The organism is Kribbella sp. NPDC048928, from assembly GCF_043197975.1.
Lineage (GTDB): Bacteria > Actinomycetota > Actinomycetes > Propionibacteriales > Kribbellaceae > Kribbella.
Map to the genome: position 1 here is coordinate 1 of NZ_JBICUC010000001.1, position 57,671 is coordinate 57,671.

Below are 57,671 nucleotides of genomic sequence, written 5' to 3' on the forward strand. Positions count from 1 at the left end.
TCAACGCCTTCGAGATCGCCTTCGACGGCCGCCTCACCACCGGACGCAACTAACCCTCTTCAACCCGAGTTACACCGTTCGTTTGACAGTCCCCTTGCCGCCGTCGGGTCGTGGATCTTGGTTGGTCGGATCGGCGTGTCGGCAACCGAAATCCACGACCCGGCGGGGGCGGGGGCAGCCAACTGCCACGACTCGGCGGACGGGTCGACGTGCGGCGGCCGGCTCCGTGGGATGGTCGTCCTGTTGGACGGCTGGTGGCGGGGTGTCAGTTTGATGCGTACCTAGTGCGGGTGCTGGTGCTGGTGCTGGCGTCTGTGCTCGGCGGATCTGGGCGTGTGGTCGATGGCGCGGGAACAGCGGATGGTTCTTTGCTGTCGTTCGATGGATCGGGCACGACCTTGAGCGCGACGGCCGGCGTCGGCGCTGCAGCATCACCCCACGGATCCACTGGGAGCGAGGTACGCCTGGTCGGGAGTGGCTCATCGGCCCATGGGGCTTTCGGGATCGACGACTCCGCGCCGGCGCGCGACATGGGTAGTTCGTCATCGGCCCAGGGCGCCGTCGGTTGCGCCGACTTCATTGTGATCCGAGGCGCCGGCATCTCGTCACCCCAGGGATCGCGTGCAGGATCCACAACCGTCAGCGGCGAGCCGCCACGCGACGTGGGCAGGTCGCCGTCGCCCCACGGGTCATGCGCGGTACGCGGTGCTGTTGAGGGTTGGCCCTGTTGCGGAGACAGGTCTGCATCGCCCCATGGGTCGGGTGCGGGGCCGGAGAGGGACGGTGGTGGGGTGGGCGGTGGGGGTTGGTGGACTAGTTGGGCTGTGGGTGGTTGGTATTTGTTGGGTGGGATCTGGGTGGGGGTGGACCAGGTGGGGCGGGTTACCTGGACTGTGCCGTTGAGGATTCGGATCTGCCAGTGGCCGGAGTGCAGGTCGATGTGGTGGCGTTTGCAGAGCAGGGCGAGGTTGGAGACGGCGGTGATTCCGCCGTCTGCCCAGTGGATGATGTGGTGGGCTTCGCAGTGCGAGGGTGGGGCTCCGCAGACCACGCAGCCCTTGTCTCTGGCGTTGAGGACTCGGCGCATGTGGCGGGTGACCAGGCGTTGGGTGGTGCCTACGTCGAGCGGTTGCGATTTGGAGCCGAGGACGATCGGGAGTACCTCGGCGTCGCAGGCGAGGCGGCGTACGGTCGCGGCTGACAGGTTGTCGCCGAAGATCAGGGCGCCGGTGGCGTCGGTGGTCGCGGACGCGAGGTCGTTGAAGTCGATCGTGATGCTGATGTGCGGTTTCGGACCATGACCGGGCACAACCTCAGGCACCGTGCTGCCGCGAGTGTCTGCAGCGGCCTCCAGGTCAGGTCCCTCGGCATCCCGCACATCAGCCATCAGGTCAGGCTGCTCGGCGCTGTTCGTGTCTTCTGCGTTCTGCTTGGTGGTAGGGCGCTGCGCGGTGGGGGTTTGGCTTGGGGTGTTGAGGAGGGCGGTCAGGGCGTCGGCTTGGCGCTTGGTGAGGGGGCGGGGGTCCGGTTCGCCGTCGGTGGTTTTGTGCGGGCGGGAGTTGGCGTGGATGAGAGTGCGGAAGAGTTCGGCGTTCTCGTTCGCCAGGTAGCCCTCGAAGGTCAGGCCGCGGTCGGCTGGTTTGAGGGTCAGTCGTTCGCGGGTGTAGGCGTCCTTCTCGTTGGGCTCTGGACCGTCGGGGTCCAGGCGGTCGCGGATCAGGCGGCCGGCGCGGCGCAGTTCTGCGGGGGTGTGGGTGGCGGCGAGGCCGATCAGCTCTTGCTCCGCGACGGCGAGGTTGTCGAGGGGGACGGTGTCCGGAACCTGGTCCAGGACTCCGATGATTGCTGCGGCTTGCGCTGGACTCACCCGCCAGCCGCGCCCGGCGTCAGGTTGACCTTCCACTGATTGGCTGTCCGTCTGGGACCCGGCAGCCCCTTCGCCGACAGGAGCCTCGCCCTCGGCAGCACCCTCACCGTCGGCAGGGGTGGCTTGTGCGGGGTTGTGGAACGGGGTCTGCGGGTCAGGGAGAGCCTCGCTGGTGGCGGGGTAGGTGGTCAGGCGGTTGGCGATGCGGACCTCGCGGCGGGTGTCGCGGAGGTCTTGGCGATAGCGGGTGGCCAGCAGGCGGGCGGTGTCGCCGGCGCCCAGGTCCTGCGCATAGCCGGACGCGTCCAGCCTCGCCGTCAGCTGCCACCTGAGCGTCCTGAAGCGGGCCTCCTCGGCGACGGCCGCGTCGAGAGCCGACAGCGCTTCGCTGTCACTCATCGACCAGACGGGCCGCGCGCCGAGGATCTCCATGCCCACAACTCTAGACACGCCCTCCGACAGTTTTCCAACGCCAGAAGCCCTTATTTTCAAGACGATTCGCCCGAAAAGTTATCCACAGGCGATCGGCTCGTCCACAGGCACCCATACAGTTGCCCAGGGCCACGAAATAATTGCGTGGCGACCACGGCGGGCGCGGCCCTAGAGTTGTGGGCAGAAGACGAGCCCGGGTGGGCCGGAGTTGATCGGTTATCACCTCATAAGTGGAGTGTCGCAGGTTCGAGTCCTGCCATCGGTTCGCCGATGTAGCTCAGCTGGCTAGAGCATCTTTCCGGTCGACGCACCACGTCCACCCGGGCTCGTCTTGTCATGTCCGGAACCGACAGGGGAGAAAGGAAATGTCCACAGACCCGCTGGCTCAGATCAGCACCCGGCAGACCCGCCAGGACGAGCAGGCCGACCCGCGTCAGCAGAAGAACCGCGCCGGTGGGTACACGTTCGTCCAGGACAACCTCGCGCAGCTACAGCGGTTCCTGACACTCGGTACGACCGGCGGCACGTACTACGCCTCCGTACGCGACCTGACGCAGGAGAACGCCGCACTGGTTGTCGAGCTCGCCCGGACGCAGACGGCCGCAGTAGTGACCGCCGTACTGGACATCTCCGTTTCCGGCCACGCGCCGAAGCCGAACCAGGCCCTGTTCGCGCTCGCCGCCGCAGCCAAGCTGGGTGACAACGAGGGCCGCCGCGCCGCGCTGGCCGCTGTACCGCTGGTGGCTCGCACTGGCACGCACCTGTTCACGTTCGCCGGCTACCTGGAGCAGTTCGGTGGCTGGGGTCGCGGTACGCGCCGGGCGATCGGCAACTGGTACGTCGATCCCGAGCGCACCGTGGACACTGTCGCGTACCAGGTGCTCAAGTATCGGCAGCGCAACGGCTGGACGCACGGCGACCTGCTGCGGCTGTCGCACCCGAAGACGACGGAGCCCGTACGGCGGGAGCTGTTCGACTGGATCCACGGACGTACGGCGGACCTCTCGGCGCTACCGCTGCTCGCTGCGTTCGAGCGGATCCAGGCGACGAGCGACGTCACCGAGGTCGCGGACGTACTGGCACTCAACCGCGCCCTGTCCTGGGAGATGGTCCCGGACCAGTTCCTGAACGAGCCGCGGATCTGGGAGTCGCTGCTCGCGAACGGGCTCCCGCAGACCGCGCTGCTTCGGCAGCTCCCCCGGCTCACCCGGCTGGGGCTGCTCGAGCCGTACGGTACGTGGGCGCGTGTGGTCGCGGACCAGCTCACGGATACCGTACGGCTGCGGAAGGCGCGCGTGCACCCGGTCAACGTACTCGTTGCTCAGCGCACCTATTCCGCCGGTCGCGGTGCTCGGAGTGATCAGACCTGGACACCGTCGCGGCCGATCGTGGATGCGCTCGATGCGGCGTTCTACCGTGCGTACGACGCGGTCGAGCCGACCGGGAAGCGGACGCTGCTGGCGCTGGACGTGTCGGGATCGATGGGGTCGCCGGTTTCGGGCCTGCCGATCACGTGCCGCGAGGCGTCGGCCGCGCTCGCACTTGTGACGGCCGCGACCGAGGCGTCGTACGAGATCGTTGGCTTCACCAGCAAGCGGGCGTTCGGCGACACCGAGCTCACCCGACTCGCGATCAGCCCGCGGCAGCGGCTGGACGATGCGATCCGTACGGTGTCGGGGCTGTCGTTCGGGGCGACGGACTGCTCGCTGCCGATGCAGTACGCGCTGCGGCGGAAGCTCGCGATCGACACGTTCGTCGTCTACACGGACAACGAGACGTGGTACGGCGGCGTACATCCGCACCAGGCGCTGCAGCAGTACCGTCGGGTGATAGGGATCGATGCGCGGCTCGTCGTCGTCGCGATGACCGCCACGTGGAACACGATCGCCGATCCGTCGGATCCGGGCATGCTCGACGTGTCCGGGTTCGACAGCGCAGTACCTGGGCTGATCGCCGACTTCGCCCGTTGAGCCGGCGGACGCGCACCCAAGCGCGCCCGCCGACTCACCTCGGTGCCAGCGCTGCGCCGACGCGGGTGCTCGTCAGTGGCAGTGCTCGTCCGAGTCCGTGGTCGACGGGACACTGCGGCCGGCCGGCTTCTCCCACGGTTCCTGGCGGCCGAGTGCGGTGAAGTCGAGCGCCGTGATCGTGAACGTCATCGAATCGGGCCCCCGGCCGTACGTCGAGTATGTGTGGTGAACCTGCTCCCCCACGCGCAGAAAGCAACTCAACCCGTGCAGATCGAACGGCTGCTCGCCCTGCGTGTGCTCGTTGTTCGCTCGGGCGTCCCACTCGGCCTTGCTGCGATAGTTGTACTCGAACGGCACGACGGACTCGTCCAGCGTGACGTGGTAGTCGTAGTTGAAGTCACTCCCGTACGACGAGTACCACGGGAACTGCCAGCCGCGGGCGGTGCGGTACGCGTCCAGCTTCTCGTACGGTGCCCTCGACACCAGCGCGAACGTGGTGTTCAGGTCGTGCATCGCGTCCACCGACCCGATCTCGTCGACGAAACCGGTGCAGTTCGGGCAACCGGCATCCCACTCCGGCTGGAACATGAAGTGGTACACCACCAACTGCGAACGTCCCTCGAACAACTGCAGCAGGCTCGCCTCGCCGGTCGCGCCCGTGAACGCGTACGGCTTGTCCACGAGCACCATCGGCAACTCGCGGCGCCGTGCGTTCAGCGCGTCTCGCTCCTTGGTGAACGCCTTCTCCGCGGCCAGCAGCTCCTGCCGCGCCAGCACCCACTCGTCCCGCCCGACCACATCCGGCAAACTCATCCCAGTCCTCCTTCACCCAACAGAACACCCGGTACGTCGGAACCAACCCCGCCGGTTCGACATCCCACGCTAGGTCTTGGATGGGGTGTTTGCGGTTGCGGAGGGGATGTTGGTCCGGCGGGCGACCCGGGGTGAGTGAGAAGCTGGGGGTATGCGTAGGCGGGTGCGGACCAGCGTCGTGATCTTGCTGCTGGTCGTGCTCCTGGGCGGGGCCGGGTACGTGGGCTGGGTCCTCGTACAGCGGTCTGAACCGGTCTCGTTGCCGGAGACGACCGGTGGGTTCCAGGTCGGTCGGCGGACGTTCGAATGGACCGACAGTCCGCGCCGCGACCCGTACACGGACGGCCCGCGGCGGCTCGCGGTCTGGCTCTGGTACCCGGTGGCGAAGGACACCACCGGCCAGCACGTGCAGTACGCCCCTGGCGAGTGGAGCGGTCTGCACCTGAAGTCCCCGATCTCGGTGTTCCAAGGCCCGTTCGACACCCTCCAGGATCGCGCTCTCGACCGCGTCCTGATCGCCCCGGGCAAGTTCCCGGTCGTCGTGCTGATGCCGGGGATGGGCCTGTCGGCGCCGATGTACGCCGCCCTCGCCGAGGACCTCGCCAGTCACGGTTACCTGGTCGCCGGCGTCACGCCGACGTACAGCGCGAACCTCACCGTCCTCGGCGGCCAGACCGTCGAGAGCAAACCCGCCGCGAACCCGCCGAACCTCGGCGACAGCAGCGAGGGCTCCCAGCAGACCGGCGACCACCTCGTCGGCATCTGGGCAGCCGACGCCCGGTTCGCGGCCGGCATGGTCGCCAAGCAGCTCCCGGGCTCGGTCGAGCCGGCGGTCGGCGCGTCGTACATCGGGCACTCGTTCGGCGGCGCCGCCTCGCTGGAGGCCTGCCGGCTGGACCAGCGGTGCGCGGCCGCGGTCGACGTGGACGGCATCCAGTTCGGCGACGTGGTGAAGAAGGGCGTGAAGGCGCCGGTCATGCTGCTCGGCGCCGACGACTCCTGCATCACCAGCGTCTGCGGACCGGACGCCAAGAACGACACCGGCCGCGACCGCGCCCTCTCGTTGCTCAAGGCAAGCACCGGTACGTCGTGGTGCGCCACGGTCCCCGGCACCAAACACTTCAACTTCACCGACTACGGCGTCTACTACCTCGCGTACCCGCTACGCCGCTTCCTCCCACTCGGCAGTACAGGCCCGCGGCACGCCCTCACCGTAACGAGCGGCTACCTCAACACCTTCCTCTCGCACGCGATCTACAAGACCGCGGCCCCCGGCGCACCGGTCTGCAAGAGCTAGAGATCCAGCTCGTACGTCTGTCCGTGCAGGCTGTCGCCCCACATCTGATGTACTTCTGAACTCACCAACCGGAAGCCCCGCGCGAGATAGATGTGCCGCGCCGCAACCAGTGGTTCGTTCGTCCACAGCACCATGCGCTTGTAGCCGGCCGAGCGCGCGAACGCCAGGCACGTGTCGACCAGCTCAGCACCGAGCTTGAGACCACGCGCGGCCGGCGTCACGAGCAGCAACCGCAGCTGTGCTGTCGTCGCATCCGGCCCGCGGACGCAGAAGATGCTGCCGGCCCGCTCCCCGTCCACCTCGGCGATCCATGCGGCCTCGCGGTCGTCGTCGTGGTCGGAGGCGTACGCGGACACGATCTGCGCGATCAGCGTCTCGTACGCCGCGCCCCAGCCGTACTCGGCCGCATAGATCTCCGCATGCGACTGCACAACCCAGCCGAGATCTCCAGGCTGTCCCAACTTCCTGATCAGTTTCGTCATCCCCAGCCCACCGTCCTACTGACACGAGTGTTTCAGTAGGCGATACTAGCCCTGTGCCGACGACAAGGGAAGCGCCCTCCGCGCGCCAGCAGGAACTGCTGGAACGTGCGTACGCCTACTCACTCACCCACGGGCTGGGCGACCTGTCGCTGCGCCCGCTGGCGACCGCGATCGGCTCCAGCCCGCGCGTGCTGCTGTTCCTGTTCGGCAGCAAGGACGGCCTGATCCGCGCCCTGCTCGCCCGCGGCCGCGCCGACCAACTCGAGCTGCTCCGCCGGACCGAGCAGCGCTACGACGACCCGCCCGGCCTGACCGTCATCGCCCGCGAGCTCTGGACCTGGCTCGCCGCACCGGAACGCCGCCCGCTGATGACGTTCTGGGTGGAGGCGTACGGCCGCTCACTCGTCGCGCCCGACGGCCCGTGGGCCGACTTCGCCCGCTCCACGGTCGACGACTGGCTCCAGCTCCTCGAGGCGAGCGAACCCAACCAGTCCGCGGCCCGCCGCACCGCCGTCCTGGCCATCCTCCGCGGCGCCCTGATCGACCTTCTCGCCACCGCCGACCTCGACCGCACCACCGCCGCCGTCGAGGACTATCTCAACCAGAGCTAGCGTCCGAAGATCCGAGGGCTCCTGCACCACAGTTCTTCGGACGCAAGCGGCTACGCCAGCTCGAAGGCGACGGTGCGTTTGGCGATGTCGGCCTCGACGAGCTTGACGCGGGTCTGCTGGCCGAGGGGCAGGGCGGTGCCGGTGACGCGGCCCTCGATGGCGAGCTTGGTCAGCGCGACGATGCCGCGGTTGTCGTCCTTGTCGTCGACGTCCGTGATGACGCCGTCGAAGACCGCGCCGATCTGGTCGGCGACCAGACCCGCCTCGACCATGCTGACGATCGACCGTTCGTACGCGTGCGCGCGCCGGTCCGCGTCATCCATGATCTTCGGGATCTCCTCCATCGACTCGCGGACCCAGGCCGGCACCTCCGCACCGGCCGAGAGCGCGACGCAGATCTCCCCCGCCCAACGGTCCACCAACCGCCGCAGCGGCGCGGTGACGTGGGCGTACTCCGCCTTCATCGCGGCGTGCTGCGGATTCTCCGGGACGCTGCCGTCGAAGGCCGAGTACCCGGCGCCACGGAACAGCACCGTGCAGGCCGCCAGCATCGCCGCGTGGGCGGGGACCTTCGGGTCGAGCCCGTGGATGAATTCGGCGTACGACAGGCTGTCCGGCCACTCGATGCCGAGCGCCTTCGCGGTGTTGCCGAGCTTGCGGCGCAGATCGTCGTGCGACTCGGGCAGCGTCCGCAGGATGCCGATCTTGCCCTTCATCATCAACTGCGCGGCGGCCATGCCGGTGAGCAGCGAGATCTGCGCGTTCCAGCCCTCGACCGGCAACGGCGCGCGGAACTCCAGGCCCCAGCCGCTGTCCGACGTGACGACCTCCTGGTCCGGGATCGGCAGGTTCACACCACCGCGCTCCAGCTCGCACTGCTCGCGGAGCTTCCCGACCTCGCGGAGCAGCTGCAGCGATTCGGACGCCGTACCGGCATCGAGGTCCTGCTGTACGCCCGCGTAGTTGAGCTTCGCACGTGACTTGACCAGAGCGCGCTCGCAGGTGACGCCGGTGATCTGACCGGCTGCGTCGAGCGCGACCGTCCACAACAGGGCGGGACGGACCTGGTCGGGCAGCAGCGACGCGGCGCCCTCGGAGAGCTCCGGTGGGTGCAGCGGGGTCCGCTTGTCGGGCGCGTACAGGGTCTCGCCGCGGCGACGCGCCTCGGTGTCGATCGGGTCGCCGGCCTGTACGAACGCGGCCACGTCAGCGATCGCGTAGTGCACCGTGAAGCCGTCGCCGGTGCGCTCGATGTGCAGCGCCTGGTCGAGATCCATCGAGTCCGGCGGGTCGATCGTGACGAACTCGAGGTCCGTACGGTCGAGCTCCGGCAGCCGCGCGTTCTGCGCCGCGGCCACGGCGGCGGCCGTCACCTCGGGCGGGAACTCCGCGGGCACCTCCTGCTCCCGGCGGATGTCCTGCAACGATGCGCGAAAGACCTCCGGCACATCCTCAGCGAAACGAACCCTCTGCAGCGGCATGGGGTCAGACTAGACGTTGTGTCCGAAGATCCGTGGTGCATCGCCCTCGGATCTTCGGACGCAAGGCTCGTCAGGGCACGACATTGAAGGAGCGAAGGGACGCGAGGCCGTCGGCGTACCAGTGCGCCTCGGTGATCGTTGCCGGGCGCAGCTCCATCCGGAAGAGCGAGGACATCGGGGCCTGCAGCACCGATCGCACCATCAGCTTGATCGGCGTCACGTGCGTGACCACGACGACCGTCTTGCCCGGGTACCGCGCCAGCAGCCCGTCCCGCGCCGAGCGTGCGCGCCGGGCGCAGGTGTCGAACGATTCGCCACCGGGCGGCGCGACGCTCGTCGACTCCAGCCACGCGTTCAGCGCGTCCGGCCACTTCTCCTGGATCTCCGCGAACGTGTGCCCGTCCCAGTCGCCGAACGCGACCTCCCGCCAGCCGTCGTCCACGACCGGCTCGAGGCCGAGCTTCGCGGCGACCGCCGCCGCGGTCTCCTGGGTCCGGCGCATCGGCGACACCACCAGCGCGTCCACCTCGCCGACCCGCGACAGGTACTCGGCTGCAGCCAGCGCCTGCGTACGGCCGGTCTCGCTCAGCCCCGGGTTGTCACCACCGGAACCGGAGAACCGCTTCTCCGCGGTATGCGGGGTCTCGCCGTGCCGCAGGAAGATCAGCCGCGTCGGCGGCTCGGCCACCGGGCCCCACCCGCGCACCGACTTCTCGAGATCGGAGGGCTCCGCGGCCGGCTTGGCCGCCACCGGTACGTCCGCGGGCTGCAGCGGGATCGGTACGTTGTCGAGCGCGTTGTTCGCGAGCGCGTCCGCGGCGGAGTTCTGGGCGCGCGGCACCCAGGTCCACTCGGTCCCGAACGGCGCCAGCCCCTGCGCCTTGATCGCCAGCGGCTGCAGGTCCGGGTGCTTGATCTTCCAGCGGCCGGCCATCTGCTCGATGACCAGTTTGGAGTCCATCCGTACCTCGATGGACGCGTCCGGCGCGTACTCGGCGGCGAGCTCGAGGCCCGCGACCAGACCGGAGTACTCCGCGACGTTGTTGGTGGCGATGCCGAGCGTCTTGCCCTGCTGCGCGATCACCTTCCCGCTCACCGGGTCACGGACGAGCGCACCGTACGCAGCAGGCCCCGGATTCCCCCGGGACCCCCCATCAGCCTCGACGATGACGTGGGTGTAGGTCATGCCGCGCTGTCCGCCGTGCGTACGAGGATGCGGCCGCACTCCTCACAGCGCAGGACGGCATCGGGGGCAGCCGCCTTGATCGCGTTCAGGTCGGACGGTGCGAGCTCCATCCGGCAGCCCATGCAGCGCTTGCCGACGAGCGGCGCCGCGCCGATGCCGCCGTTGTGGTCGCGCAGCCGCTGGTACTGCGCGATGAGCTGCTCGGGCAGCTCGGCCGCGACGCCCGCACGCTTGTCGGCGAGGCCGGCGCGCTGCTCGTCGAGCTCCTTGAGGACGGTGTCGCGGGACGTCTCCAGCTCGGACTGCCGGCCGGCGAACGCCTCGGCGCGGGACCGCAGGTCGGCCTGCACGACCTCGGCTGCCTCGAGCTTCTCCATCACCTCGAGCTCGGAGTCCTCCAGGTCGGAGATCCGCCGGTCCAGCGAACCGATCTCGTGCTGCAGGTTCTCCAGGTCGCGGGGCGAGGTGACCTGACCGGAGTCGAGCCGCTGCTGGTTGCGGGACCGGCGCTGCCGGACCTGCTCGACGTCGCTGTCGGCCTTCTTCTGCTCACGCTGCAGGTCGCTGACCTCAGTGTCGGCGGTAACCAGCTCGCGGTCGACGACGGACTTCTCGGCGGTCAGCTCCTTGAGCGCCTGGTGCTCGGGCAACGACGCGCGTTTGTGCGCGACCTGATCCAGCTGCAGGTCGAGATCCTGCAGGTCCAGCAACCGGCGTTGGACGGCGGGCTCGGCGTTCAGAGTCGGCTCCTTCAAATCGTTGGCGGCGTACTCAGATCCGCAGGGTCCATGCGTCCGTGCAGAGAGTTGAGATGTGGGAGTCCACGGTACTGCCTGCGGCCGCGAGCGCCTCGCGCAGGAGGCGCTCCGCGTCCGCGAGCCACGGCCACTCGCTCGCCCAGTGTGCGACGTCGACGAGCGCCGGGTCGCCGTACGCCCGGGCCTCGGTGGCCGGATGGTGCCGCAGGTCCGCGGTCAGGTACGCGTCGACGCCCGCCGACCGGACCCGGTCGAACTCGGAATCGCCTGCTCCCCCGACCACCGCAACGGTCTCGATCGTCCGGTCCGGATCCCCCGACACCCGGACGCCGTGCTCGGTCCGCGGCAGGCTCTCCGCGACCAGCCGCGCGAAGTCCGCCAGCGGCAGCGGCTCCGCGAGGACACCGACCCGCCCGCCACCACGCTCGCTCGGCAGCTCGGCCAGCTCGTAGAAGTCGTACGCCGGCTCCTCGTAGGAATGCGCCGCGAGCAGAGCCTCGGCAACCGCCCGGCGCTTGTGGCGCGGCAGGATCATCTCGATCCGGTCCTCGCGGACGACCTCGATGTCGCCGATGCTCCCGATCGTCGGGTTGGCGCCCTCGAGCGGCCGGAACGTCCCTTCGCCGGTCACGCTCCAGGCGGCACGCTCGTAGTTGCCGACCTGTCCGGCACCGGCCTTCGCCAAAGCGTCGAGCATCGCCTGCGTCTCCGCGACCGGTACGCCGACGACGACCTTGTCCATCGGCTCGGCCGGCATCGCCTTCAGCGGGCGGGTGTCGCGCAGCCCGATCGCGGCGGCCAGGGCGTCGCTGACACCCAGGTTCGCGTTGTCGGCGTTGGTATGACAGACGTGCAGTGCGACGCCGGCGCGGATCAGGTCGTGGATCACGCGGCCCTTCGGCGTCGTCGCGGCCACGCTGTTCACCCCGCGGAGCAGCAGCGGGTGATGCGTGACGAGCAGATCGAAACCACCGTCGATCGCCTCGTCGATCACGGCCCGCATCGGATCGACCGCGAACAGGATCCGCCGTACCTCCTGCTCCGGGTCGCCGGTCACCAGGCCGACCGCGTCCCAGGACTCCGCCCAGGCAGGGTTGTAGAGCCGATCGAGTACAGCGAGCACGTCCGCAAGCGTCGTCACGCGCTTATCCTGACATTCGCGCGACCGCATGGACCGTGACGGGGGCAACCGCCCGGTGCCCCCGCCACGACGAGGTTCTGTCCGGCGATGGATCGCCAGACAGAACCTTGGGCCGCCGGTACCGGTGACGGCGTGGAGGTGCGGCCGCCCCGCCGCATCCACCACAACACCCGTACCGGCGGGTTTCGCCCCGGCCACAGGGGGAGGGCCGTCTCGGGACGGCTCGACCGGAGCGAGTCTGAGGTCTAGGGAGACACGCCCTAGATCAGCCAGGCGGTGGTGTCGCCCGGCAGCTTGTCGCCGTCGAGCGGACCGCTGGACAGGACGACCGCGGCGTCGGGCAGCTCGATCGGCGCGGCGCCGAAGTTCGTCACGCACTGCCAGCCGCCGGCGCGGACGAAGTGCAGGACGTCGTCGCTCTCGTCGACCCAGGTCAGCGCGCTCCCGGTGCGCAGGCCTCGGCGTACGGCCAGAGCCTTGCGGTACAGGCTCAGCGTCGACTCCGTGTCGTCCTGCTGCGCTTCGACGGAGTACGCCCCGAACCACTTCGGCTGCAGCAGGTGCGCTCCGCCCGTACCGAAGCCGAACGACAGCCCGCCAACGGTCCATGGGAGCGGTACGCGGCACCCGTCGCGGCCCTTCTCGGCGCCCTTGGAACGGAAGTACGCCGGGTCCTGCAGGTTCGCGGCCGGGAGCTCGCCTACCTCCTGGAGGCCGAGCTCCTCACCCTGGTACAGGTACGCCGAGCCGGGCAGTGCCAGCATCAGCAGGGTCGCGGCGCGGGCCCGGCGCAGGCCGAGCGCGACGTCGACGGTTGGCTCGGTGCCGTTGCTCAGCAGCCAGTCCTTGCCGTCCTGCCAGCCGCCCTTAGGGTTCTTCGGCAGGCCGTACCGGGTGGCGTGCCGGACGACGTCGTGGTTCGAGAACACCCACGTCGACGAGGACCCGTTCTGCTCCGCGAACGCGAGGTTCTCCTCGATCACCCGCCGGAACTTCTCGTACTCGAAGTCGGCCTGCAGCAGGTCGAAGTTGAACGCCTGCCCGAGCCCGTCGGCGCTCGCGTACCGCGCCCGGCGAGCGGCCGGCACGAACGCCTCGGCGACCGCGGACCGCGGCGGGTCGTAGCTGTTCAGCAGCTTGCGCCAGTCCTTGTAGATCTCGTGGACGCCGTCCTGGTCCCACAGCGGGTGCTGACCGTTGGACTCCGACTGCCGGGGCAGCGTGGTCTTGGACGGGAACGGCTCGGACAGGTTCTTCACGAGCGCATGCGCGACATCGACCCGGAAGCCGTCCACGCCGCGATCCGACCAGAACTTCAGCGTCTCCAGGAAGTCCGCGCGGACCTCGGGGTGCTCCCAGTTGAGGTCCGGCTGCTCGGCCGCGAACAGGTGCAGGTACCACTGGCCATCGTCGGTCTGTGCCCAGGCCGACCCGCCGAACACCGAGTCCCAGTCCGACGGCGGCTGGTCGGGAGCGCCACCCTCCGGACCGTCGCGGAAGATGTAGCGGTCCCGGGCCGGGTGCCCCTTGGCCGCCTCGAGCGCCTCGACGAACCACTCGTGCCGGTTCGAGGTGTGGTTCGGGACGATGTCGACGATCAGCTTGATGCCCGCGTCGTGCAGCGCGCCGATCAGCTCGTCGAAGTCCGCCAGCGTGCCGAGCCGCGGGTCGACGTTGCGGTAGTCGTCGACGTCGTACCCGCCGTCGGCCAGTGCGGACGGGTAGAACGGGCTCAGCCAGACCGCGTCGATGCCCAGCGCCACCAGGTACGGGACTCGACTGATGATGCCCGGCAGATCACCCACGCCGTCGCCGTTCGCGTCGGCGAAGCTGCGCGGATAGATCTGGTACACGACGGCCTGCCGCCACCAGTCGGCCTGAGTCGTCTGGCCCGTTTGGGTCGTCTGCGGACTCGTCACGATCGCCTCACTCGGAATCTGTTGGTCACCCGGGGTTTATATATAGGCTCTAAATTTAGAATCTGCATGTATTCTGCGGTCGGTACGACGACGAGGTCAAGGGGCATTCATGGCGAAACCACCGGCAACCCCGCCAACGGCCACGCCGACGATGTTGCGGCGGGTGAACGCGGGCAAGGTACTCGGCGTGCTCACCCGCGCCCGGGTGATGACCGGAACGGGCCTGATCGAGGCCACCGGCCTCACCCGCGCCACCGTGCACGCGGTCTGCAACGACCTCATCTCGATGGGCTGGGTGGTCGAGCTAGACCCCGGCCGGACCACGGTCGGGCGGCCGTCGAGGCGGTTCGAGTTCAACAGCCAGGCCGGGTACGTACTTGGGATCGACATCGGTGCCGCCAAGACCACTGTGCTGGTCTCGGACCTGCGCGGCGAGACGGTCGCGAAGGCCGGGCGGTCCGCGGCCGGTGTGAAGACGCCGGGCGAGCGGACCGGGATCGTGCACGAGACGGTGCTCGAGGCGCTCGGGTCCGCAGGCGTGTCGGACGCTCAGGTCCTCGCCGCGGGTGCCGGCGTGGCCGCTCCGGTCGATCGGGAGGGGAACATCCTGGTCGACGACGAGTTCTGGCGGCGGTTCGACACCGGGCTCTCGACGCGGCTCACCGACCTGCACGGCTGGCCGGTCCTGCTCGAGAACGACGCGAACCTCGCGACCCTCGGCGAGCGCTGGCGCGGCGAGGCCCGCAACGTCGACGATCTCGTCGTCCTGCTCGCCGGTGAGCGGTTCGGCTCCGGGCTGATGGACTCCGGGCGGTTGCTGCACGGCAGCCGTGGCGGTGCCGGTGAGATGGTGTTCCTGAAACTGATCGAAGGCGTTGGCGACACCCACGGTATCGCCCGGATCGCCCGTGAGAGCGGGACGGCAGCGGCCGCGGACCCGAGCGTGGACACGTCGTTGCGATCACTCGCCACCGGCGGTGAAGTGACCGCCGAGCAGGTGTTCCGCGCGGCGGCGGACGGCGACAAGGTTGCCCAGGGCATCCTTCACGACATCGCCGGACGTACGGCCCGGGTGGTCGCCACCCTCGGCACACTCTTCAACCCCGAGCTCGTCGTCCTCGGCGGCGCGGTCGCGGAAGCTGCCGCCGCGCTGCTCCCCGACCTCGAGGAACAACTGGCCCACTACACCAGCACTCCCCCGCGCGTCGCCGTCTCGTCCCTCGGCGACGCGATCGTCTCGGTCGGCGCCGTCCGCCACGCCCTCAACTATGTCGAGCAGCACGCCCTCGACCTGGAACTCACCTGCCGCCCCACGTAACCATTGTGTCCGATGTGTGGGTGCCGACCACTCCCTCACTGAGCCGTGCACCGGGATCGGGCAGCAGGATGGGGCAGCGGGATGGGGCGGCGGGCGGGGCGGACAGTTCGACAGGACATGTCGGTCGGTGTCTGGCCGGTGGGTAGTGCACCTGAGCGTGAAAGTGCGTTGCGCGTACGGTGTCTCGGGGTGCACTACCTGTCGAAATGTCCCGGCCCAGCCCGGCCCGGCCCGGTCGGTTGGTCGGTTGGCTGGTGAACTGGGCGGCGTGCGAGGGCGGTGGCGGAGGGTTCGGACAGGCAATGGTGGGTTCGGACAAGCAGTGGTGGGTTCGGACAAGCAGTGGTGGGGGTGGACCGGCAGCGTGCGTCGTGGATAGGTCGTTACCTGTGCCAGCCCTCCAGTTCCGTCCCGGAATCGTCACGCCCGTCCGCCGTCGGTCCACCCACACATCCGACTGGAGAGCCGGTTAACCCCTTGAAACGCCCCTTCATCCCACGCATGCGAGGGGTGGAGGGGCAACTTCGCTGGTTAACCTCTGAAACGGCGTGGGCGGGGTTGGCGGAGCGGGGTTGGCGGCTAGCGGGTGAGTTGGCGGGCGATGGCTTCCAGGACGATCTTGTTGCGGCCGGAGGTGGTGGCGGAGGGGACTCCGGCTGGGACGAGGGCCTGGTCCTCGGGGATGCCGGTGCAGAGGACGAAGACGTTGTCTGGGTGACCCTCAACGAGGTGCGTGAGGGCTGCGCGCATCCACGGCGTACGACCGGCGTCCTGGACCGCGATCACCAGCGGACGGCCCTGAGCGGCCTTGGCGGCGCGGGCGATCGCGTCGTTCTCGGGTTCCGCGTTCGCGGTCAGGTGGTGCTCGCCGCGGAGCACGACACCGGCCGCGGCCGGCGCGACTCGGGTGAAGATCTCCGGGAGGCCTGAGAAGTAGGGGTTCCAGGCCGGATGCAAACCCTGCGTCAGATCGATGACGTACGGCGCCGCGCCGAGCTGTGGGAAGGTCTGCCTGGCCACCACCCGGGCCGCGACCTCGCGGATCGGGGCGCCGTCCAGACCGGGCTGCCGGGTGCGCTGCCCGAGCGACGCGGCCAACGTACGCACGCGGGCCGCGGCATCAGCGACGCGTTCAGCCGGGAGTACGCCGGTACGTACGGCCTCGACCACGCGGGCGGTCAGCGCCTGCGGGTCCGCCGTACCGACCGCGATCATCGCCAGGTCCGCGCCGGCACCGATCGACGCGACGGCGGCGTCCTCGATCGAGCGGTTCTTGGTGATCGCCTGCATCTCGAGGGCGTCGGTGGTGACGACGCCGGCGAACCCGAGCTCTTCGCGCAGGAGTCCGGTGAGCAGCCGGTGTGAGAGCGTGGCGGGCTGATCGTCGTACGCCGAGAAGATGATGTGCGCGCTCATCACGACGTCGGCGCCGGCGGCGATGGTCGCGCGGAACGGCGCCAGCTCGACGGCCTGGACCTCGTCGATCGAGCGGTCGACGCGCGGCAGGTCGGTGTGCGAGTCGACCGAGACGTCTCCGTGGCCCGGGAAGTGCTTCGGGCAGGCGGCGATCCCGGCCTCGTGTACGCCCTCGACGAACGCGACGCCGTGCCGGGAGACGACCTCCGCGGTCCGGCCGAACGAGCGGGTGGAGATGATCGGGTTCGCCGGGTTGCTGTTCACGTCGACCGACGGCGCGAGCATCAGGTCGATGCCGAGCGACGCCAGGGTGGCAGCCGCGTCACGGGCGGCGGCGCGGGTCAGGTCGACGTCGTCCAGGTCGCCGAGCAGCCGCGGGGACGCGAGCGGCCACGGGTTGGCCGGCGCGAGATGGCTGAACTCGCCGCCCTCGTGGTCGATCGCGACAATCAGATCCGGCCGTTCGGCTCGCAGATCGGCGGTGAGGGCAGCCACCTGGTCGGCGTCCGCGACGTTCCGGGTGAACAGGATGACCGCCCCGAGCCCACCCGCCACGGCCCGCCGCAGCTCGTCCGGAGCCGACGTCCCGGTAAACCCGACCACCAACGACCCCGCCGCGTCCCGCTCCAATTCATCACTCATCCCCCAACCCTCCCGCACCCCCGGTCCACGCGCCAGCCGGGTGTCACGCCGTCACCGGGTGCTGACATTCGGCAGCCCAATCGTTCCTCAGGGCTATCGTTGTCAAGGGCTGTCATGGCAGTTAACTGCCGTCTTCCTGCGGGTTTTCCGTGATTATCAGGAATCACCCCTGTCTGTTCGGGCCGACTACGGATAACGTTGTCTCTCGACCTTGACCGCCCTGACGGGGGGACGATGAGCGACGACACAGTGGATGACACCGGGGTGGCACGGCAGACCGTGCTGGGAATCGACATCGGCGGCACGAAGATGGCCGCCGCTTTGGTGTCCGCGGACGGCACCATTCTCACCGGCGACCGGATCCGGACCCCGTCCGGCGGCGCCGACCAGGTGTTCGCCGCGCTCGGCGAGCTGATCGGTCGCGTGCGCGCTCAGGCGCCCGGGGCCGCGCCGCTCGCCGTCGGCATCGGTTCCGCCGGCCCGCTCGACCAGCAGCACGGCCTGGTTTCGCCGGTGAACATCCCCGGCTGGCGCAACTTCCCGCTCGTCGACCAGGTCCGGGCGCTGACCGGCGACGTACCGGTGGCGCTCGGCCTCGACGGGCACTGCTTCGCGCTCGGCGAGTACTGGAGCGGTGCGGGACGCGAGGCGCACACCCTGCTCGGGATCGTGGTCTCGACCGGTGTCGGCGGCGGTCTGGTCGTCAACGGCAAGCCGCTCGTCGGCCAGTCGGGCAACGCGGCCCACATCGGGCACGTGGTCGTCGACCAGGACGGCGAGGCGTGCGCCTGCGGATCGTTCGGGTGCGTGGAGGCGTACGCGAGTGGCCCGCGGATGGTCGCCCGCGCGCAGCGGAACGGCTGGCGCGCGGACGAGGACGTGGATGCCGAAGTACTGGCTGCCGACGCCGCTGCCGGGGACGCGCTTGCAGTGGCCGCGTTCGACGACGGGGCGCAGGCGCTGGCCGCGGGCATCGTGGCGACGGCCGTGACCGTCGATCTGACCACCGTCGTGATCGGCGGCGGGGTCGCGAAGGCCGGCCCGGTGCTGTTCGACCCGGTGCAGGCGTGGGTGAAGCGGCTCGCGCAACTGCCGTTCGTCACGGACCTCACCGTGGTGCCGGCTCAGCTGGACAACGCAGGCCTGCTCGGGGCCGCCCACCAGGCGTGGGCCGCGCTCTCCTGAAGCGGACAGTCACCGTGGTGCGGTAAAGGTTCTCCCGCACACCTTTGCGCAATTTTTACGAATCTTGCGAATCCGTGTAACAACAGCCCTACGCGCAGCGATGCTACGGATGGATGGGGTGGGGGCACCGTCATCCACGCCCGGTCGAGGGGGCTCGGACCGGGCGGTCCACGGGAGATCGAGGGGGGCCTTGGATCGACCGGAACACGTGAGCGGCGGGTGAGGCGACTCCCCCGCCGCAAGCGTGCGACCCACGGCCGGGAACCAGCATGCCTTCGGCAACGTCCGACCGGTTCGTGCGCGATCGATCCTCAGGAGGGATGGGATCGAACGCGGGTTCTGCACCGTGAACGGCTGACAGTGGTTGCGGGAGCGCGGCCACCGGCCTGACCCCGTCCACGGTGCAGAACGGGACGCCCACGGCTGTGGCGTTGCAACTGCTCGCTGTTACGGCTTGAGCCACTCCGGCTCGGGAAGGCGCGCGCGGTCCAGGCGGCCGTTGTCGTCGAGCGGCAGCTCCTCGATCGGGATCAGGTCCGCCGGCACCAGGTAGATCGGCAGCTCCTTGCCGAGGTCAAGCATCAGCCGTGCCAGTACGGCGGGATCGCTGTCCTCGAGGACGACGTACCCGATCAGACAGGTGTCACCACCCGGGTCCTGCTGCGCGACCACGACCGCGTCGACCACGCCGGGCTGATCTGCCAGGACGTGCTCGGTCTCGCCCGGCTCCACCCGATGGCCGCGGATCTTCACCTGGTCGTCCGCACGGCCGAGGTACTCCAGCGTGCCGTCGACCCGCCAGCGGCCGAGGTCGCGACTGCGGTACAGCCGCGCGCCCGGGTGGCCTGGGTCGGCGACGAACGCGCGCTCGGTCTCCTCCGGCCGGCCGATGTAGCCCTGGGCAACCGCGGCGCCGCCGAGATGGATCTCGCCGACCGCACCGACCGGCGCCGGCCGCAGTGCGGCGTCCAGCAGCCGTACGACGACACCCTCGATCGGGCGCCCGATCGAGGGCCGGTCCTCGGCGGGGTCGACCGCGTGGATCGTGGTCACGATCGACGCCTCGGTCGGACCGTACTCGTTGAACAGCCGGCACCGCGGATGCGCGTCCAGGAAGTCCCGCACCTTGTGCGTCAGCACCATCGCCTCGCCACCCGCCACGATCTCCCGCAGGGCAGGCAGCTCGGGCAGCCGGCGCATCGTGGCCAGCAGCGCGGTCAGCGGGCTGAACGCCATGAACAGTCGCTGTACGTCGTGATCGCGGAGCGCCGCGACGACCGCATCCGGGTCGTACCGGTCGTCCTCGCCGATCAGGACGAGCGCGGCGCCGGACGCCAGCGTCGTGAACATCTCCTGTACGTGGACGTCGAACCCGAACGACGTCCACTGCAACGTACGCAGCGACCGGCGGGTCCGCAGGTAGTGGCGGACCAGGTTCACCGGGCCGCGGTGCGGGACCACGACGCCCTTCGGGTTGCCGGTCGAGCCGGACGTATAGATGCAGTACGCGATGTCGTCGGCCGCGGCGCGCCCCGGCGGCGCCTGCCGGGCGCGCGGGTCGCCGTCGACCGCCGCGACCGGGACCAGCCGCAGGCCGAGGCGATCGGCCAGTGCCGCATCGTCGCCGACCAGGGCGACCGCTGCGGAGTCGTGCACCATGAACGCCCAGCGCGACTCCGGTACGCCCGGATCAAGAGGGAGGTACGCGGCACCGGACTTGAGCACCGCGAGTACGGCGACGACCATTTCGGTGCCGCGGGCAACTCGTACGGCGACCAGCTCGCCGGACTTCACGCCGAGGTCCGCGAGCTGCCAGGCGACAGCGTTGGACCGGCGGTCGAGTTCGGCGTACGTGAGCTCCCGATCGCCTTGTATCACAGCGATTGCGTCCGGTGTACGGGCGACCTGCTGCTCGAACAAGGTGTGCAGTCCGCTGAGTTCACCGGCGACGACAGCGGCCCGGCGTACGCGGCCGATCGGACCGACCGGGTCGGCGTCGGACTCCAGCTCGCGGAGCAGCTCGACGTCGGACTCGATCGGCAGGGTCAGCTCGGGCAGCCGCAGGCCCGGGCTGGTCGTTGCCCTGCGCAACACTTCGGCGAGGTAGTCGAGCAGGCGCTCGATCGTGCGCTGCTCGAACAGCCCGGTCCGGTAGTCCGCCGTACAGGTGATGCCGGCGCCGTGGTACGTCAGCCTGAGCCGCAGGTCGACCGCCGCCGGCAGCTCGTCGTCGCCGTCCTCGAAGTCGACAAGGATCTGGAACAGCGGGTCACGCTGGAGGATCGCCAGGTCCGCACCGGCGTGGTCGAATGCGGCGGCCGTCACGTCGCGGATCCGCTCGGTCAGCTCGCCGAGATCCGGCTCACCGGACAGGTCGATGCGCAACGGCAGCGGGCGCCGGGGATCGGTCGAGGTGTCGCCCTTGGGACGGATCAGCGCGGAGCCGATCGTCACGTCCTCCTGCGCGGCGAACCGGCCCAGTACGGTCGCTGCCGCCGCGAGCATCGTCATCACCGGGCTGAGCTTGCGGTCCCGGCTGTACGCGAACACCGCGTCGCCGAGCTCCTCGTCCAGCTCCTGCTTGACCGACGCCACCGCGTCATCACCGGCCACCCGCACCCGGTCCGCCGGCAACACCAACGGCTCTGCCCCGGTGAGCACGTGATCCCAGTAGCTCAGATCCCGCCGCTGCACCTCCTCACCCGCAACGTCCGAAGCTGTGTCGCTGACAGCCCACGAATCGTCGGACGTCAGCGGGAGACCCTCCGCGTCGCCGTCAGACGTTGCACGTGCGCCGGCGTCGGACGTGCTGCTTGTCTCGGGGGCTTGCTGCTCGGGGGTTGCCGACAGCTCTTCGCTGGCATCCGTCGTGGACGGCACGGGCTCCTGGGCCGGGGTCGGTTCGGTGGAGGTCGGTTCGGTGGGGCTCGGTTCGGTGGAGGTCGGTTCGGTGGTGGTCGGTTCGGTGGGGGTAAGTTGCGCGGGCGGTTCGGCGAGGAGGGCGAGTTGCTCGCGCATCAGCTTGGTGACGCCGTCGACCAGCTGACCGGCGACGCGAAGCTGCTGAGACATCAGCGCAGCCATCCCGCTCCCCGGCAGCTCGGCCTCGCTGGTCGCCGCCGCAGCCTCGTCCACCTTCGCAGCCAGCTCCGCGAGCCCCGACCCCAGAACCGCCAGCGCTGCCCGCGGATCATGCGCCGAAGACTCCGCGGCACTCTCGGCCACGCCCTCCCGAGCGCTCTCCCCGGTGACAACCGCCGCAGCCACGCCATCGCCGGCCGCCTCGACCTCAGCCGACTCGGCCGCCTCAGCTGACCCCGCTGCCTCACTCAGCTCGCCCGACTCGCTCGGCTCGACTGACTGGGCTGTCTCGACGGCCTCGACCGACTCGGCGGCCTGGACTGCGACCGCCGTCGCGAGCTTGTGCGGGGTCGTGTACGTGAGGAACAGATCGTCCGGCGCCAGCTGCACCTCGAACCGGCTGTTGATCTCGTCGATCACCGGCGCCATCGATGCCGGCGTCGCCCCGAGCTCGGCGAACGTGTGGTCCACCGTCAGGTCGTACGGATCCAGCCCGTGCAGCTCACAGGTCTGGTCGAGTACGACATCGAGCGACTCCCGGTACCGCTCCGCCGACACCTCGTCGCCCGGCAACGACCCGGCCTGCGCAAGGTAGTCAGCGTCGAGCTGATGTGTCTCCGCAGGCAGCGCGAACGGCGACCGCTCCTCACCCGCCTCGCCAGTCTCGGACTCGTCGTCCGCCACCGGATCCGGCGCACTCGGCGGGTCCAACGGGATTCGCTTCACGGCCGCACTCGACGGCGGCTCGAACACCACGGCCTGCGCCCGCGCGGCCCGTTCGAACGCGTTCAGCCGCGGCGCAACGTTGTCCCCGGCAACGGCCGTACCAGGACCGGCGAGCACCGTCACCGACGGGTCGACCGGGTGGTGCACGCGACGGAACGGGTACGTCGGCAACGGAACCCGGCCGCCGTCCGCGTAGACCTTGGCCCACGCGATCTCGGTGCCCTGCTCGTACAGCTCGGCGAGACCGTTCATCGTCGCGAGCACCGGGTCCTGTCCGAGGCGCTGCGCCGGGATCCACGTGCTGTTCGGCGCGATCCGCCGGCCGGCAGGGCTCAGTACGGCATCCGGCCCAAGCTCCAGGAACCGACGGCAACCCGCCGCTGTCACGGCCTCGACCGCATCCCCGAACAGCACCGGCTGGCGCAACTGGCCGACCAGGTAGTCGCTGTCCAGCACGGTCCCGGACTCGAGCAGGTCACCGGACCAGCTCGACACCATCGGCGTCCGCAGCGGCTTCAGCGTGATCTCGCGAACGATCTCCGCAAAGTCCGACAGTATTGGGTCCACCAACGAGCTGTGGAACGCCCGATCGACGTCCAGCCGCTGCCACGCGACCTGCAACTGGTCGAGCTGCGCCGCGAGCTGCCCGACGATCACCTCGGACCCGGTCAGTACGAACGACTGCGGACCGTTGCCCGCGGCAACCTCAACGCCTGCGGTACGGGCGATCTCGCGCACCCGGTCCGCGTCGGCGCGTACCGACACCATCGCGCCCGGGACGGTGCCGCGCTGCATGAGTTCGCCGCGCTTGGCAGTCAGCCGGACGCCGTCCGCGAGCGACAGCGCGCCGGCGACGCACAACGCCGCGTACTCGCCGACGCTGTGACCGACGACCAGCGCGGGCTGCACGCCGAACGACTGCCAAAGTCGCGCAAGTGCGACCTCGAACGCGAACAACGCCGGCTGCGCGGTCTCGGTCGGCCACACGCCTTCCGCCGTACCGGCAGGGGTCAGGAGCAGCTCGTTGAGGCTGCCGCCGGTCTCCTCGTGGTAGACGCGATCGCACTCGTCGAGGACCGAGCGGAACACCGGGAACCGTGCGGCAAGGCCGGCCGCCATCCCGCGTCGCGCAGCGCCCTGTCCGGTGAATGCGTACCCGAGCGGTCCGGGTCCGCCGCGCGGCACCTCGGTCGGCTGTGCGGAGGCGAGTGCGTCGACGAGCTCCGCTTCCGTACTGCCCGCGACCGCGATCCGGTGCCGGTGCGCGGGCCGGCCGAGCGCCGCCGTACCGGCAAGGTCGATGAGGCGGTGGCCCGTGCCGTGGCCGAGGTCCGTGCGGTACAGCTCGACGAGATCGGCGAGCGCATCCGGGTCCGGGGCGGACAGCGGCAGCACGACCGGACCGTCGTCGCCGCGGCGGATCTGGCGCGGCGCCTCCTCGAGGATGACGTGTGCGTTCGTGCCGCTCGGGTCGAGGGCGCTGACGCCGGCGCGCAGGGTCGTACTGCCGGACTGCAACGGCACGGTCCACTCGCGTGCGTCGGTGCCGATCACGAACGGGCTGCTGTCGAGCGCGAGCGCCGGGTTCGGCGCGGTGAAGTTGATGGTCGGCACGAGCGTACGGTGCTGCAGCATCAGGATCGTCTTGATCAGGCCGGCCATGCCCGCGGCGCTGTCCAGGTGGCCGATGTTCGGTTTCACCGATCCGAGCGTGCAGAACCCGACCTTGTCGGTGTGCCGGCGCAGCGCGGCGGTCAGCGCCTTCACCTCGGCGGCATCCGCGGCCCGGCTGCCGATCCCGTTCGCCTCGAGGTAGCTGAGCGAATCAGCGTCGAACCCGGCCCGCTCGAGCGCGCGCTCGATCAGCTCGGCCTGATGCGCGGCCGGCGCGTCCGCGTTGCTGACCGCGGTGCCGCGGATCACGGCGTACACCGTGTCGCCGTCGGCGAGCGCCTGGTCGAGTCGCTTCAGGAGCACCGCGGCGACCCCGTTGCCGCCGACCGTACCGTCGGCCTCGGCGTCGAACGCGCGCACGTGGCCGCTCGGCGAGAGGATCGAGTTCGGAGTCGGCTGGTACGTCGTTGCCTGAGGCACCTGCACTGCGGCAGCGCCGGCCAGGGCCAGATCCGCGTCGCCGGACCTGAGCGCCTGACACGCGAGATGCACCGCGACGAGCGACGACGAGGACGCCGACTGGACGCCGATCGCCGGGCCCGTGAGGCCGAGCCGGTACGCGACGCGGGTGGCGATCGAGTCGCGGGACTGGTGCTGGCGGTTGTACAAGTTCATGCCGGAGCCCGCGAAAACACCGACGCGGCTCGACGTACCGGCGTATCCGCCGTGCTCCAGCGCCTGATGACACACCTCGAGGAACAACCGCTGCGCCGGCTCCATCAACTCGGCTTCGCGATCGCTCAACCCGAAAAACTTGGCGTCGAACGACTCCACATGCTCCAGCACACCACTGACCGCAACAACCCCGTCCCCCGTATCCGGCATCCCGCGCCGAACACTCTCCACCCCGCCCACAAGGTTCTCCCAGAACCCCTCGAGCGTCTCAGCCCCCGGGAACCGCCCAGCCACCCCCACAACAGCCACCGGCTCAACAACCCCACCCACCTGAGCCCCACCATCCCGAGCCCCACCACGCAAAACCCCACCCCGCTCAACCCCAACCGCCTCAACCTCAAGCGGCCCTGCCCCGACCTGCTCTACCTCAACCGGCTCAACCCCAACCTGCTCAGCTCGAACCTGCTCAGCTCGAACCTGCTCAGCACCTGCCTCCTCGCCAACAGCAGGCTGCTCACCAGCCCCCGACGCCAGGCCAGTGCCGACCCCCTCGCCACCACCAGAGTCCTCACCAACCTCAGACTCCCGCTCACCACCAGCCTCCCGCTCACCACCGGCGTCCTGCTCACCAGCGCCTTCCTGCTCAGCACCGGTCTCTACGTCAACCTCGTCGTCGCTCTCGTCCTCCGACTCCTCGTCGACGACCGTCCCACCATCGGTACTGGAGTTCTCCTCGACACCGGAGTCCTCGGAGGCGTCGGACTCCTCAGCACCGGACTCTGGCTCAGCACCGGCCTCACCCTCAGCACCGGACTCACCCTCAGCACCGGACACGTCCTCAGCGACGACCTCATCGACCGCGCTCCCACCGAACCCCACGTCCTCAGAAGACCGCACAGGATCGCCGGCACCCTCACCAGACCGCACCGGACCGCCGGAGTTCGCACCCGCCGCGGACTCGACGTCCACCCCGGCACTCGCCGACTCGGCCTCCACGCGAGCACTCGCCGAGCCCCTCGGATCCGCGCTACCCACCGGCTCCGCGCTGTCGACCTGCTCCGCATCGTCAGACGACTCCGCGGCCTCGCCCGAATCCGCCCGCTCCGACTGATCCGCGTCCTCAGAGGACCCCGTCGCGTCGACCGCACTCAACTGATCAACGGACTCCACGTCCTCACGAGACTCGACTCCATCGCCGGACTCCGCCTCTTCGCCCGACGTCGCCGACACACGAGCCTCTGACTTCTCGTCAGCCTCAGCAGTCGCCCCATCCGCGTTCGCCGCACCCCCGGCCGCCGCGCCCGCAGGCGCCGCATCCCCGGTGGCCCCATCACCGGTCGCCGCATCCGTCGCGGTCGCATCCCCGGTCGCCGCGTCCTCAGGCGCCGCGCCCGCAGGCGCCGCATCCCCGGTCGTCCCATCACCCGTCGCCGCATCCGTCGCAGTCGCATCCCGGGCGGTCTCATCCCCGGTCGCCGTATCCGTGGCGGTCGCGTCCCCGGTCCGCGTACTGGTGGTGGCCGCGTCCTCCGCCGGCGCGTCAGCAGAGCCCGCGTCCGCCATGCTCGCATCCGCAGTGCTCGCATCCGCAGTGGTCCCGTGCGCTGTGGTCCCGTCCGTGTCTTCACGAAGGTCCGCGATCTGGTGAGGACTGCTGTCTGCGGCGGAGCTCATCTCCTCGCTGAAGCCCGCGCCTGCTGATGAGTCCGGGGTCTTCGTCGGGATCGTCGTGCTTGCGGAGTTGGTCGGGGAGCTGTCGGTAGCCGTGCTCTCGTCGGCAGTAGTGCTATCACCAACAGGCTGCGCAGGAGCGGGCTGTGCAGGTGCGGGCTGTGCAGCGGCGGGCTTGCCGGTCGCAAGGGCGTGAGGTTCCTGCTGAGCGGTCGCGATCGGTTCCGGGCCTGTGAGTTCCGTGAGCGGGGCGTCGTCGGAGACCTCGCCTGACTCGACCGAACTCTCCGCCACGGTCGCCGAAGTCTCAGCGGCCTCCGTCGCCTCGGACTCTGCGTCAGCGGGCTCGGATGCTTCGTCTTCGTCGAGCTCAGCAGCGTTCGACGTGCTGTCTGAGTCCTCGTCATCGGTGAGCTTTGCAACCTGCGCAGTCACGCGGTCCGGGTTGGCAACAGGCGCACGCTCTGCGGAACGCTCCGCACCCGCGCCCGCCTCCATGTCACGGCGTTGGTCGTTCGCAGACGTACCAGCGCTCCCGACACCCACCTCGTGGTCTAGCGCCTCGGCCGTACGCTCCACGCCGCCCGGTGTCCCTGCCGCACCCTCTACATCGTCCGGTGTCCCCGCCGCAGGCTCCAGGTCGTCGGCCGACTCGGCAGCATCGTCCGCGCCAACGCCCGTCTCGTCAGACGCATCCACACCGGACGCGGACTCCGAGGCCGCAGGAGCGTCCGCTGCAACCTCGGCGACATCGTCCGCAGCGGGCGCCGCCTCCACAGCCACATCAGCGTCCCCCACCAACTCCGCAACACCGTCCGCGGAGGACGCCGCCTCGGCAGCCACATCAGCGTTCCCCGCCAATTCCGCAGCATCGTCTGCAGCGGATGCCATCTCTGCGGTTCCGTCAGCATCCGCCGGCCCGGCAGCACCATCCCCAGCGAGCGCCGCGTCCGCGTCCACTCCATTGTCCGCGGCCAGCTCCACAGCATCGTCCGCGGCGGATGGGGTCTCTGCGGTTCCGTTAGCATCCGCCGGCCCGGCAGCACCATTCCCAGCGAGCGCCGCGTCCGCGTCCACTCCATTGTCCGCGGCCAGCTCCACAGCATCGTCCGCGGTGGATGGGGTCTCTGCGGTTCCGTCAGCATCGGCCGGCTCGGTAGCGCCGTCCGCGGCAGGCGCCGCGTCCGCGTCCACTCCATTGTCCGCGGCCGGCTCCGCAGCATCGTCCGCGGTGGGTGCGGGCTCTGCGGTTCCGTCAGTGTCCGCCACCAACTCCACAGCAGCTTCTGCTGCGGGCTCGTCGGGCTTGGCTGTGTTGGCTGTTGAGTCCGGGGAAAGGTGCGGGGTCGCGGCGGGTTCGGCGCTTGGTGTTTCGTCCGCGACGGTCGGCGCGTCCGTTGGCGTCTCGGTGGACGGCTCTGCGTCGGGTGCGGTCTTCTCGGTGGGCTGCGCGTTGGTGGTGGTCTGCGTGGCGGAGGCGGTCGGCGCACTGATGGTGAGCTGCGTTGCGGGCGTGGGCTGCGTTGCGGGCGGCGTGGTGGAGGCGACGTTGGTTGCGTTTTCGGTCGCGTCTGCTGCGTCCGCCTGCTCTGTGGCCGTACGCGTGGTTGGTGGTGGGGTGTCGACGGTGATGCGGGTGAGCTCGATCGTCGCGTCGTCGTCTGCGGCGTCGTCGTCTGCGGCGTCTTGTGGAACCGAGAGATCAGTTGGCTCTTCGTCGGAGCCCACGATCTCGGATGTCTGGCGCTGGGTCACCGGTTCCTCGGCCGGCTCAGCCGCTGTCTCCTCGAGCGGCTCACCCTCAGCAGGCTCCGTGTCGGCGGATCCTTCTGCCGGCGCCTCGTCCTCGATGGTCACGGGCTCGGGCGACTGGTGCTCGGGCGACTGAAGCTCGGGCGCCGTCTTCTCGGCTTGCTCGTCGTCGGCGGGCCTCGCGTCGTCGGGCGTTTCTGCAGACGGCTCGGCGGTGGTCACACGGCTGGAGGTAGCTGGCTCCGTCGGGTCGGCCTCGGGGGTCGCGGTGTCGGGCCGTGCCTGCGCGGACGACTCGGCGTCAGTCGTCGCGGTGTCGGACAGTTCCTTCGCAGACGGGTCCGCCTCGGCGGTCGCCGGGTCGGAGGTTGCTGACGTGAGGGGTGTCGGGTCGACGGGCTCAGCGTGTTCGTTCGCAGAATCTTCGGCCGGCTGCGGATCGGCTGCAGCGGCAGCGTTGTGCTCGGGTGTCTGCTCGGTGCTCGCCTGGGTGGTCGGGGCGGCGTACGCCTCGTTGGAGGTCTGCTCCGAGCGGGCCGGTGCTGAGGGCGTGTCCGTTGTGGAGGACGCGGTTGGGCCGAACGGGGACGGCGGTACGCCGCGGCGCGAGGAAGCATCCGTATCCGCATCGGGGCCGGACGGCGCGGCGCCGGAAGCCGAGGACGGCTCGGACTCGGCCGGAGCTGACGGAGGCGGTGTGGAGGGTGGCGTGCCCAGGGTCGGGCGTTGGGGTGGAGTGGGGATGGATTGCTGTAGTTCGCGTTGCCAGGCCAGGCGGACGACGGGGAGTTCGGTGGTGCGTTCGGAGGGGTCCTCGTCGGCGTACGGGGTGGACTCGGGGGCCGTGGACGGGCCCTGGCCGGTGGGGCCGGAGACGGGGGTGGCCCCGGCCGGCTCTACGTGGGGGGTGGTGGCCGGTTCCAGGGTGCCGTCGATCCAGCGCTGTTTGAGGAGGGGGCGGAGGATCTTGCCGCCGGGGGTGGTCGGGAAGTCGCGGCGCGGGACGCCGACGACCTGGGCGGCGAGGCCGAGGCGGGTCTGGATCAGGCTGCGGATGGCCTGGTCCATGCCGGGCACGGAGTTCGCGGTGAGCGCGTAGAACACGACCAGGCGGTCGGTGCCGCTCTGCTCGTCTGCGACACCGCAGGCGGCGACCAGGCCGTGTTCGGCGCCGACGACCGTCGCGGCGACGGACTCGATGTCGTGGGCCCAGTGCAGCTTGCCGGACATGATGATGCGTTCGCTGTCCCGGCCGGTGACGACCACCTGTCCGCCGGTGATGAAGCCTTGGTCGCCGGTCGCGAGCCACTTGCGCGCCGGCCAGTTGCCGACCGGGAACGCCAGGCGGTCGGCTTCGAGGTTCCCGAGGTAGCCGGGCGTCACGCGCGCCGACGCGACCTGCAGCTGACCGATCCGGCCTTCCGGCAGTACGGCGCCGTTCGGGGCGACGATGCGTACGGTCGTACCGGGCGCCGGAGCCCCCACCGACACCAGCGACAGCACACCGGGCGCCTCGACCCGCGGCGCGCCGGGACGCGCGACCGCGACCTTGCCGGACGACGGACGCTGATCGACCCACTCGATGACGCCGGTCGGCGGGATCCGGACGCGATGGACGTTCGGGGTCAAGCCGGGCCGCGCGAACGTGATCCCGGTGACCGTCTCGGTCATCCCCCATGCCGCGACGAACGTCTCCGGTACGACGCCGAACCGGTTTGTCACGCGCAGGAAGTCCGACATCACCGGCACCGTGATCTGCTCGCCGCCGCTGACCAGGCTACGGAGCGCCGACAGGTCCCAGTGCCGGTCCGGTTCGCCCGCGACGGCCGCGGTCGCCAGCCGGTAGCCGAAGTTCGGCGACCAGGAGTGGTTGACGCGGTGCTGCTCCATCAGGTCGAACCAGCGGAGCGGGTTCGCGAGCACCCAGTCGGTGTTCACGTGGATGTTCGTGCAGCCGGTGAACACGGGCAGCAGGTGGTACAGCAGGAACGCCCCGCTGCGGTCCAGCGGCAGCCAGTTCAGCGTCGTCTGGCCAGGGCGGATCGGCAGCATCGCGGGCGTACCGGCGGCGAACTCCACCAGCCCGCGGTGCGTCAGCTGCACCATCTTCGGCGCACCGGTCGAGCCCGAGGAGAGCATCAGTACGGCGACGTCGTCCGCGGCCGGGCGATGGAAGTCGGACGTCGGCTCGTGGCCCGCCATCGCGTCCGGGTCGAGGACCGGGAGGCCGAGGTCGTTCGGCAGGTCGGACGGGCGGCCGATCAGCACCGTCCAGCCGAGCAGGTCGGTGATCTTGCGGAGCCGCTCGCGGCCCTCCTCGGTACGGTCGCCGCCCGGGTTCGGTGCGACCAGCAGCGGCCGGATGCCGCCGAGCGTGCAGGCCCAGAACGCGGCGAAGAACCCGACCGGTTCAGTGCAGTGCACGACCGCCGGGTCCCCGGCCCGGACGCCGTTCGCGCGCAGTCCGGCCAGTATCCGGGCAGCCAGCTCGAGCAGCGTCGGGAAGTCCAGCTTGGTCTCGCGACCGTCCGCGCCGATCTCGACCACACCGGCGCCGCCGAAGTCACGGGCTGCCCGGAGCAGCGCGCTCGGCAGGTCACGCGGGTACCCGGCGGGAATCATCAACGCCGGCCCGGTGGAGATCGCCGGCCGGTCTGCACCACTTCTCACGCCGATGCCACCACCAGCAGAGACAGCGAGGACCTTGGTACGCCGGGGAGCGTGGCCGGTTGGCGACCCACGGACACGTGCCTCCCCAACTGGACGGAGCGGGTTCTGGGCAGACCCGCCTCACTTCACACCGACAGCAGCCCCGTTTTCCACCAGCCGGAACCGATGCCGTGACCGGGTTCACCCGGTGCGTCATCGCGCCGACCGACAGCCGTGAACCCTACCAGCCGCGACCCGCTCTGGAGGAGCCCGTTCTCACCAGCCGATGGTTAAGAATCCGGTGAGAACTCCACGACGGCCGACATGGTTCCAACGAGTGACGGCGGCCCGCGATACGCCCCGTACGAAAGCCGGTCACCAGTACGCCGGATCACCCCGTGTCATCTCGCGTCAGGGTCGTGGCGGTGTCGTGGCGGTGTCGTGGCGGTTCCGTGTCAGGGCTCCCGGCGAACGTTCTCGGCGTACACCAGATCGCCTTGACCCGAGGAGCACGAATGTCCGTACAGGACCGTCCGGAACTACAGCAGGCCGCACAGGAGTTCGTCGACGCCGGGTTCGGCGGGCTCGAACTGCGGGTGCACGACGAGCACGGTGAGTGGGTCGGCACGGCCGGGATTCGCGAGCTGGGCCGGACCGAGCAGCCGCCGGTCGGCGGGCAGTTCCGGGTCGGCAGCGTGACGAAGACGTTCGTCTCGACGGTGGCGCTGCAACTGGTGGCCGAGGGCAAGCTGGAGCTCGACGGTCCGGTGGCCGACCGGCTGGCACGGTTCGCCCTGGACCCGCGGATCACCCTGCGGATGCTGCTGAACCACACCAGCGGATTGTTCAACTACACAGGCGAGTACTACCCCGACGGCACCGTCGTGATGGGGCTGCCTGCGACCGGCAAGGAGTGGGCCGACAACCGGCTGCGCGGGTACGCGCCGGACGAGCTGGTCGAGTTCGCGTTGGGCAAGCCCGCGCGGTTCGAACCGGGTGCCGAGTGGAGCTACTCGAACACCAACTACACCGTCGCCGCACTGCTCATCGAGGCGCTCACCGGCCGTACGCTCGCCGAGGAGCTGGAGAGCCGCATCGTGAAGCCGCTCGGCCTCACGGGCACGGTCGAGCCGGGCGACCGTACGGACATCCCCGGACCGCACTCGCACGGGTACTTCCGCTACCAGGACGGCGACGACTGGACGGTCGCCGACGTCACCGAGCAGAACCCGTCGCTGCTGTTCGCGGCCGGCAGCATGCTCTCGACCACGAACGACCTGCAGGTGTTCATGTCCGCCTTGCAGAGCGGCAAACTGCTCCCCGCGGACCTGCTCGCCGAGATGCGTACGCCGGAACCGAAGAGCGGCCCGCTCAACTACGGCCTCGGCCTCTTCAAGCAAGACACCGGCACTCAAACCCTCTACCACCACAACGGCAGCGCCCCCGGCGGCTACGGCGCCCTCATGTACAGCAACCCCGACGGCACCAAGACCCTCACGGCCGCCATCACCATGGGCGACTCCGCAGCCAACATCCTCGAAATCTTCCCGCCGGCCCTCGAACGCCTGGTCACGAAGGTTTTCGGGGTGGGCGAAGAGGGACTCGAACCCCCGACATCTTCCTTGTAAGGGAAGCGCTCTACCAACTGAGCTATCCGCCCGGATGCAGCGACCGAAGGAGTCTACCTGAGGTCCGCACCCAGTTCTGCCAGTGCGGCGGCGTAGTCGGCTGGGTTGCGGGCTTCGGGCATGGGGTTGAGGACCGACCAGCGGATGGTGCCGGTGCGGTCCACCACGAAGGTGGCTCGGCGGGCGCAGCCGCGGTCGGGGTCGAACGCTCCGTACGCCGTCGCGACGGCGCCGTGGGGCCAGAAGTCGGAGAGCAGGCTGAAGCCCAAGTGGTGTGCGTCGTCGTAGGCCCGCAGGGTGAACATGGGGTCGCACGAGATCGCCAGGAACTCCGCTGCCTCGAGTAGGTCGGGGCGGTCGCGGAGGGCGGTCAGCTCACTCGTACAGACCTGGCTGAAGGCGTACGGGTAGAAGACCAGCACGACGTCCCGACGGCCGGCGTAATCGCTCAGCCGGACCGGTTCGCCGTACTGGTTCTGGGTCTGGAAGTCGGGGGCCCGGCTGCCGGCAGCTGGGCCGGCAGCTGGGACAGTCACCCCTTGCGACCGGACTTCGGGACCACCAGTTTGGTCGCAGACCAGTCGTCGGTCACGCTCAGCGTGCTCGTCGTGGCCAGGCCGGCGACCGGCGCCGCCTCGGTGATGTCACTGGTCTCGACGTACCCGTCGCGACCGACCTTCGGAGTCATCAGCCAGACCACTCCACCGGCCTTCAGGTCGGTCAGGATGTCGAAGAACGCGTCGACCAGGTCGCCGTCGTCCTCGCGGAACCAGAGCAGGACTGCGTCCACCACCTCGTCGGTGTCGTCGCCGACGAAGGCCTCCCCGGTGACCTCCCGGATGGCATCACGCAGGTCGTCGTCGCAGTCGTCGTCGTAGCCGATCTCCTGGACTACCCAGCCGGCCTCGAGGCCTAGCCGGGACGCCATGTTCGGCACTCCGCCCTTGCCGTCCGCGTGATCCGCGGTCGCGCTCACTTGTCCTCCTCCGTGGTCCCCGCTTGCCCGGGGGTAGGTGTCAATAGCGGTAGTCCATCGTGCCGTACCGCGTCGCGCAAGTATGCACCAGGGTTCCGTGACGTGTCCGGTATCCGCGTGGCGGGTACCAGGCGTGTCCGCTGAGATCTGGCCTGACCAGCCCGAATCGGGCCGGATCGGAAGGCAAAGTAGAACGCATTCCGAACAGGTGACAGGATTGCGGTGAAGACAACCAGAGAGAACGGCAGGACACCGTGGCTTCCGGACACGAACCACCAGCCATTATTACTGAGGGGATGCCCACCCAGCTCCCCGACATCGACCCCGACGAGACGCGTGAATGGGTCGAATCGCTCGACGCCGTCCTGGACGAACGGGGCAAGGCGCGAGCGCGCTACCTGATGCTCAAGCTGATCGAGCGGGCCCGGGAGCGACAGGTCGGGGTGCCCGCCCTGCGGAGCACCGACTACATCAACTCGATCCCGCCCGAGCGCGAGCCGTGGTTCCCCGGCGACGAGCACATCGAGCGCCGGATCCGGGCCTTCATCCGCTGGAACGCCGCGGTGATGGTGAGCAAGGCCAACCGCAAGGGCCTGGAGGTCGGCGGTCACATCGCCACCTACCAGTCCGCCGCGAGCCTGTACGAGGTCGGTTTCAACCACTTCTTCCGCGGCAAGGACCACCCGGGCGGCGGCGACCAGGTCTTCATCCAGGGACACGCCTCCCCGGGCATGTACGCGCGCGCCTTCCTCGAGGGCCGGCTGAGCGCGGACGCGCTGGACGGGTTCCGCCAGGAGGTCTCCCGCGGCCCGCACCACGGTCTGTCGTCGTACCCGCACCCTCGGTTGATGCCGGACTTCTGGGAGTTCCCGACCGTCTCGATGGGTCTGGCCTCGCTGAACTCGATCTACCAGGCGCGGTTCAACCGCTACCTGCACAACCGCGGCATCAAGGACACCAGCCAGCAGCACGTCTGGGCGTTCCTCGGTGACGGCGAGATGGGTGAGCCGGAGTCGCTCGGCGCGATCGGCCTGGCCGCCCGCGAGGAGCTCGACAACCTCACCTTCGTGATCAACTGCAACCTGCAGCAGCTGGACGGACCGGTCCGCGGCAACGGCAAGGTCATCCAGGAGCTGGAGGCGTTCTTCCGCGGTGCCGGCTGGAACGTCATCAAGGTGATCTGGGGCCGCGAGTGGGACAACCTGCTCGCCCAGGACCACGACGGCGCCCTGCTGAACAAGATGAACACCACGCCGGACGGCCAGTTCCAGACGTACTCCGTCGAGTCCGGTGAGTACATCCGGGAGAACTTCTTCGGCGGCGACGCGCGGCTGCGCGAGATGGTCAGCGGGCTGTCCGACGAGGACCTGCGCAAGCTGCCCCGCGGCGGTCACGACTACCGCAAGGTGTACGCCGCGTTCAAGAGCGCGACCGAGCACGTCGGCCAGCCGACCGTGATCCTCGCCCAGACCATCAAGGGCTGGACGATCGAGGCGCTCGAGGGCCGCAACGCGACCCACCAGATGAAGAAGCTCACCTCGGACGACCTGAAGGCGTTCCGCGACCGGCTCTACCTGCCGATCGAGGACAAGGACCTCGAGGACGCGTACAACCCGCCGTACTTCCACCCCGGCACCGACTCGCCGGAGTACCAGTACATGATGGACCGGCGCAAGCAGCTCGGCGGTTCGCTGCCGGAGCGCCGCGTCCAGCCGAAGACGCTCAAGCTGCCGGGCGACGACGTGTACAAGCCGCTGTCGAAGGGCTCGCACGCGCCGGTCGCGACCACGATGGCGCTCGTGCGGCTGTTCCGGGACCTGATGAAGGACCCGGAGATCGGGCACCGGATCGTCCCGATCGCCCCGGACGAGTACCGCACGTTCGGCATGGACTCGATGTTCCCGACCGCGAAGATCTACTCGCCGCACGGTCAGAACTACGACGCCGTCGACCGCAACCTGCTGCTGTCGTGGAAGGAGTCCACGGCGGGCCAGCTGCTGCACGAGGGCATCAGCGAGGCCGGCGCGATGGGTTCGGTGCTCGCGGCCAGTACGTCGTACGCCACGCACGGCGAGCCGATGATCCCGTTCTACATCTTCTACTCGATGTTCGGGTTCCAGCGCACCGGCGACTGGATGTGGGCGCTCGGCGACCAGCTCGGCCGCGGCTTCCTGATCGGCGCCACCGCGGGCCGTACGACCCTGACCGGTGAGGGACTGCAGCACGCGGACGGACACTCGCCGCTGCTCGCCTCCACCAACCCGGCCGCGGTGCACTACGACCCCGCGTTCGCGTACGAGCTCCGGTACATCGTCCAGGACGGTCTGCGCAGGATGTACGGGTACGGTCTCGACGAGGCCAAGCCGTACGGCGAGGACGTGTTCTACTACCTCACCGTCTACAACGAGCCGGTCCCGCAGCCGGCCGAGCCGGAGAACCTCGACGTCACGGGCCTGCTCAAGGGCATGTACCGCTTCAACGAGGGTCAGGTGGCCGACGGCGACGACGCACCACGCGTCCAGCTGCTCGGATCCGGTGTGGCGCTGCCGTGGGTGCAGAAGGCCCAGCAGATCCTCGCCGACGAGTACTCGGTGGCCGCGGACGTCTGGTCCGTGACCTCGTGGAACGAGTTGCGCCGGGACGCCGTCGCCGCCGAGCAGCACAACCTGCTGCACCCGGAGGAGCCGGAGCAGGTCGCGTTCATCACCGAGCAACTGAAGGACAGCAAGGGTCCGGTCGTTGCCGTCAGCGACTTCATGCGCGCGGTGCAGGACCAGATCTCCCGCTGGGTGCCGAACGACTACACCTCGCTCGGGACCGACGGCTGGGGCCTGGCCGACACCCGGGCCGCGGCTCGCCGGCACTTCCAGGTCGACGCCGAGTCGATCGTGGTCGCCACGCTGGAGATCCTCGCCAAGCGCGGTGACGTGAAGCCGGAGGTGGCCGCGGAGGCCGCTCGCAAGTACCGCATCGACGACCCGACCGCGGTCGCCGGCGTGAAGCAGGAAGGCGCCGGCGCCTAGTCGCCGTCCGAACGGGCCGCTCACCGCACCGGTGGGCGGCCCGTTCGCATATTCGGTGGGCCCCGTGGCCGCCGCGGCCCTACGCTCGGTGCATGCCTGAGTTGATCGCGCCGACCGTGGACCTGCGTGACTCCTGGATGGAATCGACGAGTGAATGGCGCGGCGCGCATCAGGACGGGGCCGGGTTGTGGGAGGCCGACGACCTGAGCACGGTCGAGGGGTTCGCCGCCTGGACGCAGCGGTTGCGCGAGCAGAGCGCCGCCGAGGAGGTCACGCCCGATCGAGTGCCGGCGTCGTACTGGTGGATCGTCGAGGGCGGGACGTACCTCGGCGCGATCTCGCTGCGGCACGCCCTGAACGACAAACTCCTCGAAGCCGGCGGTCACATCGGGTACGGCGTCCGTCCATCGGCGCGCGGGCGTGGTGTCGCGACCTGGGCGCTCGGAGCCGCGCTGGACCGGGCGCGGGAGCGCGGCATCGACCGGGTGCTGATCACCTGCGACGACGGCAACATCGCGTCCGCGCGGACCATCGAGCGCAACGGCGGCGTACTCGAAGACGTCCGCGAGACCTGGCTGGGCCTCGCCCGCCGCTACTGGATCACGCTCTGATCCAGCCGGTCCTTCCGGCTCGACGAACCATTGCACCAGTCCCAGCGACCTCTTAAGCTTCGGATAGCAGAAACTAATTCCGGTATTCTGAAGGAGCGGACAGATGCGGGTGGCGCTCGTGGGGCTCGGGGAGATCGGGCTGTCCGCCCATCTGCCTGCCTTGCTCCGGCACCCGTCCGTCGAGCTGGTGCGGTGTGTCGACCCGGATCCCGAACGCCGGGAAATCGCCGCAGGGCAGGGAATCAAGGCCAGTCCCGACCTCGCCCCGGAAGCTGTGGACGGCGTAGTCCTGGCGACCCCGCCCTGGGTCACGCCACACCTTGCCGTCCGCTATGCACAGGCCGGTCTGTGCGTTCTGGCGGAGAAGCCCGTCGCCACGTCCGTCGAGGCAGCGCAGCTCTACGACGAACTCGACCACGACCAGCGCCGACGGGTGCAGGTCGGTCTCACCTACCGCCACGACCCGGCGATCCAGCAGCTCAAGACCTGGATCGAGGACGGCACCCTCGGTACGCCGATCCTCGTCCGCGCCCACATCTACGACGAAGCGCACGACGCCGGGGATTTCGAGCACAGCCAGCGCATCACCACGACCCTCGAGCACGGCAGCCCAGTGGTCCACGAGGGCGCGCATCTGTTCGACTGGCTGAGCCATCTGCTCGGCGGACCGCCCAAAAGCCTGAACGATGCGTGGTCGGTCACCACCCGCCCAGAACTCCCGGCGGCCAACCTGGTCGGCGCGCGGCTCAGCTATCCGCGCGGCCACCAGGCGTTGGTCGAGTTCGGCTGGTTCACCACCGCGCTCCCCCGGTGCGAGCTTACCTTCCTCGGCGACCGCGGGCTCGCGACTCTGGACGGCTTCAGCTTCGCCCTGCGGCTGAGTACCGCCGACGGCGACCACGATGTCACGTTCCCGGGCGATCGCACGACGCGCTGCTTCGACCTTCAGGTACGACGGTTCGTCGAGCTGTACGACGGGACGCGCAAGGCCGGCGAACCGTCACTGGACGACGGGATCGCCGCGCTGCGCACCGCCGAACTTGTCGCCGGGAGGGCCTTGTGACCTTGACGAAATGGCACCACAGCAATCGCACGCAACTGGCCTGGCTGTTGCCCGAGGCAATCGTTGTACTGCCGGTCGGAGCCACCGAGCAGCACGGTCCGCATCTCGCGACCGGCACCGACTGGATCCTCGCCGAAGCCGTCGCCGCCGAAGCCGCGGGATTGGTCCACGAACGCTCCGCGCGGCCGATCGTCCTCGCGCCCGCGATACCGTTCGGCGCTTCGGATCACCACCTGCCCTTCGGCGGGACGCTGTCGCTCTCGCCGGAGACGCTCCTTGCGGTGCTGCTCGACGTGGCGCGGTCCCTGAACGCGGACGGCGGCCGACGGCTAGTCCTCCTCAACGGGCACGGCGGGAACATCGGGGTCTGTCACGCGGCGGCCGCGGCAGCATCGACGAGGTACGGCGTGAAGGTCGCCCATGTCGACTACTGGCAGCTGATGCCGGACGCCGCGCTGCCGGTTCCCGGTCATGCAGGGCAGTTCGAGACTGCCTTGATGCTTGCGCAGGACGAGGCATTTGCTGCCGAGCGCAAAGAACGACCCGATCCGCCGACCGGTCCGGTGGTGGACGACGTGACGCTACACACCGCGGAGAGCTGGCAGCGGATCGACGGGTACACGGACCGGCCGGAGTTGGCCGATCCGGCGACCGGGCGGAAGTGGTTCGACCAGGTGGCGGCCGCGCTCGGCGACCGCCTTCTCGAGCTGGCGGAGGTTCTGTGATCGACTTCCATACCCACACTCCGGCGTGGGAGACCGCGACCTGGCTGGGCGGGACGCCGTTCGGTGCCGACGAGTTCGTGACGTTCATGGACTCGGCCGGGATCGAGCACGCCGTCGTCCTCAGTCATGACGGCCTGTTCGACCCGACGCCGGAGTCCAACGACAGGCTGTCCGAGTTCGTCCGCGCCTACCCGGACCGGATGACCGGCTTCGGTACGGTCGCCGTCCGCCGCAAGACCGCCGTCGACGAGGCCGAGCGGATGGTCGGCGAGCTCGGGCTCCGTGGCCTGAAGCTGCACCCGTGGCTGCAGGGCTTCAGCATGCACGAGCTGTCGCTCGACCCGATCTGCGAAGTGATCACGTCCGTCGGCGGCGTCCTGCTCAGCCACGACGGCACACCGCCGTACTCAACGGCCGGGCAGATCGCCGCGCTGGCCCGTCGGCATCCGAAGCTGCGCGTGGTCCTCGGCCACGGCGGTCTCCACGACCTCTGGCGGGAGGCGCTCGTCATGACGCAGGAGACCGAGAACCTGTACCTCTGCATCTGCGGTACGCCGCCGTACGCCGCGCGCCGCATCCTGCAGGAGGCCCCGCCGCACAAGGTGATCTTCGGGACCGACGCCGGCCTGTCCGACAAGGCCAGCCAGGACTACGCGGTCGCGCGGGTCAAGGAGATCGACGGCTGGGGCATCACCGACGCCCAGCGGCACGCGATGCTCGTCGACAATCCGCGCCGGCTTCTGGAGCCCGCGTGACGGCCTCCTATCCTGGCGGCACTCGCCTGGGGGTGACCGTCGCGGCGATTCAGACGGCGCGGGTCAGTCTGCGTGCCGCGCCGGAGTTGCTGGTGCGCGGCGCCCGCGGCCCGCACGACCGCTCGGACTTCCTGCTCGTCCGCGTCATCACCAGCGACGGCGTCGAAGGGTACGGCGAGGTCAGTGCGACCCCGATCTGGTCCGGCGAGGACGGTACGTCGGCCGACCACTTCATCCGCACCGTGCTCTCCCCCGCACTCGTCGGCACACCACTGACGCCGGCCGGCGCGGCGGAAGACCTGATGGACAAGGCGTTGCAGGGCAATCCGTTCACGAAGGCCGGCGTCTCGATCGCGTTGTGGGACGCGTTCGCCCGCACCCTCGACGTACCGCTGGCGGTCGCGCTCGGTGGTCCGTACCGCGACCAGATCCCGATCAAGCTTTCGCTGTCCGGCACCGACGAGGAACTCGAGCGCGCCTACACCGCCGCGACCGCCGCCGGGTTCGGCGCGTTCAAGGTGAAGGTCGGTCTGGGCGTCGAGGCCGACCTCCATCGGGTCCGCCGGGCGCGGGAGCTGGCCGGTGACGCCTTCCTCGGCACCGATGCGAACGGTGGGTGGACCCGCGCCGAGGCACTCCGCGCGGTGCCCGAGCTGAAGGCGGCCGGCGTGGCCTTTCTGGAGCAGCCGCTCGAGCCCCGCGACGTCCGAGGGGCCCGCGAGGTACGGCAGCTCGGGCTGCCCGTGATCGCCGACGAATCGGTGTTCGACGTGCAGGATCTGCTCACGGTGATCGACGCTCGCGCGGCCGACGTCGTCAGCCTGTACGTCGGGAAGAGCGCTGGGCCGGGACGTGCTGTGCGGATGGGGCAGCTCGCCGCCGCACACGGGATCGACGTACTGATCGGATCGAACGGTGAGCTCGGCGTCGGCGCTGCGGCCCAACTGCACGTGGCCGCCGCGCTGGCGCGGTTGTCGGCGTACCCGAGCGACATCATCGGCGCGCACTACTACACCGAGGACGTGCTGGCGAAGCCGCTGGACAGCGACGGTCGGCACGTCCGGCTGACCGACGGGCCCGGCCTGGGAGTGACCTTGCGAGACGACCTGCTGCGGGAGTTCCGATGATTGTCGACGTTCACGCGCACACACCGACGCACCGCGACGCCGTCCCCGAGGGCGAGCGTCAGATCTACACGAACTGGCGCAACGATCGCCCGGTGGAGACCGCCAACTCGTGGGGCGACTTCGACACCGCGATGGCGGCGGCCGACGTGTCGATTGTCTTCAATATTGCTGTCGACAATCCGCTGGAGCTGACCGGCCTGCCGTACCCGCCGGAGCGCTGCAACGACGCCACCGCCGAGTTCGTGCAGGACAACCCGGCCAAGCGGATCGGGTTCATGTCGGTGAATCCCACCCTCCCCGGTGCGCTCGAGGAGGCCGACCGCTGCCGCGAGCTCGGCCTGGTCGGCGTGAAGCTCGGCCCGAACTACCAGAACTTCGACCCACTCGATGAGCCGGCGCTCGCGTTCTACGACTACTGCCAGCGCCACGGGCTGCCGATCCTGTTCCACTCGGGCGCCTCGCCGATGCGGCACGCACCGCTGCGCTACACCTATCCCCTGGTCACCGACGAGATCGCCCTGCGGTACCCGGAGCTGCGGATCGTGATGGCGCACATGGGCCACCCGTGGAGCCGGGAGACGGTCGTGACGATCCGCAAGCACCCGCACGTGTACGCGGACGTGTCGTCGATCTACCTGCGCCCGTGGGTGCTGTACCAGTCGCTGATCAACGCGGTCGAGTGGGGCGCGACCGGGAAGCTGCTGCTCGGCTCGGACTACCCGATCGCGAACACCGGTGAGGCGATTGCCGGATTGCAGACTGTCAACGACATGCTCGAGGGCACCAAGTTCCCGCGGGTTCCGGACGAGATTGTCGACCAAGTCGTGCACGCGGACGCGCTCGGCGCCCTCGGTCTGGAGGTGCCTGCATGATCATCGACGCCCACGTCCGGATCGGCGACAGCCGCGAGGCGAGCCTGAAGCCCGCCGACCTGCTGACCACGATGGATGCCCTCGGCATCGACCAGGCCGTCGTCGCGCCGTCCGAGCGCTGCATCGCCTACGACAACCGCGAGGGCAACGAAACGACCGCCGCGGCCGCGCAACAGTCAAATGGCCGTCTGCTCGCGTACGCGGTGGCGAACCCGTGGCGCGGCCGCGCCGCCCTCGACGAACTCGACCGCGCCCGCGACGCCGGCGCCGTCGCGCTCGCCGTGGACTCGGTGCTGCAAGGCTTCGACCTCCTCGACGGCCTGCTCGATCCGCTGCTCGACTTCGCCGCGACCGCCGGCTGGTTCGTGTACGTCCGCACCGGCACGCCGGCCACGGCGCTCCCGTTGCCGCTCGCGAGCCTCGCCCGGCGCCGCCCCGAACTCCCAGTGGTGATGGGCAAGAGCGGCGCGACCGACTTCTGGATCGACGCGATCCCCGCGCTGCTGCACGCACCGAACCTGTACGGCGACACCTCGTACGCACCGTGGGACACCGTGCTGACCGGATTCCTCGCCGAACCGGGGATCGGCGCCGGGCGGCTGGTGTTCTCGACCGATGCGCCGTACACCGTGCCGCTCGCCGAGGTGGACCGGATCCGTGACTGGCCGGTCGACGCGGAGCAGAAGTCCGCGGTGTTCGGCGGCAATCTCGCCCGGCTGTTGCACCGGACGGCGGGACAACCGTGACCACACAACGGGAGGCAGACATGGTCACCACCGAGCTCGGAGCCGAACGGCCTACCGACGCGTCGCTGCTCGTCCGCGGCGTGTCGCCGGTCCTGGAGGTACCGTTCACCGCCGAGGGCGAGGTGGACTACGACGGCTTCGGCCGGGTCGTACGGTACGTGCTGGGCACCGGCGTCACGAGCGTGATGTTCCCCGGCTTCGCGTCCGAGTTCCACAAGCTGTCCGAGGACGAGCGCCGGCGGCTGACCGAGATCCTGCTGGCGCAGACCCGCACGCGGGAGGACGTCGCCGCGGTGATCGCCGTACAGGATCACGCAACGCAACTGGCGGCCCGTCGCGCGCAGGAGTCGGTGGAGTCCGGCGCCGACCTGATCAACCTGCTGCCGCCGCACTTCCTCTCGCCGTCGCGGGGATCGCTGGAGCGGCACGTCCGTACCGTACTGACGACGATCGACCCGGTGCCGATGGTGCTGCAGTACGCGCCCACCGAGACCGGCACCAGCCTGGACGCCGACCTGCTCCGGGCGATCGCCACCGAGCACCCGAACCTCCGGCTGGTGAAGGTGGAGTCGAGCCCGCCCGGCCCGCTGATCGCCGAGCTCGCCGAGGGTACGCCGCCGCTCGCCGCCGTCGAGGGGTACGCCGGCGTCCAGCTCCCGGACGCGATCCGTCGCGGTGCGGTCGGTACGCAGCCGGGCTGCTCGGTGACCGAGCTGTACGTCGAGATCTGGCGCCGCCTCACCACCGGGGACGGTGAGGACGGCGTCGACCTGCACCGCCGGCTGCTGCCGTACATCTCGTACTGGATGCTCGACACCGAGCGCATCATCGCCGCCGAGAAGCTGATCTCGGTCCGCCGGGGTCTGTTCGCGAGCGCCTACTGCCGCGAACCCGCGCACCGCCTCGACGCCGAAGAAGTCCGCATGGTCGACCGCCTCCTCACAGAATTCGCCGACTTCCTCCCACACCTCGCCTGAGCCCCCCGTTCCGGAACATTTTTTGCACCTGGCCTCACACCCACCATTTCCTGTCCACAGCCACTACTGCTGGCACGGTGGTTCCGCCCTTCGACGGCGCCGCACGGCTCGGCGACGGGCAGCTCGACAGGTAGTACACCCCGATACACCGTACGCAGGCGCAAGGTTCGCGCTCAGGTGTACCAGGCACCGCCAGACACGTCCTGTCGAGCTGCCGCCCCAATCCCCACCACTGGCATTGCAGGCACAACCGCCAACACAAAGGCGGGTCAACCTCTGACCTCGCCCGTTCGCCGGCCGCGTGCAGCGGATGAACGGACAAGCCGCGAGGTTCACCCCTCGAACGCACCCCTCCGACCCGCAGACCCAGCGGCGCGAGGCGAGCAAAAGCGCGGCAGGTGGCGCGGGGCGGGGCAGCGGCCAGAGGTTGCGGAGGCGCGGTCAGGGGTTGCGGAGGCGGGCGGTCAGGGCGTGGCCGTGCATCAGTTCGGCGTCGGCGATGGCGGCGGTTGAGGGCGCGATGGTGCGGGCGCCGTCGGCGGTCAGGCGCTGGTACGTGACGGTCTTGAGGAACTTGCCGACCCACAGACCGCCCGTGTAACGCCCGGCCCGGCCGGTCGGGAGGACGTGATTGGTGCCGATCGACTTGTCGGAGAACGCGACGGTCGCCTCCGGTCCGATGAACAACGAGCCGTAGTTCCGCAGGTTCGCCGCGTACCAGTCGTCGGCGGCGGTCTGTACCTCGAGATGCTCCGGTGCGTACGCATCCGACACCTGCACAGCCTCCTCGCGCGACTCGCAGACCACGACGGTTCCGTGTTCCCGCCACGCCGCGCCGGCGACCTCGACGGTCGGCCACTCCCCGGCGAGCCAGCGCTCGACCTCGGCGATCACCGCCGTACCGAAGTCGCGGGAGGTGGTGACGAGCAGCGCCGGGCTGTTCGGACCGTGCTCGGCCTGTCCGAGCAGGTCGGCCGCGACCAGGCGCGGGTCGGCGGTCTCGTCGGCGATCACCGCGACCTCGGTCGGCCCGGCGAGCAGGTCGATGCCCACGGTGCCGAACAGTTGCCGCTTCGCCTCCGCGACGTACGCGTTGCCCGCCCCGACGACCAGATCCACCGGCGGGACGTCTTCGATGCCGAAGGCAAGCGCCGCGAACGCCTGAACCCCACCCAGACACAGGATCACGTCCGCGCCGGCGAGGTCCATCGTGTACAGCTGCGGACCGTAGATGCCGGCGGCATCCCGCGGTGGGGCGGCCGCAACGACGGTGTCCACGCCCGCGACCTTCGGCACGGTCACGGTCATGATGGAGGACGCGATGAGCGGGTAGCGGCCGCCGGGTGAGTACGAGCCGACCTTCGCGACCGGAACGTGCCGATGGCCGAGGACCACGCCCGGCATGGTCTCCAGCTCGAGGTCCGTGAGCGTGCCCCGCTGGGCCTCGGCGAACTGCTGGACCTGACTACGGGCGAACTCCAGGTGCGCGGCCAGCTCGTCGTCGACGGTCTTCGCGGCCGCCGCGATGTCGGCGGCGGAGACCACGAACGAGTCTGGGTCCCACTTGTCGAGCTGTGCCGACCAGCGCCGGATCGCCGGACCGCCCTCACGCTCGACCTCGGACAGGATCCGGCTGACGGTGTCGATCACGTCCTGCTGCCGCTCGACCTGCTGCGGCCACCCCGTCTTCAGGTGTTCTGCCATGCTCAGCCTCCTTGATAGGCGCGCGCGATGGCCGCGAAGATACGCGCCGGACGGTCCCGGAGGTAATGGTCGTAGACCGACAGGAGTGGACCACTGCTCTCCAGGATCCAGTCGCTGTTCTCTTCGAAGCCGCCGTTGCGGACGCCGAGCCCGATGGACTCGACATGGTCCACCCCGACGTCGATGTACTGCCCCGCCGTCTCCTTCAGCACGTGCAACCGGAACGTCAGCGCCACGAAGTTGCGTCCGGCAACGTACTGCGTGACGTCGACCGGCCCTTCCATGCCGTCGCCATTGGTCCACACGGGCCAGCGCTGCTCGTGCAGATCCATGGTCCACACGACGGTACCGTCGATCAGCAACTCCAGCTGGTACCGCCCGGGCTCGATCCCCGGTGCGAGGAACCAGCGGTGGTACCAGAACGACACTTCGTACCGCGGCAGCCGCGGATCGACCGGCACCCGCTGCGTGGCGGACGCCGTCGTACCGGCAGCCGCCCGGGACCTCGAGTTGATCAGCGCGAGCCGACCGTCGCCGTACAGCGCCTTGTTGTCGGCGGACGGCGTCGGACCGTCGTCGATCTGTGTGCCGTACGAGATCACACCCGGGATCCGGCCCGCGGCGACGTACTCCGCCGTCGTGGCCAGTGCAGCCGTGCAGTACTCCGGGGTCGCATGCAACGGCGCGTCGAGGAAGCGGCCCGTGTACAACAGCGGGATCAGCTCCAGCCCGCGCGGATCGGTGAGCTCGAGGATCTCGTCCAGGCACGCGCCGAGCGACGACGCGACCGTGGTGTTCTCGTGGTGGCCGTCGAGGAACGGGTAGATGATCCCGTCCACGAACTCGGCGTACTTGTCGAGGAACTCCGGGCTGGTCGCCATCCCGAAGTAGGCGCAGGTGTAGAACCGCAGGTCCGGCGCGATCGCGGCGGCCGCGTCCAGGAATTCGCGCATGTACTCCGGCGTGAACAGCTTCGCATTGTCGCCGCACTCGAAGTCGTCAATCGCCCAGGCGCGGAAGTTCGGGTACTTCGCCGCGAGCTCGGCGAACGCGGTCGCCCAGCCGACGTAGTCCAGCCGGTACGGGCGGGACGCGCGGCCGTGCTCCGAGGTCTCGGTCGGCGGCACGATGTACGGGATCACGTCGATCCCGTACGCCGCGGCGGCCGGCAGGAACTCGTCACGCAGGTCGTCGAAGTCGGTGGCGGAGTCCCAGATGCAGTACAGGTAGGTGTTCGCGTTCAGGTCGAGCAGCCGGCGGATCAGGGCCGGCGTGTCCAGGTGCCGGTACCCGTCCGCGCGCGGCTGCCGCTCGCGGAGGGCGGCACCGACCGTGTTGCCACCGGTCAGGGTGGCCTTGATACCGCCGGCGGGCAGGGGATACGGACCGTGCGTGGCCATCGGAACCACTCCTCAGGATTTTCGAGATTTCGAAAACACTTCCGCTATCTCAGAAAACCCTAAGTCGCCGGCGGACCGGCGGCAAGCCTCAGAGTTCCGTCGCGCCGAGGCGTTCGGAGATCGTCGCGGCGAGTTGCACCAGGCCGGTCTGCGCCTGCTTACGCTTGTCCCGGGTGAGATCGCGCGCGAACGACGTGACGCCGACGGCGCCGGTCACCTGACCGCCGGCGGTGAAGAACGGCGCGGCGACGCAGGCGATGTCGGCCTGTTCCTCCTGGTCCTCGACCGCGAACCCCTGTTTCGCGACCTTGGCCAGCTCGGCGCGGAAGCTCGCCTCGTCGGCCGGCTTCGCCTTCGGCCCGTACCCGGGCTCGAGCCGGGTGAGCAGCGGCTTCAGCTCGTCCTCGGGCAGGTACGCCGCGATCGCCCGGCCGAGCGCGGTGAGATTGAAGTGCGAGACCTTGCCCGGGTACGTGTCGAACTGGATGAACCCGGGCATCGCCGCCTTCGCGACGTAGACCACCGAGGACCCGGTGAGGACGCCGATGTGCACCGGCATCCCGAGCCGGTCGGCCAGCTCGCGCATCTCCCGGGAGGCGACCGAGGACAGGTCGACCTTGCGGATCAGCTGCGTGGCCAGCCCGTACAACCGCAGGGTCGGCCGCCAGAAATGGCTGCGCCCCACCACTCGCCGGGTCGCGTAGTCGCGCTGCTCCAGCGTGTAGACGATCGATGCGCACGTCGCGAGCGGGATCTTCGCCTTCTTCGCCAGCGCCGTGAGCGTGAGCTCCTCGTCGGACTCGACCAGCGTCTCCAGGACGGTCAGCGCCCGCGCGACCGCCGGTGACGGCGACCGGTCCCCCGCTGTCTCACTCACCATGATCGGAGTGTAGCGCCCGGACCGGAAGCTGTCTTCGAGTAGAGGTATATACGGCATCATGAAAATGCATCTCAGATCTTGAAGTATGCATCGTTTCGTGTCACTGTCCCGGAAAGAGAGTGCTCCGCGTGGAGGTAGCCGCCATGTCCGATCCTCTGAGCCGCCGGAGGTTCCTCCGGATCTCCGGGCTCTCGCTGTCCGCGTCAGCTGTTGCGGGCTGTTCCTTCTTCTCCACAGACGCCAAGAAGTCCACCAGTTCGGCGGCCGCCGACGCCGGCGCCAAGGAGTCGCCCGTCCTGACCAAGCTGATCAAGGACGGCAAGCTCCCGCCGCTCGAGCAGCGGCTGCCGAAGAACCCGATGGTGATCAAGCCGATCCAGAGCGCCGGGAAGTACGGCGGCGTGCTGCAGCGCGGCCAGATCGACCGGAACGCCACCCAGAACCAGTACGTCGAGTTCGCCGGCCTGCTCGAGTGGACGCCGACGACGCCCGCCAAGGTCGGCCCCGGACTCGCCGAGAAGTGGGAGATCCAGGAGGACGGCAAGGTCTACGTCTTCCACCTGCGCGAGGGCCTGAAGTGGTCCGACGGCAAGCCGTTCAGCACCGACGACCTGATGTTCGCCTACGAGAAGGAGTTCCTGAACAAGGAGCTGAACCCGGTCTTCCCCGGCTGGCTGAGCCCGGGCGGGAAGCCCGGCAAGTTCGTGAAGGTCGACGACCGGACGCTGCGGATGGAGTTCGAGGTACCGCACGGCCTGCTGCTGAAGTACCTGTGCTTCATCGGGCTGACCGGCTTCGGCTCGTCGTCCGCGCTGCTGCTGCCGGCGCACTATCTGAAGCAGTTCCACAAGGACTTCGCGACGCCCGCGCAGTTGCAGGCCGCGATGAAGAAGTACCCGGCGCCGTCCTGGGCCGACTTCTTCAAGAACCGGCGTGACATCTGGAAGAACGCCGACATCCCGGTACTCGGCCCGTGGAAGCTGGTCGCGCCGCTGCAGGGCTCGGGCGTGACGGCCCGCCTGGAGCGGAACCCGTACTACTGGAAGGTCGACGAGCAGGGCCGGCAACTGCCGTACATCGACAGCCAGCAGTACACGGTGATGCCCTCGGAGACGCTCGGCCTGCGCGCAGCGAACGGCCAACTGGACCTGCAGGTCACCGACATCCAGGCCGAACAGCTCCCGCTGCTGATCAAGAATCAGCAGTCCAAGGGCTACAAGGTGAATCGCTGGGTGGCCGAGCCGAACACCTCGATCAACCTGAACCAGAGCCACCCGGATCCGGTGCTGCGCGAGCTGTTCCAGAAGCTCGACTTCCGCGCCGGCCTGTCGCACGCGATCAACCGCAAGGAGATGAACGACGCGCTGTTCGCCGGCCAGGGTTTCGTCCGGCATCCCTGTGCCCAGCCCGAGGACGAGTACTGGGAGAAGGGCATGGGACAGCGCTTCATCGAGTACGACGTGGGTGAGGCCAACAAACGGCTCGACGCCGCGGGCCTGACCAAGCGCGGCCCGGACGGAATGCGACTGCGCCCGGACGGCAAGAAGCTGCAGCTGGTCGGCCGGTGCTTCGAGGTCGGCGTCGGCATCGACGCGATCAGCGTGCTGGAGTACGCCAAGCGGTACTGGAAGGCGGTCGGCATCGACCTGGTCGCCAAGCCGATGACGCCGGAGCTCTGGTACGAGGAGATCCCGCACGGCGACTACGACCTGGTCGCGTACCCGCCGGCCACGATCCTGTGGGACATCGACTCGCTCTGGTACATCCCGACGGCCGGCCTGACGTACTGGGCGCCGAAGTACGGCAACTGGTACGGCAACCACAAGGACAAGTTCGCGCTCGAACCGACCGGCGACATCCGCAAGCTGCAGACGCTGTACGACGAGCTCGTGATCACCGCCGACGACGCCAAGCGGCTGGAGCTCGGGCACCAGATCCTGCGGCTGCACGACCAGAACGTCTGGATCATCGGCACCGTCGGTACGCCGTTCCAGCCGCTGATCTCGGCCGGTGACCTGAAGAACGTCCGGCCGGACGCGATCGCCAGCTTCCGGACCCACTACGAGAACGCGTCGTCACCCGAGCAGATGTACTTCGACAACCCGGAGAAGCACTCCTGAAGGGATCTCATGGCCGGCTACCTGCTCCGTCGCCTGCTGGCGATGCTGCCCACCGTCCTGCTGATCTCGCTCGTGTCGTTCCTGATCATCCAGCTGCCGCCCGGCGACTTCCTCACCACCGTGGTCGCCAAGCTGCAGCAGCAGGGTCAGACGGTCGGCGCCGACCAGTTGGCAGCCTTGAAGGCGCAGTACGCGCTCGACAAGTCACCGTTCGAGCAGTACCTGAAATGGATGTCGAACATCGTGCTGCACGGTGACTTCGGCCAGTCGTTCCAGTACAACAAGCCGGTCTCGACGCTGCTCGCCGAGCGGCTGCCGCTCACCCTGGGCCTCGGGCTCGCGACCTGGCTGATCGGGTGGACAGTGGCGCTGGTGGCGGGGATCTACTCCGCCGCGCGGCGCTACTCGAAGCTCGACTACGTGATCACCGCGCTGACGTTCCTCGGCCTGGCGGTTCCCGGCTTCCTGATCGCGCTCACGGTCGTGTACCTGGAGTTCAAGCTGTTCGGGCAGACGTTGTCGGGGCTCATGTCGCCGGAGTTCGAGGGTGCGGTGTGGAACCTCGGCAAGCTGCTCGACGTACTCAACCATCTGTGGCTGCCGGTGCTCGTGCTGGCGTCCGGGGGCATCGCGGGCACGATCCGCGTCCTGCGGGCCAACCTGCTCGACGAGCTGCACAAGCCGTACGTCACCGCGGCCCGCGCGCGTGGGCTGCCGGAACGCACGCTGCTGATGCGCTACCCGACCCGCGTCGCGCTCAACCCGTTCATCGCGACCATCGGCTGGACGATCCCGGCGCTCTTCGACGGCGAGGTACTGGTCGCCAGCGTCCTCGGCCTGGAGACCACCGGTCCGCTGTTGCTGAACGCGCTGAAGAGCCAGGACATGTACCTTGCCGGCGGCATCATCCTGATCGCGTGCGTGCTGACCGTGATCGGCACACTGATCTCCGACCTGCTGCTCGCCGTCGTCGACGCCCGCGTCCGGATCGGGTACGTCGGGAGCAGCAAATGACCGCTGTCGTGGACGAACCGACCCTCGCGCTGGCATCCCAGCGCACCCTGATCTGGCGGCGTTTCAAGCGCAACAAGCTCGCTGTCGTCTCGCTGTGGATCGTCGGCCTGATCTACTTCACGGCGGCGTTCTGCGAGTTCCTCGCTCCGCAGACCCAGGAGACGTACGCGGCCGATCGCGCGTACGCACCGCCGCAACTGGTGAAGATCTCGCTGACGTCGAGCCCGCACGTGTTCGTCAACGGCTACAAGGGGACGCCCAACCCCGAGACGCTACTGCGCGACTACACCACAGACAGGTCCCAGCGGTACGGCGTGCGCTTGTTCGCGAAGGGTGATCACTACAAGTTGTGGGGGCTGATCCCGTCCAACCGGCACCTCGTCGGACCGAGCCAGCCGGGCGCGCCGTTCCATCTGCTCGGGACCGACGACCAGGGTCGCGACAACCTCTCGCGGGTCATCTACGGCACGCGCATCTCGATGTCGGTCGGCCTGATCGGCGTGCTCGCGGCGCTCGTCCTCGGTCTGCTGCTCGGCGGCGTCTCCGGGTACTTCGGTGGTCTCACCGACGGCATCGTGCAACGCGTGATCGAGTTCTTCATGTCGATCCCGACGTTGCCGCTCTGGCTCGGCCTCGCGGCCGCGGTACCGCCGGGGTGGGGTGCGCTGAAGACGTACTTCGCGATCACGCTGATCCTGTCGCTGATCGGGTGGACCGGTTTGGCGCGGGTGATCCGCAGCCGGTTCCTGCAGATCCGCGGCGAGGACTTCGTACTGGCCGCGGAACTCGACGGCGCGCGCTGGCATCGGGTGATCGGCCGGCACATGTTGCCGGCCTTCACCAGCCACATCATCGCGTCGCTGACGCTCGCCGTGCCAGGGATGATCCTCGGCGAGACCGCCCTGTCGTTCCTCGGACTCGGCCTGCAGCCGCCGGTGGTGAGCTGGGGCGTGTTGCTCAGCGGCGCGCAGAGCATCCGGGTGCTGACCGCTGCGCCGTGGCTGTTGGCCTCCGGAGCCGCTGTGGTGATCGCGGTGATGGCACTCAACTTCGTCGGCGACGGTCTGCGGGACGCCGCCGACCCGTACGAATCATGAAGCGAATCATGAAGCGAACCGTGATCCGAACCCTGAGGAGGCCTGTGACCGAGCCGCTGCTGGAGATCGAGAAGCTCAGCACGCACTTCGACACCGCGGACGGTCTGGTGCGGGCCGTCGACGACGTCAGTCTGCGGGTCGAGCCGGGCAGTACCGTGTGCATCGTCGGTGAATCCGGGTGCGGCAAGAGCGTCACCGCGCGGTCGATCCTGCAGTTGGTCGATCCGCCCGGCCGGATCGTTGCCGGCAGCATCAGGTTCCGATCGGGTGGTACGGACGACGGGTCCGTCGTGGACCTCGCTGCGCTGGATCCGGGCGGGCCGGAGCTGCGCCGGATCCGCGGCAAGGAGATCGGCATGGTGTTCCAGGAGCCGATGGTCGCGCTCAGCCCGGTGCACACGATCGGGCAGCAGCTGATCGAGACCCTGCGGCTGCACGAGCAGCTCGGCAAGGTGGAGGCGCGCGAGCGGGCGATCGCGGAACTGCGCAGTGTCGGCATCCCGCAACCCGAGCATCGGATCGACGCGTACTCGTTCCAGCTGTCCGGGGGCATGCGGCAGCGCGCGATGATCGCGATGGCGCTTGCTTGCCGTCCGCAACTGCTTGTCGCGGACGAGCCGACGACTGCGCTCGACGTCACCACGCAGGCGCAGATCCTGCGCCTGCTCCGCACCCTCCAGGAGGAGCGCGGGATGGCGATCCTGTTCATCACCCACGACCTGGGGGTGGTCGCGGAGCTCGCGGACCGGGTCGCGGTGATGTACCTCGGCAACGTGGTCGAGGAGTGCGACGTGGATTCGCTGTTCCACGACCCGCGGCATCCGTACACGCGGGCGCTGCTGCGATCGGTCCCGCGGATCGAGCGGCGGGCCCGTCGTCGATTGCCGACAATCCGCGGACAGGTCCCGCATCCACAGCAACGACCGAGCGGCTGCCCGTACCGGACCCGCTGCGACCATGTCGTACCGGGTGTCTGCGACACCGTGAACCCGGAACTGGTGGGCGACGGCTCGCGCGAGGTGCGCTGCGTGCACTACCCGACCGCCGAGAGCATGCGCAACGGACACGACCTCAAGCCCCAGGAGGCGATCGCCGATGCCGGATGACAGCAGCCAAAACCCCCCGACGAACCCTCCGCCTCCACACACCCCCGCTCCACCCACGGCGGTTCCGGGCACAGCGGATGCAGGATGGTCGGGTGGTCGTAAGGAGATTCTTCGGATCGAAGGGCTGTCGATGCGGTTCAGCTCCGGGGCCGGGCTGTTCGGCCGCCGGAACCGGTCGACGGTGCAGGCGGTCGACGACGTCGACCTCGTCGTACGACGCGGCGAGACGCTCGGACTCGTCGGCGAGTCCGGTTGCGGGAAGACCACGCTCGGGCGGTGCATCCTGCGCGCACACAAGCCGACTGCCGGGCGGCTGATGTACCGGCGCTTGGACGGCTCCGAGGTCGACCTGGCCGCGCTGTCCAGAGCACGGCTCCGGCCACTGCGCACCGAGATCCGCACCGTCTTCCAGGACCCGAACTCGTCGCTCAACCCACGGATGACCGTGCAGCAGATCGTCGCGGAACCGCTGATTGTCAACAATCTGGCGAACGGCAGCGAGGTCCAGGACCGGGTCGCCGAGACGCTGCGTCGCTGCGGTCTGCGTCCGGAGCTGATGCGGCGCTACCCGCACGCCTTCTCCGGCGGCGAACGTCAGCGGATCGGGATCGCGCGGGCGCTCGTGACCGAGCCGCGGCTGGTGGTCGCCGACGAGGCGGTGAGTGCGCTCGACGTGTCGGTCCGCAGCCAGATCCTGAACCTGCTGGAGGACCTGCAGGACGAGCTCGGACTGACGTACGTCTTCATCTCGCACGACCTCTCGGTCATCCAGCACCTGTGCGACCGGGTCGCCGTGATGTACCTCGGCCGGATCGTCGAGGAGGCCGAGACGGAGGACCTGTTCGAGCGCCCCCGCCACCCGTACACCGAGGCCCTGCTCCGATCGGTCCCCCGTCCCGATCCGCGGTTACGGCGAAGCGACGTCGTACTGCCGGCCGGTGAGGTGGCCGTACCGGAGCACGACTTCACCGGCTGCCGCTTCCAGCCTCGGTGCCGGTACGCCGTAGATCTGTGCGCGCAGGTCGAGCCGGCGACCGTACCGCGCTGTCACCGCGCCGAGGAGCTCACGCTGGACGGGGTGTACACAACGATCTGACCTGTGGGCCCGCCAACGCCCGGACTACGAGAAACCTCGTAGTCGCGGGCGGCTTGAGGTTGCGCATTCCGTCCGACGCGGGAACCGGGCCGCGGTCCCTACCGTCGGTGACATGACTGGCGCAAGCGTTGCTCTACTCGCGGGGACGATGTCCACCATCCTCTTCGCGTCGAGCGCGCTGCCGATGGTGCTGAGGGCGATCCGGACCCGCGACCTGGAGTCGTACAGCCCGGCCAACCTCGTGCTCGCGAACGTCGGCAACGCCGTCCACTGCATCTACGTGGTGCACCTGCCGCCGGGACCTATCTGGTTCCTGCACGGCTTCTACGTCGTGACGTCCGCGCTGATGTTGCTGTGGTGGTTGCGATTCCACCGCAGGCGGGGCGCGGTCGGCGCGACGGCATGGTCACAGATCGGGCGGAGACTCGCATGAACACCATCATCATCGGGGCCGGGCAGGCCGGGCTTGCCACCGGTTATCACCTACAGCGACTCGGTGAGTCGTTCACGATCCTGGACGGGAACGCGCAGCTGGGCGACCAGTGGCGCTCGCACTGGGACAGCCTGCGGTTGTACTCGCCGGCGAAGTACGACGGGCTGCCGGGTCTGGAGTTTCCCGGCGATCCGTGGCATTACCCGGGCAAGGAAGAGGTCGCCGACTACCTGTCGACGTACGCGGATCACTTCGGGCTGCCGATCCGGCCGAGCACGCGGGTCGACCGGCTGGAACGCCGCGACGGCCGGTGGATCGTCGGCACCGGGCGCGAGGAGCTTGCCGCCGACAACGTCGTCGTCGCGACCGGCACGTTCGGCCGGACACCGTATCTCCCGGACTGTGCCGTCGATCTGGACCCGGCGATCCGGCAACTGCATTCGTCGGAGTACCAGCGCCCGGAGCAACTGAAGGAGGGGCCGGTACTGGTCGTCGGCGGCTCGCACTCCGGGACCGACATCGCGTACGAGGTCGCGCAGACACACCCGACCGTGCTGGCCGGTCGTGATCCCGGGCAGATGCCGTTCAAGCCCGGACGCCCTGGGCAGAAGCTCTTCTGGCCGGTGTTCCTGTTCGTCGGCCGGCACGTGGTCACCCGCCGGTCGCCGATCGCGAAGGCGGCGATGGAGGACCTGCGGCACCACGGCGGCCCGATGATCCGGGTCAAGCGGGCCGACCTGCTCGCCCGCGGGGTCGAGCGGGTGCCCGACCGGGTCGTCGGTGCCCAGGACGGACGGCCGCTGCTGGCCGACGGACGAATGCTGGACGTGGCGAACGTCGTCTGGGCGACCGGTTTCCAGCAGGTCTTCGACTGGATCAAGGTCCCGGTGGCCGGCGCCGACGGCTGGCCGCGCGAGTACCGCGGGGTCGCGACGGACGCACCCGGGCTGTTCTTCTGCGGCCTGTGCTTCCAGTACTCCTTCAGTTCGATGGTCCTGCCCGGCGTCGGCCGGGACGCGGCGTACGTCGCCCGCCGGATCGCGGCCCGCGCCGGTGCGGACCGGAGTCTTGCCGCCGCCTGACCTCGCAGAGCATGCTCGCGAGTGGGGGCATGACATGGGGATTGTCGACGATCTACAACGAGCCCGGGTCGCGTTCGAGCGGCGGGACTGGGCGGTCGCCTACGAGCGGCTGACCGCCGTCGACCGCGAGCCGGGTCACGGCCTCGGGCCGGACGAGTTGATGACGCTGGCCACGGCGGCGTTCCTGCTCGGCGACCCCGATGCGTGCATCCGGGCCCTGCAGCGCGGTTACCGGCTGCGGATCGACGAGGGCGACGTGCTCGGCGCGATCCGGTTCGCGTTCTGGCTCGCCCGGGTGTTCAACGGCCGAGGCGAAATGGCCGTCGGCAGCGGCTGGGCGGCCCGCGGCCAGCGGTTGCTGGTCGGCCTGCCCGAGGATGTCGTCGAGCGCGGGTACCTGCGGATCCACGACTTCTTCCGCTGCCTGGACAGCGAAGACTTCGCCGGTGCGCTGGCCGCCGGCGACGACATCGTCGCGATGGCCCGCCGGCACGGCGATCCGGATCTGCTCGCACAGGGCCTGGTGTGCGAGGGCCGCCTCCTGCTGTACGCCGGCCGCGTCCCCGAAGGACTCGCGCTGATGGACGAGGCGATGGTCGGCGTCGCGGCCGGTGAACTCTCGCCGATCTTCGCAGGCACCGTGTACTGCGCGATGATCGAGGGCTGCCAGGAGGTCCTCGACTTCGCCCGGGCCGCCGCATGGACGGCGGCGCTGACCCGCTGGTGCGACACGCAACCCGACCTCGTGCCGTTCACCGGTCAGTGCGCCGTCCACCGCGGTCAGATCCTGCGCCTGCATGCGGCGTACCCGGAGGCGTTGTCGGAGTTCGAGGACGCATGCCGGCGGTACGCATCGAACGGGATGGACGTCGCCGCCGGCCTCGCGATGGGCGAGCGCGGCGACGTACTGCGGATCCGTGGCGACCTCCCCGCGGCGGAGGCGTCGTACGAGGAAGCGAGCGGGTTCGGGTACGAGGCGCAACCGGGGCGGGCGCTGCTGATGATCGCGCGCGGACGCGTACCGGCCGCGATCGCCGCCGTTCGGCGGTTGCTCGCGGAGGCCGGCGATCCGGTGCACCGCTCGCGACTGCTCGCGGGTGCGGTCGAAGTACTGGTCGCCGGGGACGCGGTCTCCGAGGCGGAGGCGGCGGCCGTCGAATTGTCAACAATCGCGACCGGATTCGGCTGTCCGGGACTGCGCGCGGCGGCTGCGTACTGTTCCGCGTTGGCGGCTTTGGCGGCCGACGATCCGGACCGTGCGCTGCCGCAAGCGCGGTTGGCGGCCCGGTTGTGGAGCGAACTGCGCGCGCCCTACGAAGTGGCCCGCGCGAAGGTGCTCGTCGGGCGCGCCGTGCGACTGCTCGGCGACGAGGACTCGGCGGCGGCCGAATTCGCCGCCGCCTGCCGGTCCTTCGCCGAGATCGGTGCCGGTCCGGCGCGGCTGGAGGTCGAGAAGCTGATCGGCCGGAGCACGGCCGGCGGGCTGACCGGGCGCGAACTGGAGGTGCTCCGGTTGGTTGCTGCGGGCAACAGCAACACCGAGATCGCCCGGCGGCTGGTGCTGAGCGACAAGACCGTCGCCCGGCACCTCACCAACATCTTCACGAAACTGTCGGTGCCGTCCCGAACGGCGGCCGCCGCGTACGCCCGCGATCACGACCTGCTCTGACCCAGCCCTTGACGCTTCAGTTCGTCTTCCAGGGCCGCGTCACGCCGTCAGTCCTGACGCACCCCGGGCACCCAGGTCGACAGCGCCACGTCCAGCCCGGTCACGGTGCCGTCGTCCGCGGCCCAGGCTACGTAGCCGTCGGGGCGGACGAGTACGCCGGTGAGTTCCCCGGCGTACTTCGTGGTCAGCACGCGGACCCGCCCGGAAGCGACCTCACGCAGGTCCGCGGAGTCCGCGAGGTCCAGGAGCAACGGCTTGCCGTCGGACAGGTGCTCGCCGAGGCGCGTACCGTCCGCGAACTCGAAGTCGGGCGCGGCCGAACCGGTCAACTCGTGCTCGCCGTCGATCGGGTACCGGTGCAGGACGCCCGACAACTTCTTCGCGAGGTACGTCGAACCGCTCGGTGTCCGGAGCAGGTCCGTGACCACGCTGCGCAGCGCCGCGGTCCGGAAGTCCGTACGCATCAAGGCGATCTGCGCGCGCGTCCAGTCCAGGACCCACTCCCCGACCGGATGCCGTTCGGTGGTGTAGGTGTCGAGGAGCCCCTCCGGCGCGGTGCCCTGGATCGTCGCGGCCAGCTTCCAGCCGAGGTTGACGGCGTCACCGATGCTGAGGTTCAGCCCCTGGCCGCCGAACGGTGAGTGCACATGCGCCGCGTCGCCCGCGAGCAGCACGCGTCCCTTGCGGTACGACGTCACCTGCCGGGCGTTGTCGGTGAACCTGGTCGCCGACTTCACCGCCGTGACGGTGACGTCGACGCCGGTGACGCGGCGCAGGCTGCCCTGGATCTCCTCGGCGGTGATCGGTGCATCGCGATCCTCCGGCGGACCGTCGAACTCGACCGTCAGCACCCGCCCCGGCACCGGGCCGTGGGCGTAGAC

Annotated in this window: 39 protein-coding genes and 1 tRNA gene (1 of these 40 running past the window's edge); 23 read left to right on the forward strand and 17 right to left on the reverse strand. The window is 69.5% G+C overall.

What is annotated here, in order from left to right:
* Positions 1–265: 265 nt before the first annotated feature.
* Positions 266–2,299, reverse strand: coding sequence for a DUF222 domain-containing protein (locus tag ACGFI6_RS00005; protein WP_393113739.1), 2,034 nt, complete (start codon positions 2,297–2,299; stop codon positions 266–268).
* Between the two features lie 365 nt (positions 2,300–2,664).
* On the opposite strand from ACGFI6_RS00005, the gene ACGFI6_RS00010 reads away from it, so the two are divergent.
* A complete protein-coding gene (locus tag ACGFI6_RS00010; protein ID WP_393113741.1) occupies positions 2,665–4,269 on the forward strand; it encodes a TROVE domain-containing protein in 1,605 nt (534 codons plus the stop codon).
* 72 nt (positions 4,270–4,341) lie between these two features.
* On the opposite strand, the gene ACGFI6_RS00015 is transcribed toward ACGFI6_RS00010, so the two are convergent.
* The gene (locus tag ACGFI6_RS00015; protein ID WP_393113743.1) at positions 4,342–5,082 is read right to left on the reverse strand and encodes a DUF899 domain-containing protein; all 741 of its coding nucleotides are present in this window, start codon (positions 5,080–5,082) and stop codon (positions 4,342–4,344) included.
* Between the two features lie 151 nt (positions 5,083–5,233).
* Here ACGFI6_RS00015 and ACGFI6_RS00020 point away from each other — a divergent pair, with 151 nt between their 5' ends.
* Positions 5,234–6,379, forward strand: coding sequence for a hypothetical protein (locus ACGFI6_RS00020; protein ID WP_393113746.1), 1,146 nt, complete (start codon positions 5,234–5,236; stop codon positions 6,377–6,379).
* On the opposite strand, the gene ACGFI6_RS00025 is transcribed toward ACGFI6_RS00020, so the two are convergent.
* Positions 6,376–6,861, reverse strand: a complete 486-nt coding sequence (locus ACGFI6_RS00025; RefSeq protein WP_393113748.1) for a GNAT family N-acetyltransferase — start codon at positions 6,859–6,861, stop codon at positions 6,376–6,378. The genes ACGFI6_RS00020 and ACGFI6_RS00025 overlap by 4 nt on opposite strands.
* Before the next feature lie 53 nt (positions 6,862–6,914).
* On the opposite strand from ACGFI6_RS00025, the gene ACGFI6_RS00030 reads away from it, so the two are divergent.
* Positions 6,915–7,472, forward strand: coding sequence for a TetR/AcrR family transcriptional regulator (locus ACGFI6_RS00030; RefSeq protein WP_393113750.1), 558 nt, complete (start codon positions 6,915–6,917; stop codon positions 7,470–7,472).
* A 50-nt stretch (positions 7,473–7,522) separates the two neighbouring features.
* Here the strand turns inward: ACGFI6_RS00030 and ACGFI6_RS00035 are convergent, their stop codons facing one another.
* From ACGFI6_RS00035 to ACGFI6_RS00055, 5 genes are all read right to left on the reverse strand, one after another.
* The gene (locus ACGFI6_RS00035; RefSeq protein WP_393113753.1) at positions 7,523–8,953 is read right to left on the reverse strand and encodes an RNB domain-containing ribonuclease; all 1,431 of its coding nucleotides are present in this window, start codon (positions 8,951–8,953) and stop codon (positions 7,523–7,525) included.
* A gap of 70 nt (positions 8,954–9,023) precedes the next feature.
* A complete protein-coding gene (locus ACGFI6_RS00040; RefSeq protein WP_393113755.1) occupies positions 9,024–10,139 on the reverse strand; it encodes a bifunctional RNase H/acid phosphatase in 1,116 nt (371 codons plus the stop codon).
* Positions 10,136–10,894, reverse strand: a complete 759-nt coding sequence (locus tag ACGFI6_RS00045; protein ID WP_393113757.1) for a zinc ribbon domain-containing protein — start codon at positions 10,892–10,894, stop codon at positions 10,136–10,138. Before ACGFI6_RS00045 ends, ACGFI6_RS00040 begins: the two co-directional genes overlap by 4 nt.
* A 16-nt stretch (positions 10,895–10,910) precedes the next feature.
* Positions 10,911–12,038 carry a Nif3-like dinuclear metal center hexameric protein gene (locus ACGFI6_RS00050; protein ID WP_393113759.1) on the reverse strand — a complete coding sequence of 376 codons (1,128 nt, stop codon included), beginning with the start codon at positions 12,036–12,038 and terminating at the stop codon, positions 10,911–10,913.
* A 260-nt stretch (positions 12,039–12,298) separates the two neighbouring features.
* Positions 12,299–13,957 (reverse strand): alpha-amylase family glycosyl hydrolase, encoded by a 1,659-nt coding sequence (locus ACGFI6_RS00055; RefSeq protein ID WP_393113761.1) that lies wholly within the window; start codon positions 13,955–13,957, stop codon positions 12,299–12,301.
* A gap of 109 nt (positions 13,958–14,066) precedes the next feature.
* Between ACGFI6_RS00055 and ACGFI6_RS00060 the strand changes: the two genes are divergently transcribed.
* Entirely contained in the window at positions 14,067–15,275 is a 1,209-nt protein-coding gene (locus ACGFI6_RS00060) for an ROK family transcriptional regulator (RefSeq protein WP_393113764.1), read from the forward strand.
* A 579-nt stretch (positions 15,276–15,854) separates the two neighbouring features.
* On the opposite strand, the gene nagZ is transcribed toward ACGFI6_RS00060, so the two are convergent.
* Positions 15,855–17,333 (reverse strand): beta-N-acetylhexosaminidase, encoded by a 1,479-nt coding sequence (nagZ, locus tag ACGFI6_RS00065; RefSeq protein WP_393113767.1) that lies wholly within the window; start codon positions 17,331–17,333, stop codon positions 15,855–15,857.
* 234 nt (positions 17,334–17,567) lie between these two features.
* Between nagZ and ACGFI6_RS00070 the strand changes: the two genes are divergently transcribed.
* A complete protein-coding gene (locus tag ACGFI6_RS00070; protein WP_393113769.1) occupies positions 17,568–18,518 on the forward strand; it encodes an ROK family protein in 951 nt (316 codons plus the stop codon).
* A gap of 447 nt (positions 18,519–18,965) precedes the next feature.
* On the opposite strand, the gene ACGFI6_RS00075 is transcribed toward ACGFI6_RS00070, so the two are convergent.
* Entirely contained in the window at positions 18,966–30,707 is an 11,742-nt protein-coding gene (locus tag ACGFI6_RS00075) for an amino acid adenylation domain-containing protein (RefSeq protein WP_393113772.1), read from the reverse strand.
* 494 nt (positions 30,708–31,201) lie between these two features.
* Between ACGFI6_RS00075 and ACGFI6_RS00080 the strand changes: the two genes are divergently transcribed.
* A complete protein-coding gene (locus ACGFI6_RS00080) occupies positions 31,202–32,314 on the forward strand; it encodes a serine hydrolase domain-containing protein (RefSeq protein WP_393115732.1) in 1,113 nt (370 codons plus the stop codon).
* On the opposite strand, the gene ACGFI6_RS00085 is transcribed toward ACGFI6_RS00080, so the two are convergent.
* The 3 genes from ACGFI6_RS00085 to ACGFI6_RS00095 form a co-directional block, all read right to left on the reverse strand.
* Positions 32,274–32,346 (reverse strand) — tRNA-Val (locus ACGFI6_RS00085). The two genes, ACGFI6_RS00080 and ACGFI6_RS00085, sit on opposite strands and share 41 nt — an antisense overlap.
* A gap of 21 nt (positions 32,347–32,367) precedes the next feature.
* Positions 32,368–32,850 (reverse strand): peroxiredoxin, encoded by a 483-nt coding sequence (locus ACGFI6_RS00090; protein WP_393113775.1) that lies wholly within the window; start codon positions 32,848–32,850, stop codon positions 32,368–32,370.
* Positions 32,847–33,290, reverse strand: a complete 444-nt coding sequence (locus tag ACGFI6_RS00095; protein ID WP_393113777.1) for a DUF3052 domain-containing protein — start codon at positions 33,288–33,290, stop codon at positions 32,847–32,849. Before ACGFI6_RS00095 ends, ACGFI6_RS00090 begins: the two co-directional genes overlap by 4 nt.
* 296 nt (positions 33,291–33,586) lie before the next feature.
* Between ACGFI6_RS00095 and aceE the strand changes: the two genes are divergently transcribed.
* The 9 genes from aceE to ACGFI6_RS00140 all read left to right on the forward strand — a co-directional run bounded on the left by aceE (position 33,587) and on the right by ACGFI6_RS00140 (position 43,189).
* Positions 33,587–36,313, forward strand: coding sequence for a pyruvate dehydrogenase (acetyl-transferring), homodimeric type (gene aceE / locus ACGFI6_RS00100; protein ID WP_393113779.1), 2,727 nt, complete (start codon positions 33,587–33,589; stop codon positions 36,311–36,313).
* A 92-nt stretch (positions 36,314–36,405) separates the two neighbouring features.
* Positions 36,406–36,924 carry a GNAT family N-acetyltransferase gene (locus tag ACGFI6_RS00105; RefSeq protein ID WP_393113781.1) on the forward strand — a complete coding sequence of 173 codons (519 nt, stop codon included), beginning with the start codon at positions 36,406–36,408 and terminating at the stop codon, positions 36,922–36,924.
* A gap of 103 nt (positions 36,925–37,027) precedes the next feature.
* The gene (locus ACGFI6_RS00110; RefSeq protein WP_393113783.1) at positions 37,028–37,987 is read left to right on the forward strand and encodes a Gfo/Idh/MocA family protein; all 960 of its coding nucleotides are present in this window, start codon (positions 37,028–37,030) and stop codon (positions 37,985–37,987) included.
* Positions 37,984–38,712, forward strand: a complete 729-nt coding sequence (locus ACGFI6_RS00115; protein WP_393113785.1) for a creatininase family protein — start codon at positions 37,984–37,986, stop codon at positions 38,710–38,712. Before ACGFI6_RS00110 ends, ACGFI6_RS00115 begins: the two co-directional genes overlap by 4 nt.
* A complete protein-coding gene (locus ACGFI6_RS00120) occupies positions 38,709–39,467 on the forward strand; it encodes an amidohydrolase family protein (protein ID WP_393113788.1) in 759 nt (252 codons plus the stop codon). Before ACGFI6_RS00115 ends, ACGFI6_RS00120 begins: the two co-directional genes overlap by 4 nt.
* Positions 39,464–40,594: a mandelate racemase/muconate lactonizing enzyme family protein gene (locus ACGFI6_RS00125; RefSeq protein ID WP_393113791.1), complete on the forward strand. Its 1,131-nt coding sequence runs from the start codon at positions 39,464–39,466 to the stop codon at positions 40,592–40,594. The genes ACGFI6_RS00120 and ACGFI6_RS00125 overlap by 4 nt, the downstream gene beginning before the upstream one ends.
* A complete protein-coding gene (locus tag ACGFI6_RS00130; RefSeq protein WP_393113793.1) occupies positions 40,591–41,466 on the forward strand; it encodes an amidohydrolase family protein in 876 nt (291 codons plus the stop codon). Before ACGFI6_RS00125 ends, ACGFI6_RS00130 begins: the two co-directional genes overlap by 4 nt.
* Positions 41,463–42,212: an amidohydrolase family protein gene (locus ACGFI6_RS00135; protein WP_393113795.1), complete on the forward strand. Its 750-nt coding sequence runs from the start codon at positions 41,463–41,465 to the stop codon at positions 42,210–42,212. Before ACGFI6_RS00130 ends, ACGFI6_RS00135 begins: the two co-directional genes overlap by 4 nt.
* Positions 42,213–42,232: 20 nt before the next feature.
* The gene (locus ACGFI6_RS00140) at positions 42,233–43,189 is read left to right on the forward strand and encodes a dihydrodipicolinate synthase family protein (RefSeq protein WP_393113797.1); all 957 of its coding nucleotides are present in this window, start codon (positions 42,233–42,235) and stop codon (positions 43,187–43,189) included.
* A gap of 441 nt (positions 43,190–43,630) precedes the next feature.
* Here ACGFI6_RS00140 and hisD read toward each other — a convergent pair whose 3' ends face one another.
* The 3 genes from hisD to ACGFI6_RS00155 all read right to left on the reverse strand — a co-directional run bounded on the left by hisD (position 43,631) and on the right by ACGFI6_RS00155 (position 47,173).
* A complete protein-coding gene (gene hisD / locus ACGFI6_RS00145; RefSeq protein ID WP_393113799.1) occupies positions 43,631–44,893 on the reverse strand; it encodes a histidinol dehydrogenase in 1,263 nt (420 codons plus the stop codon).
* 2 nt (positions 44,894–44,895) lie between these two features.
* Entirely contained in the window at positions 44,896–46,293 is a 1,398-nt protein-coding gene (locus ACGFI6_RS00150; RefSeq protein WP_393113801.1) for a hypothetical protein, read from the reverse strand.
* Between the two features lie 88 nt (positions 46,294–46,381).
* Entirely contained in the window at positions 46,382–47,173 is a 792-nt protein-coding gene (locus tag ACGFI6_RS00155; protein WP_393113803.1) for an IclR family transcriptional regulator, read from the reverse strand.
* A gap of 143 nt (positions 47,174–47,316) precedes the next feature.
* Between ACGFI6_RS00155 and ACGFI6_RS00160 the strand changes: the two genes are divergently transcribed.
* The 8 genes from ACGFI6_RS00160 to ACGFI6_RS00195 all read left to right on the forward strand — a co-directional run bounded on the left by ACGFI6_RS00160 (position 47,317) and on the right by ACGFI6_RS00195 (position 56,790).
* Positions 47,317–49,293 carry an ABC transporter substrate-binding protein gene (locus ACGFI6_RS00160; protein ID WP_393113805.1) on the forward strand — a complete coding sequence of 659 codons (1,977 nt, stop codon included), beginning with the start codon at positions 47,317–47,319 and terminating at the stop codon, positions 49,291–49,293.
* Positions 49,294–49,302: 9 nt separating this feature from the next.
* A complete protein-coding gene (locus ACGFI6_RS00165; protein WP_393113807.1) occupies positions 49,303–50,307 on the forward strand; it encodes an ABC transporter permease in 1,005 nt (334 codons plus the stop codon).
* Positions 50,304–51,404: an ABC transporter permease gene (locus ACGFI6_RS00170; RefSeq protein ID WP_393113809.1), complete on the forward strand. Its 1,101-nt coding sequence runs from the start codon at positions 50,304–50,306 to the stop codon at positions 51,402–51,404. The genes ACGFI6_RS00165 and ACGFI6_RS00170 overlap by 4 nt, the downstream gene beginning before the upstream one ends.
* A gap of 44 nt (positions 51,405–51,448) precedes the next feature.
* Complete coding sequence (locus tag ACGFI6_RS00175) at positions 51,449–52,510, forward strand: ABC transporter ATP-binding protein (protein WP_393113811.1); 1,062 nt, start codon at positions 51,449–51,451, stop codon at positions 52,508–52,510.
* A gap of 130 nt (positions 52,511–52,640) precedes the next feature.
* Positions 52,641–53,606, forward strand: a complete 966-nt coding sequence (locus tag ACGFI6_RS00180; protein WP_393113813.1) for an ABC transporter ATP-binding protein — start codon at positions 52,641–52,643, stop codon at positions 53,604–53,606.
* A 112-nt stretch (positions 53,607–53,718) separates the two neighbouring features.
* Positions 53,719–54,039, forward strand: coding sequence for a hypothetical protein (locus ACGFI6_RS00185; protein WP_393113815.1), 321 nt, complete (start codon positions 53,719–53,721; stop codon positions 54,037–54,039).
* Entirely contained in the window at positions 54,036–55,121 is a 1,086-nt protein-coding gene (locus ACGFI6_RS00190; RefSeq protein WP_393113817.1) for a flavin-containing monooxygenase, read from the forward strand. The genes ACGFI6_RS00185 and ACGFI6_RS00190 overlap by 4 nt, the downstream gene beginning before the upstream one ends.
* Before the next feature lie 34 nt (positions 55,122–55,155).
* Positions 55,156–56,790 (forward strand): LuxR C-terminal-related transcriptional regulator, encoded by a 1,635-nt coding sequence (locus tag ACGFI6_RS00195; RefSeq protein WP_393113819.1) that lies wholly within the window; start codon positions 55,156–55,158, stop codon positions 56,788–56,790.
* A gap of 47 nt (positions 56,791–56,837) precedes the next feature.
* On the opposite strand, the gene ACGFI6_RS00200 is transcribed toward ACGFI6_RS00195, so the two are convergent.
* Positions 56,838–57,671: the 3' portion of an FAD-dependent monooxygenase gene (locus tag ACGFI6_RS00200; RefSeq protein ID WP_393113821.1), read on the reverse strand. The gene runs 822 nt beyond the window's last position; 834 of the gene's 1,656 nt are visible here — the last part of the coding sequence; its start codon lies beyond the right edge, outside the window; its stop codon occupies positions 56,838–56,840.

Excerpts from the sequence above, each read along its gene's own strand:
- ACGFI6_RS00155 (WP_393113803.1), bottom strand. The coding sequence starts at position 47,173 with ATGGTGAGTGAGACAGCGGGGGACCGGTCGCCGTCACCGGCGGTCGCG.
- ACGFI6_RS00070 (WP_393113769.1), top strand. The coding sequence starts at position 17,568 with ATGAGCGACGACACAGTGGATGACACCGGGGTGGCACGGCAGACCGTG.
- ACGFI6_RS00140 (WP_393113797.1), top strand. The coding sequence starts at position 42,233 with ATGGTCACCACCGAGCTCGGAGCCGAACGGCCTACCGACGCGTCGCTG.
- ACGFI6_RS00025 (WP_393113748.1), bottom strand. The coding sequence starts at position 6,861 with ATGACGAAACTGATCAGGAAGTTGGGACAGCCTGGAGATCTCGGCTGG.
- ACGFI6_RS00020 (WP_393113746.1), top strand. The coding sequence starts at position 5,234 with ATGCGTAGGCGGGTGCGGACCAGCGTCGTGATCTTGCTGCTGGTCGTG.
- ACGFI6_RS00160 (WP_393113805.1), top strand. The coding sequence starts at position 47,317 with ATGTCCGATCCTCTGAGCCGCCGGAGGTTCCTCCGGATCTCCGGGCTC.
- ACGFI6_RS00015 (WP_393113743.1), bottom strand. The coding sequence starts at position 5,082 with ATGAGTTTGCCGGATGTGGTCGGGCGGGACGAGTGGGTGCTGGCGCGG.
- aceE (WP_393113779.1), top strand. The coding sequence starts at position 33,587 with ATGCCCACCCAGCTCCCCGACATCGACCCCGACGAGACGCGTGAATGG.
- ACGFI6_RS00170 (WP_393113809.1), top strand. The coding sequence starts at position 50,304 with ATGACCGCTGTCGTGGACGAACCGACCCTCGCGCTGGCATCCCAGCGC.
- ACGFI6_RS00035 (WP_393113753.1), bottom strand. The coding sequence starts at position 8,953 with ATGCCGCTGCAGAGGGTTCGTTTCGCTGAGGATGTGCCGGAGGTCTTT.
- ACGFI6_RS00185 (WP_393113815.1), top strand. The coding sequence starts at position 53,719 with ATGACTGGCGCAAGCGTTGCTCTACTCGCGGGGACGATGTCCACCATC.
- ACGFI6_RS00195 (WP_393113819.1), top strand. The coding sequence starts at position 55,156 with ATGGGGATTGTCGACGATCTACAACGAGCCCGGGTCGCGTTCGAGCGG.
- ACGFI6_RS00060 (WP_393113764.1), top strand. The coding sequence starts at position 14,067 with ATGGCGAAACCACCGGCAACCCCGCCAACGGCCACGCCGACGATGTTG.
- ACGFI6_RS00180 (WP_393113813.1), top strand. The coding sequence starts at position 52,641 with ATGCGGTTCAGCTCCGGGGCCGGGCTGTTCGGCCGCCGGAACCGGTCG.
- ACGFI6_RS00150 (WP_393113801.1), bottom strand. The coding sequence starts at position 46,293 with ATGGCCACGCACGGTCCGTATCCCCTGCCCGCCGGCGGTATCAAGGCC.
- ACGFI6_RS00105 (WP_393113781.1), top strand. The coding sequence starts at position 36,406 with ATGCCTGAGTTGATCGCGCCGACCGTGGACCTGCGTGACTCCTGGATG.
- ACGFI6_RS00135 (WP_393113795.1), top strand. The coding sequence starts at position 41,463 with ATGATCATCGACGCCCACGTCCGGATCGGCGACAGCCGCGAGGCGAGC.
- nagZ (WP_393113767.1), bottom strand. The coding sequence starts at position 17,333 with ATGAGTGATGAATTGGAGCGGGACGCGGCGGGGTCGTTGGTGGTCGGG.
- ACGFI6_RS00005 (WP_393113739.1), bottom strand. The coding sequence starts at position 2,299 with ATGGAGATCCTCGGCGCGCGGCCCGTCTGGTCGATGAGTGACAGCGAA.
- ACGFI6_RS00165 (WP_393113807.1), top strand. The coding sequence starts at position 49,303 with ATGGCCGGCTACCTGCTCCGTCGCCTGCTGGCGATGCTGCCCACCGTC.
- ACGFI6_RS00130 (WP_393113793.1), top strand. The coding sequence starts at position 40,591 with ATGATTGTCGACGTTCACGCGCACACACCGACGCACCGCGACGCCGTC.
- ACGFI6_RS00080 (WP_393115732.1), top strand. The coding sequence starts at position 31,202 with ATGTCCGTACAGGACCGTCCGGAACTACAGCAGGCCGCACAGGAGTTC.
- ACGFI6_RS00040 (WP_393113755.1), bottom strand. The coding sequence starts at position 10,139 with ATGACCTACACCCACGTCATCGTCGAGGCTGATGGGGGGTCCCGGGGG.
- ACGFI6_RS00190 (WP_393113817.1), top strand. The coding sequence starts at position 54,036 with ATGAACACCATCATCATCGGGGCCGGGCAGGCCGGGCTTGCCACCGGT.
- ACGFI6_RS00110 (WP_393113783.1), top strand. The coding sequence starts at position 37,028 with ATGCGGGTGGCGCTCGTGGGGCTCGGGGAGATCGGGCTGTCCGCCCAT.
- hisD (WP_393113799.1), bottom strand. The coding sequence starts at position 44,893 with ATGGCAGAACACCTGAAGACGGGGTGGCCGCAGCAGGTCGAGCGGCAG.
- ACGFI6_RS00010 (WP_393113741.1), top strand. The coding sequence starts at position 2,665 with ATGTCCACAGACCCGCTGGCTCAGATCAGCACCCGGCAGACCCGCCAG.